At 41.5% G+C, this 57671-nt stretch carries 51 protein-coding genes (2 of these 51 cut by a window edge); 13 read left to right on the forward strand and 38 right to left on the reverse strand.

Annotated elements, in window-relative coordinates; translation table 11 throughout:
• The 3 genes in view from ACYVGR_RS04065 to ACYVGR_RS04075 are tightly spaced (at most 25 nt apart) and all read right to left on the reverse strand, a layout consistent with a single transcriptional unit that may run on beyond the window.
• Positions 1–1201, reverse strand: partial view of a CocE/NonD family hydrolase gene (locus ACYVGR_RS04065; RefSeq protein WP_460954002.1) — the 5' portion only. Its footprint begins 1061 nt before the window's first position; only the first 1201 of its 2262 coding nucleotides appear in the window; it begins with the start codon at positions 1199–1201; its stop codon lies off the left edge, out of view.
• 25 nt (positions 1202–1226) lie between these two features.
• The gene (locus ACYVGR_RS04070; RefSeq protein ID WP_460954003.1) at positions 1227–1925 is read right to left on the reverse strand and encodes a LytR/AlgR family response regulator transcription factor; all 699 of its coding nucleotides are present in this window, start codon (positions 1923–1925) and stop codon (positions 1227–1229) included.
• Positions 1922–2977 carry a sensor histidine kinase gene (locus tag ACYVGR_RS04075; protein ID WP_460954004.1) on the reverse strand — a complete coding sequence of 352 codons (1056 nt, stop codon included), beginning with the start codon at positions 2975–2977 and terminating at the stop codon, positions 1922–1924. Before ACYVGR_RS04075 ends, ACYVGR_RS04070 begins: the two co-directional genes overlap by 4 nt.
• Positions 2978–3214: 237 nt before the next feature.
• Between ACYVGR_RS04075 and ACYVGR_RS04080 the strand changes: the two genes are divergently transcribed.
• Positions 3215–3913, forward strand: a complete 699-nt coding sequence (locus tag ACYVGR_RS04080; protein WP_460954005.1) for an SDR family NAD(P)-dependent oxidoreductase — start codon at positions 3215–3217, stop codon at positions 3911–3913.
• 96 nt (positions 3914–4009) lie between these two features.
• Here ACYVGR_RS04080 and ACYVGR_RS04085 read toward each other — a convergent pair whose 3' ends face one another.
• The 3 genes from ACYVGR_RS04085 to ACYVGR_RS04095 form a co-directional block, all read right to left on the reverse strand.
• Positions 4010–4909, reverse strand: a complete 900-nt coding sequence (locus ACYVGR_RS04085) for an alpha/beta hydrolase (RefSeq protein ID WP_460954006.1) — start codon at positions 4907–4909, stop codon at positions 4010–4012.
• 126 nt (positions 4910–5035) lie between these two features.
• On the reverse strand, positions 5036–6007 hold the full coding sequence (locus ACYVGR_RS04090; protein WP_460954007.1) for a DUF4886 domain-containing protein: 972 nt from the start codon (positions 6005–6007) through the stop codon (positions 5036–5038).
• Positions 6008–6106: 99 nt separating this feature from the next.
• Positions 6107–8155, reverse strand: a complete 2049-nt coding sequence (locus ACYVGR_RS04095; RefSeq protein WP_460954008.1) for a right-handed parallel beta-helix repeat-containing protein — start codon at positions 8153–8155, stop codon at positions 6107–6109.
• A gap of 384 nt (positions 8156–8539) precedes the next feature.
• Here ACYVGR_RS04095 and ACYVGR_RS04100 point away from each other — a divergent pair, with 384 nt between their 5' ends.
• Positions 8540–9037: a hypothetical protein gene (locus tag ACYVGR_RS04100; RefSeq protein WP_460954009.1), complete on the forward strand. Its 498-nt coding sequence runs from the start codon at positions 8540–8542 to the stop codon at positions 9035–9037.
• Between the two features lie 150 nt (positions 9038–9187).
• Here ACYVGR_RS04100 and ACYVGR_RS04105 read toward each other — a convergent pair whose 3' ends face one another.
• From ACYVGR_RS04105 to ACYVGR_RS04190, 18 genes are all read right to left on the reverse strand, one after another.
• Complete coding sequence (locus ACYVGR_RS04105) at positions 9188–9952, reverse strand: WecB/TagA/CpsF family glycosyltransferase (protein ID WP_460954010.1); 765 nt, start codon at positions 9950–9952, stop codon at positions 9188–9190.
• Entirely contained in the window at positions 9952–10956 is a 1005-nt protein-coding gene (locus tag ACYVGR_RS04110) for an NAD-dependent epimerase/dehydratase family protein (RefSeq protein WP_460954011.1), read from the reverse strand. Before ACYVGR_RS04110 ends, ACYVGR_RS04105 begins: the two co-directional genes overlap by 1 nt.
• Before the next feature lie 5 nt (positions 10957–10961).
• Entirely contained in the window at positions 10962–12068 is a 1107-nt protein-coding gene (locus tag ACYVGR_RS04115; RefSeq protein WP_460954012.1) for a glycosyltransferase, read from the reverse strand.
• A 281-nt stretch (positions 12069–12349) separates the two neighbouring features.
• On the reverse strand, positions 12350–12856 hold the full coding sequence (locus ACYVGR_RS04120) for a serine acetyltransferase (protein WP_460954013.1): 507 nt from the start codon (positions 12854–12856) through the stop codon (positions 12350–12352).
• 58 nt (positions 12857–12914) lie between these two features.
• Positions 12915–13730, reverse strand: a complete 816-nt coding sequence (locus ACYVGR_RS04125; RefSeq protein ID WP_460954014.1) for a glycosyltransferase family 2 protein — start codon at positions 13728–13730, stop codon at positions 12915–12917.
• Between the two features lie 3 nt (positions 13731–13733).
• Positions 13734–14699 (reverse strand): glycosyltransferase, encoded by a 966-nt coding sequence (locus ACYVGR_RS04130; protein WP_460954015.1) that lies wholly within the window; start codon positions 14697–14699, stop codon positions 13734–13736.
• Between the two features lie 22 nt (positions 14700–14721).
• Positions 14722–15870, reverse strand: a complete 1149-nt coding sequence (locus tag ACYVGR_RS04135) for an EpsG family protein (protein ID WP_460954016.1) — start codon at positions 15868–15870, stop codon at positions 14722–14724.
• 131 nt (positions 15871–16001) lie between these two features.
• A complete protein-coding gene (locus tag ACYVGR_RS04140; protein ID WP_460954017.1) occupies positions 16002–17192 on the reverse strand; it encodes a glycosyltransferase family 2 protein in 1191 nt (396 codons plus the stop codon).
• Positions 17193–17440: 248 nt separating this feature from the next.
• The gene (locus tag ACYVGR_RS04145) at positions 17441–17662 is read right to left on the reverse strand and encodes a serine O-acetyltransferase (protein WP_460954215.1); all 222 of its coding nucleotides are present in this window, start codon (positions 17660–17662) and stop codon (positions 17441–17443) included.
• Between the two features lie 244 nt (positions 17663–17906).
• Entirely contained in the window at positions 17907–19175 is a 1269-nt protein-coding gene (locus ACYVGR_RS04150) for an oligosaccharide flippase family protein (RefSeq protein ID WP_460954018.1), read from the reverse strand.
• A gap of 8 nt (positions 19176–19183) precedes the next feature.
• Positions 19184–20206 carry an NAD-dependent epimerase/dehydratase family protein gene (locus ACYVGR_RS04155; RefSeq protein WP_460954019.1) on the reverse strand — a complete coding sequence of 341 codons (1023 nt, stop codon included), beginning with the start codon at positions 20204–20206 and terminating at the stop codon, positions 19184–19186.
• 29 nt (positions 20207–20235) lie between these two features.
• Positions 20236–20907: a sugar transferase gene (locus ACYVGR_RS04160; protein WP_460954020.1), complete on the reverse strand. Its 672-nt coding sequence runs from the start codon at positions 20905–20907 to the stop codon at positions 20236–20238.
• Between the two features lie 100 nt (positions 20908–21007).
• Positions 21008–23338 (reverse strand): GumC family protein, encoded by a 2331-nt coding sequence (locus ACYVGR_RS04165; RefSeq protein ID WP_460954021.1) that lies wholly within the window; start codon positions 23336–23338, stop codon positions 21008–21010.
• An 11-nt stretch (positions 23339–23349) separates the two neighbouring features.
• Entirely contained in the window at positions 23350–24156 is an 807-nt protein-coding gene (locus tag ACYVGR_RS04170) for a polysaccharide biosynthesis/export family protein (protein WP_460954022.1), read from the reverse strand.
• Between the two features lie 9 nt (positions 24157–24165).
• Positions 24166–25284: a YjbH domain-containing protein gene (locus ACYVGR_RS04175; protein ID WP_460954023.1), complete on the reverse strand. Its 1119-nt coding sequence runs from the start codon at positions 25282–25284 to the stop codon at positions 24166–24168.
• Positions 25285–25300: 16 nt separating this feature from the next.
• On the reverse strand, positions 25301–26110 hold the full coding sequence (locus ACYVGR_RS04180) for a YjbH domain-containing protein (RefSeq protein WP_460954024.1): 810 nt from the start codon (positions 26108–26110) through the stop codon (positions 25301–25303).
• Positions 26111–26235: 125 nt separating this feature from the next.
• Positions 26236–26952, reverse strand: a complete 717-nt coding sequence (locus ACYVGR_RS04185) for a hypothetical protein (RefSeq protein ID WP_460954025.1) — start codon at positions 26950–26952, stop codon at positions 26236–26238.
• Positions 26953–27002: 50 nt separating this feature from the next.
• On the reverse strand, positions 27003–28055 hold the full coding sequence (locus ACYVGR_RS04190; protein WP_460954026.1) for a hypothetical protein: 1053 nt from the start codon (positions 28053–28055) through the stop codon (positions 27003–27005).
• Positions 28056–29043: 988 nt separating this feature from the next.
• Here ACYVGR_RS04190 and ACYVGR_RS04195 point away from each other — a divergent pair.
• The 3 genes from ACYVGR_RS04195 to ACYVGR_RS04205 are packed head-to-tail and all read left to right on the forward strand — an operon-like array spanning position 29044 to position 31381.
• Positions 29044–29376, forward strand: coding sequence for a LytR/AlgR family response regulator transcription factor (locus ACYVGR_RS04195; RefSeq protein ID WP_460954027.1), 333 nt, complete (start codon positions 29044–29046; stop codon positions 29374–29376).
• Between the two features lie 54 nt (positions 29377–29430).
• Positions 29431–29772, forward strand: coding sequence for a LytTR family transcriptional regulator DNA-binding domain-containing protein (locus tag ACYVGR_RS04200; RefSeq protein ID WP_460954028.1), 342 nt, complete (start codon positions 29431–29433; stop codon positions 29770–29772).
• A 31-nt stretch (positions 29773–29803) separates the two neighbouring features.
• The gene (locus tag ACYVGR_RS04205; RefSeq protein ID WP_460954029.1) at positions 29804–31381 is read left to right on the forward strand and encodes a M81 family metallopeptidase; all 1578 of its coding nucleotides are present in this window, start codon (positions 29804–29806) and stop codon (positions 31379–31381) included.
• A 137-nt stretch (positions 31382–31518) separates the two neighbouring features.
• Here the strand turns inward: ACYVGR_RS04205 and ACYVGR_RS04210 are convergent, their stop codons facing one another.
• From ACYVGR_RS04210 to ACYVGR_RS04225, 4 genes are all read right to left on the reverse strand, one after another.
• Complete coding sequence (locus ACYVGR_RS04210; RefSeq protein WP_460954030.1) at positions 31519–32685, reverse strand: endonuclease/exonuclease/phosphatase family protein; 1167 nt, start codon at positions 32683–32685, stop codon at positions 31519–31521.
• Positions 32686–32734: 49 nt separating this feature from the next.
• Positions 32735–33685 carry a hypothetical protein gene (locus tag ACYVGR_RS04215; RefSeq protein WP_460954031.1) on the reverse strand — a complete coding sequence of 317 codons (951 nt, stop codon included), beginning with the start codon at positions 33683–33685 and terminating at the stop codon, positions 32735–32737.
• Positions 33686–33859: 174 nt separating this feature from the next.
• Entirely contained in the window at positions 33860–35236 is a 1377-nt protein-coding gene (locus tag ACYVGR_RS04220) for a sensor histidine kinase (RefSeq protein ID WP_460954032.1), read from the reverse strand.
• Positions 35236–35916: a response regulator gene (locus ACYVGR_RS04225; protein WP_460954033.1), complete on the reverse strand. Its 681-nt coding sequence runs from the start codon at positions 35914–35916 to the stop codon at positions 35236–35238. Before ACYVGR_RS04225 ends, ACYVGR_RS04220 begins: the two co-directional genes overlap by 1 nt.
• Before the next feature lie 224 nt (positions 35917–36140).
• On the opposite strand from ACYVGR_RS04225, the gene porU2 reads away from it, so the two are divergent.
• From porU2 to ACYVGR_RS04245, 4 genes are all read left to right on the forward strand, one after another.
• The gene (porU2, locus tag ACYVGR_RS04230; RefSeq protein ID WP_460954034.1) at positions 36141–39347 is read left to right on the forward strand and encodes a putative type IX secretion system sortase PorU2; all 3207 of its coding nucleotides are present in this window, start codon (positions 36141–36143) and stop codon (positions 39345–39347) included.
• On the forward strand, positions 39344–39580 hold the full coding sequence (locus ACYVGR_RS04235) for a FlgD immunoglobulin-like domain containing protein (RefSeq protein ID WP_460954035.1): 237 nt from the start codon (positions 39344–39346) through the stop codon (positions 39578–39580). Before porU2 ends, ACYVGR_RS04235 begins: the two co-directional genes overlap by 4 nt.
• Positions 39577–40788, forward strand: a complete 1212-nt coding sequence (locus ACYVGR_RS04240) for a hypothetical protein (protein WP_460954036.1) — start codon at positions 39577–39579, stop codon at positions 40786–40788. The genes ACYVGR_RS04235 and ACYVGR_RS04240 overlap by 4 nt, the downstream gene beginning before the upstream one ends.
• 633 nt (positions 40789–41421) lie before the next feature.
• Complete coding sequence (locus ACYVGR_RS04245; RefSeq protein ID WP_460954037.1) at positions 41422–41706, forward strand: hypothetical protein; 285 nt, start codon at positions 41422–41424, stop codon at positions 41704–41706.
• A gap of 128 nt (positions 41707–41834) precedes the next feature.
• Here ACYVGR_RS04245 and ACYVGR_RS04250 read toward each other — a convergent pair whose 3' ends face one another.
• Positions 41835–42095, reverse strand: a complete 261-nt coding sequence (locus tag ACYVGR_RS04250; RefSeq protein WP_460954038.1) for a hypothetical protein — start codon at positions 42093–42095, stop codon at positions 41835–41837.
• Between the two features lie 124 nt (positions 42096–42219).
• Here ACYVGR_RS04250 and ACYVGR_RS04255 point away from each other — a divergent pair, with 124 nt between their 5' ends.
• Together ACYVGR_RS04255 and ACYVGR_RS04260 are read left to right on the forward strand one after the other, a co-directional pair.
• Positions 42220–42798, forward strand: a complete 579-nt coding sequence (locus tag ACYVGR_RS04255) for a Crp/Fnr family transcriptional regulator (RefSeq protein ID WP_460954039.1) — start codon at positions 42220–42222, stop codon at positions 42796–42798.
• A gap of 130 nt (positions 42799–42928) precedes the next feature.
• The gene (locus ACYVGR_RS04260) at positions 42929–44257 is read left to right on the forward strand and encodes a ferredoxin reductase family protein (protein WP_460954040.1); all 1329 of its coding nucleotides are present in this window, start codon (positions 42929–42931) and stop codon (positions 44255–44257) included.
• A gap of 28 nt (positions 44258–44285) precedes the next feature.
• Here the strand turns inward: ACYVGR_RS04260 and ACYVGR_RS04265 are convergent, their stop codons facing one another.
• Complete coding sequence (locus ACYVGR_RS04265) at positions 44286–44963, reverse strand: porin family protein (RefSeq protein ID WP_460954041.1); 678 nt, start codon at positions 44961–44963, stop codon at positions 44286–44288.
• A gap of 1222 nt (positions 44964–46185) precedes the next feature.
• On the opposite strand from ACYVGR_RS04265, the gene ACYVGR_RS04270 reads away from it, so the two are divergent.
• Positions 46186–46395, forward strand: coding sequence for a YtxH domain-containing protein (locus ACYVGR_RS04270; protein WP_182461857.1), 210 nt, complete (start codon positions 46186–46188; stop codon positions 46393–46395).
• 996 nt (positions 46396–47391) lie between these two features.
• On the opposite strand, the gene ACYVGR_RS04275 is transcribed toward ACYVGR_RS04270, so the two are convergent.
• From ACYVGR_RS04275 to ACYVGR_RS04295, 5 genes are all read right to left on the reverse strand, one after another.
• Positions 47392–51117 (reverse strand): PAS domain S-box protein, encoded by a 3726-nt coding sequence (locus ACYVGR_RS04275; protein WP_460954042.1) that lies wholly within the window; start codon positions 51115–51117, stop codon positions 47392–47394.
• Between the two features lie 785 nt (positions 51118–51902).
• Positions 51903–52352 carry a DUF1440 domain-containing protein gene (locus ACYVGR_RS04280; protein ID WP_460954043.1) on the reverse strand — a complete coding sequence of 150 codons (450 nt, stop codon included), beginning with the start codon at positions 52350–52352 and terminating at the stop codon, positions 51903–51905.
• Positions 52353–52364: 12 nt separating this feature from the next.
• Complete coding sequence (locus ACYVGR_RS04285) at positions 52365–53201, reverse strand: helix-turn-helix domain-containing protein (protein ID WP_460954044.1); 837 nt, start codon at positions 53199–53201, stop codon at positions 52365–52367.
• A 65-nt stretch (positions 53202–53266) separates the two neighbouring features.
• Complete coding sequence (locus ACYVGR_RS04290) at positions 53267–53698, reverse strand: hypothetical protein (protein ID WP_460954045.1); 432 nt, start codon at positions 53696–53698, stop codon at positions 53267–53269.
• On the reverse strand, positions 53695–54288 hold the full coding sequence (locus ACYVGR_RS04295) for an RNA polymerase sigma factor (RefSeq protein WP_460954046.1): 594 nt from the start codon (positions 54286–54288) through the stop codon (positions 53695–53697). Before ACYVGR_RS04295 ends, ACYVGR_RS04290 begins: the two co-directional genes overlap by 4 nt.
• A 73-nt stretch (positions 54289–54361) precedes the next feature.
• Here ACYVGR_RS04295 and ACYVGR_RS04300 point away from each other — a divergent pair, with 73 nt between their 5' ends.
• On the forward strand, positions 54362–54682 hold the full coding sequence (locus ACYVGR_RS04300; protein WP_460954047.1) for a hypothetical protein: 321 nt from the start codon (positions 54362–54364) through the stop codon (positions 54680–54682).
• Between the two features lie 87 nt (positions 54683–54769).
• Here ACYVGR_RS04300 and ACYVGR_RS04305 read toward each other — a convergent pair whose 3' ends face one another.
• The 3 genes from ACYVGR_RS04305 to ACYVGR_RS04315 form a co-directional block, all read right to left on the reverse strand.
• On the reverse strand, positions 54770–56437 hold the full coding sequence (locus tag ACYVGR_RS04305) for a hypothetical protein (protein ID WP_460954048.1): 1668 nt from the start codon (positions 56435–56437) through the stop codon (positions 54770–54772).
• A 362-nt stretch (positions 56438–56799) separates the two neighbouring features.
• Positions 56800–57426 carry a Crp/Fnr family transcriptional regulator gene (locus ACYVGR_RS04310; RefSeq protein ID WP_460954049.1) on the reverse strand — a complete coding sequence of 209 codons (627 nt, stop codon included), beginning with the start codon at positions 57424–57426 and terminating at the stop codon, positions 56800–56802.
• Positions 57427–57489: 63 nt separating this feature from the next.
• Positions 57490–57671 carry the 3' portion of a hypothetical protein gene (locus ACYVGR_RS04315; RefSeq protein WP_460954050.1) on the reverse strand. It continues 310 nt past the right edge of the window, so 182 of the gene's 492 nt are visible here — the last part of the coding sequence; its start codon lies off the right edge, out of view; its stop codon occupies positions 57490–57492.

Here is a 57671-nt window from a genome sequence, read left to right on the forward strand (position 1 = left end):
CGATACTGTCGATTCGGTTGTAAGCCGCTCCTGATTCGTACCATCGGTTGCGCATCCGACGCCAGCGTTGATTGTCGTTATTGGCCTCATTATCCAGATACTTCGTATTCGTCACATAAAATGCCCACTGATAATTCGCATTCAGAAACACATTATTCTCCATCGGCAAACCCTGTCCCGGAATAGCTGCAACGTAGGGAACGATCGTCTTCAGCGCCGGGTGTGGGTATTTCAGGGCCGCCCACTGCGCAAAGCCGGAATAACTTCCTCCATACATACCCACTTTTCCGTTGCTCCAGGGCTGCGCAACAATCCAGTCAATGACCGAATTCACGTCTCTGGCCTCGTGTTCGTAAGGCTTTATCGGGTCCGGGCTCAGTCGTTTGCCCCGCGTATCGGCCACCATTCCGACATACCCTCGGGTAGCCGAATACTTTGCTTCGGCCAAACTCCTATCCGTGTTGGAATAAATAAAGAACATCAGCGCTGTAGGTTGCGGAGTTGTAATGCCCCGTTTACGAACCACTACAGCCGAAAGGATAGCCCCCTCCTTGGTTTTGATCAGAACGCTATCGTCTATGATAAACCGATGCGCATCATCAGCCTTTACTACTGGTCTGGCCACTTCTTCGATCTGCCGATAAACCTGCCATGTATTGTAACTTGTACAGAGTGCAATGGCTTCTGCGAAATCCAGGTTATCGGTTTTGTATTTCGCCAACAGCGTAGCAAAGTCATTCTGAAGACTGGCTACGCCATTCCGGCTGACGAAAGCGGTAGAAATAGCCAACGCCCGCCGATCCGTCAATCCCGCAAACAGAGTACTCAATAGCGGTTTGGCATGTGCCGCAAAACTCCCTCCATCTTTTAACTGACTTAAACGAGCCCCGGCAAAAAGCTCATACTGCTTGTAGAGTAATTCCGCCAGCGAATCCGTCGACAACGATCGTACAGCCATAATGCTCTTTCTCGCTTCTGCGTACTGACCCGCCACAAGTTGCAGCCGAAATCTTGTGTCAAAAAAGGCCTTTTGATCAGTTTGTGGCTGATAAACTGCGAGTACGTTCGTCGCTAACGTCTGCATCGACTGCGCTAACTGGAGGCTGTCGGTTGTGTTTACTAGAGGCAACTGGAAGGACTGTGCAATGCCTGTTGTAGACAGGAAAAGGCATAGGAATCCCAGCATGAGTGCTTTGGTCATGTCGTTTCGTTGTTTGTTAATTAGCTTATAGTTTCCTCAGATTCCGGAGTCGAACCGATTGGCGATCCGAAACCGTTAGCGTTTGTCCGGTGGTCAGCGTAACGGTCAATCGGCCATGCTCGGCGGTATTGATCGCTTGAATGAAGTTTAAGTTGATAATCTGAGCCCGGTTAATCCGAAAAAATAGCGTCTCGTCCAGCGTTTTGACTAACTGGTTTAAGGAGCTTTTTAACCAGACGCTTTTTTCTTCGTAAAATAGGCGGGCATAATTATCCATGGATTCGATCAGGTGAACGCGCTCCCAGCGAACAAACTGATAGCGATCTTTATCCTTTACAAAAACTTGTTTGCTCTGAGCAGCGGAGGGCTGTTTCAGGACCAGTTTAGCGATGGCCTGCGCAAAGCGTTCAGCCCGAATCGGTTTCAGCAGGTAATCCAGGGCACTCACCTCAAACGCCCTGAGCGCATACTGATCATAAGCCGTGGTAAAGATCACGTCGGGCACCTCTGGCAAAGCCTCCAGCAAATCGAATCCAGAGCGTTCGGGCATCTGAATGTCCAGAAATAATACGTCAGGCCGTTTCTCTGCAATCAATTCCTGAGCTTCATCGGCGTTTCTGGCTTCACCAATACACTCCAGTTCCGGGAAGCTGGCGATCAGGCGTTTAAGCTCCATACGAGCATGCCGTTCATCGTCGATAATCAGGACGCTTATCTTCTTCATCGGATTGGAATTCGTAGAATAGCCGAAACAACCCCTTCTGGTTCATTCAGGACCTCCAATGTTGCCTTACCGCCAAACGTCAGTTGCAGGCGCTCTGTCAGGTTCGTCAATCCCAGACCCGTTACGGGCATATGTGCATCGAGATAACCGGGATTTTGCACAACGATCTTACTAAAATCACCTGCCTTTTCAATCCTGATTCGGATATGGCCACCCGCCTTTCGGGTATTGATGCCGTGTTTAATGGCATTTTCAACCAACGTCTGAATGGATAATCGCAGCACTTGTACCGATGCCAGTTCATCGTCTACGTCTATCTGGTATGTCAGCCGTTCTTCGAAGCGAAGTTGTTCCAGCTCCAGATAATCGCGAACCAGATTGAGTTCGTCTTTTACTGAGACGAGAACCTCATTTCCTCCATAGAGGCCTGTCCGCAACAAATCCGACAACAGATCGACCGCCCGTCTGGCCGACTCCGGTTCATCAACTACCAACGCTTTGATCGTATTGAGAGAATTGAACAGCAAATGCGGGTTAAGCTGAGCCGACAGGTTACTCAGACGAGCCTCTCTGGTCATGATTTCCAGTCGGGCCTTCTCTTTCGTGAACCGGACTTCCCGTTGGGCATAGTGATATAAATGATACGCGAGCAGCCAGATTGACATCAGCCGAATGCCCGCAATAAAAATAGCTTCGCCATTCAGTTGGATAAACGACTCAAAATTTTGCGGGGGACCTGTTACAAACCACCATCGGAACAATAGTATTTTAAGCACCGTCACCACCAGATAAGCGAATCCCAGAACAAGCACGGTCGGAATCAGTCGCTTTAGCAGTGGGTTAATTTCCAGATCAGTCCAGTGGTGCCGCAAGGCGAAATTCCGGTACACATGCGTAATCAGGCTGTACACCGCCACATCTGTTATAAACTGAAAGATGCCCAAGGCCACATTGAACCGACCACCCATCATGCCCGTATAGCCCCAATACAGTGCAGCCAGCGACCAGCCCACTAATTGGCATTTCCAGTAAAGCGATAGTTGGTTTTTCAAGGGGGTGTTCGCTTAGGGTAGGCCAAAGCAACACAATCTATGCGCAACAATAAAATAAAGTACAGGAATGCGTCATTTTGGGGATAAGCGCAGTCTTTCTTGACAGGATTAACAGGATGGACAGGATTAAATAACAGAAATAAAAATCCTGTTTTATCCTGTTAATCCTGTCAAAAAGAACTTGTCATACACACAATTCATTAATTTGGCGTGCATGGTCATAAACTTCTCTTTCTAATGACAACTGTATTTATTACCGGCGCAGCAGGTGGTCTGGGACTCTCTGTCACCCAAACGCTGCTAACCCAGGGTCATCGTGTTCTTGCCGCGATTCATTCCGCAAAAGACAAACAACAGCTACCGACTGGATTTCCGGATAGTCTGTTCACCTACGAAATTGATTTAACCAACGAAGCGGCAGTTACTACCTTGATCGAGCAGGCCGTTACAGCTCACGGGCCCATTGATGCGGCTATTCTGTTAGCCGGTGGTTATGCCAATGGCACGCTGGCCGAAACCGATGGCACGTTGATTGATAAAATGATGACGATCAATTTTAAAACGGCCTACACCACGGTTCAGCCGCTTTTCACTCACATGAGTCAGCAACCCACTGGTGGACGGTTTGTGTTGATCGGTGCCCGACCCGCTCTGGATGCGCAGGCAGGCAAAACGGCGGTGGCGTATGCCTTGTCAAAATCACTGGTGTTTCAATTGTCTGATCTGATCAACGCGTCGGGCAATGGACAAAACATCTACTCGACAGTCATTGTGCCCAGCATTATCGATACCGCCCTAAATCGGCAAGCCATGCCCGACGCTGATTTCACAACCTGGGTCGATCCACAAACGATTGCCGAAACGATTGTCTTTGTCTTATTTGGCGAAGGCCGCGCCTTGCGCGAGCCGGTGTTGAAGGTATATAATCAGGCGTAGGTGCTAATTGCGCTTTGTTTTTAGCCCCTCTCCCGTTTTGGGAGAGGTGAGAAAGCCATGCTCCTATCCTAAATTTTAGTTGATAGTGCCCCCCTTTTACGGCATCAGTTCAATTTGCCGAAGCCAGTGAAGGCACCGGCCAAACCATTCGTCGAAGGCAGGCGTCTTTAAATAGCCGTGTTCCCCCTTGGCATATAGGTGCATATCGGTGAGGATGCCATTGCGTTGCAGGGCTTCGTAAAAAATCAGACTGTTGGCAACCGGCACCACCGTATCGTCGCCCGCATGGGTCAGAAAAGTGGGGGGTGTTGTTGCGTCGACGTGCTCTTCGTTCGAATACAGGCGGATCTGGTCCGGGCTTGGCGTAGAACCCAGCAGATTCGTACGTGTGCCCGCATGCCCAATCCGTTCCGTCAAACTAATAACCGGGTACACCAGAACCATAAAGTTCGGGCGCAGGCTGACATCTGTTGGATTCTCAATCAACGACTTACCAAAATGCGTTCCGGCTGTTGCCGCCAGATGTCCACCCGCCGAGAAGCCCATAATTCCTATTTTTTGCGGGTCTACCTGCCACTCAGCCGCCCGTTGCCGAACCGTCTTTATCGCCTGTTGCGCATCCTGTAACGGGCCAATGGATTTGTTGAGCATGGTTTCGTCACTCGGCAATCGGTATTTCAAAACGAAGGCCGTAATACCCTGTTTGGCAAAAGCTTCGGCCACATCGTACCCTTCCCGCTTGATCACCAGGACGCCATAACCACCACCCGGACAAATGATCACCGCCGTACCATTGGCTTTCCCCTTGGGTGGCAAAAAGAGGGACAGCGTCGGACGAGACACCTTGGAAACAATAAAATCGGCCCGCCTGATTTCGCCGTCGGGCATGTCTTTGGCATTGGGAATTAGACCGGAATAGAGTGGAATTTCCTGCTGCGCCAGGCACGCCGTTGAGAGAAGGAGGAGAGTAATCGAGAAACGAATAGATTTGATCATTTTTTTTGTCATTCTGTTTTTGTCATTCCGACGCCAGGAGGAATCTCAAGCTTGACTTATTAGGGACTTTGATCAGACGGCCGAAGCGGATTCCTCCTGGCGTCGGAATGACAAAAAATGAGATTTCTACCTACCCTTCACCAACCTATATTTCTTTTCCTCCTTCTTTACCACCGACCAGGCTGTTTTTCGCAACTGCTTTGCAAACGCCTTGTCTACACCGTCTGGGCAGAACGTCAATTTAACCGGTGACTCATTAAACAGGAAACTATACCAAACCAGACCACCCAGATAGCAACCGGCGTCGTTGGCATGGTGTGAATCGAACGCCAGTTTCCCGTTATCCCAGCGATAACCCATGTGCAACGAATGCGTTTGATTAGGCAAAGCCGGTGATTGTGGATGGGTAAAATCAAACGCATGATCGGGATGATAGGCCCAATTAGCCGTTTCGTTCATTTTCCAGAACGCATCGCCATTCGGAATAATGGCAATACCCAATTCGTCGGCGATGGTACGATAAGCAGCCCTTGATTTCTCCCACATTTGTTCGGCACTCTTCGCCGAGTCACCCGGAGCGATCTGGCTAAAATCCTTTGAATCGGAGCGGTACGCCCAGGTTTGGTGGAAGACTACCGTAGCACGCGGTTGTAGCTTTTTAACGTACTCGTATAATTTTCGGGCATAAGGCCGATAGGTTTCCACATTTCCCGACAGAATCGAAGCCTGCTGGATGGTCACCACATCCCATTGTCCTTCAGAAAGGAGCATTTTCAGGGATTTCCCAGTATAGGGTTTCCCTTTCGGATCATCGGGGTTACGCTCGGCAGCTTCTGCATGTTCCCAATGGCGCTGTAACGAACTCCCCCCTAGTTCAGCCCGCCCGATGATCAGCGCGTGACCGCCTTCTTTGCTTAACTCTGGCAAGAATTTTGACGCATTTTGCGAAAAACTATTGCCAATCATAAATAAATGGATGGGTTGCTTGCCAGGGGTTGCAGCAACTGGCGTCGACTGCGAAAAGGCAAGTACACGGATAAAACAAAGTACCAACAGCAAATAAACCTTCTGTTGACCAATCGGACGGGAAATATGCATTAGCAATACTCGAATGAATAGATAAAAACCTTGTATGGTAAAGAGGGTATCTGGTAAAATCTATCCACCGAAGGGGGCACAAAGATCGCAGATATTTCTTCATCGCTCAAGTCCAATCTTTTCAATAGCAATAGAGGGAAAGTCTGAAAAGCGGCTTAAATATTGGCGAAGCTGCTCAGGAGTCAACTCTTCTGAGAAGTTTTTCTCCTGAAAAGTACCTTCTATCGATTGATTGTTACTAGGTGTATTAAACTCACCAAACTTACCATGTAATTGAATGGGTCCAGATCGAATTAAGAGATTGCCATCTATTACATTTCCCTTTGGCGCTGTTGGGTTTTCTGATAAAACATTTTTCAAATTAGGATATGCCTGTTGCCAGCGAGATGATTCATAGGGCACTGCATTAAGACGGTCTCGATACTCACCTTTTTCAGTACTTATATTCAAACTAATTCCCCTGTCGTCAGCTCTAACGCCAATTTCGCAATCAATAAGCACATTATTAACAAGACGATTATCACGCCCCCCTCCTAAAAGAAAGGCAGTACCAAAGATTTTATAAAAAACGTTGTTATAAGCCTGTATTCCACTGGCCATATCATCTAAATATATCCCACTAGTATATATCCAACTCTTAAGAAGGAGTAAGCTATCTATCAACTTAGGGATATGATGAATGTAATTATACCGTAATATATGTCCACGAGCTGTCCAGTCACGCCCCGTATAAATGGCTCCTGCATCATTTGTCTCCTGGCATACATCATGAATTTCATTAAACTCCATAAGATGATTGTTTCCGGTATAAATAATGGCGCTATGAGGGGCATGATGAATTAAATTATGAGCAACATGAATGCCGACCCCAGATAGGTTAATAGCTGGGCTATAGGTTCTTCTAAACAGGCTATAGTCGGAAAGCTGGTTGTTCGAAATAAAGTGACCTGAACTTATAAGTGAAGAGCGATCTCCCCCGGAGACTTCAAGCCCCCCCATACCAATATTTGCGATAGTACATTTCAAAACGGCATGGTTTAAACCTCCTTTTATAACTATTGCTTGATTGCCAATAGCATGAAATGTACAGTTTTGAACTTTGTTGGCGTGTCCACCCGTAATTTGAATTGCCGTACCACGCAGACTCATAAACTCAAAACCATCGAAAGTAATATTGGCGGTATTGGTCAGTGTCAGTGCAGGTTTAGCAGCAAGCGTAAGCTCAATTATGGCCGACGATATTGCCTCTGGGGGATATAAATACAAAATTTTCGTTTTCCGATCAATGTACCATTCGCCAGGCTGATCTAGTTCAGATAAGATATTAAATACATAAAATCGTTTATTAGCTTCTACTCCATACTTATGAGATAAGCCTAACGTAAGTAATCTGTTTATGCTATCAATTTTAGCAATAGGTATTGCATCATCTGCCCAATCTTGACTCCAGTAACCATGTGCCCAACCATCTAGCTCCAATCTCCATCTATCTAAATGCGAGTCCGTTACTTGAAATGTTGCCCCCCTATTGATTCTTACAGAGTCCGTCAATAGTATTTTACCGGTGTGAATGAAGCCTGTATTTGGATAGCGAGCAAGTGTTAAAAACTTACCATTAAAGACCACCATAGGCCCAGTAGGCTGTATTGGTCTAGGGAAGCCAAACGGTTTAATTAACCCCAGGTCTGGAATATTCAAGTTCTTTAAATCCAACTGAACAACCTGCTTGCGAACCAAAGGGTTAAGCCGACCCAAAACGGATGAGTCTGTAATATGCCTAAAGTCTGCTCCTGCTAAACGCAGACCTCCACTGAATTTGACTTGTGCTTTGGGTAAAGCCCGGTAATTAATAGGCGCGGAAGAAGTACCACTATCTGCCTCGGTGAACGAAAAACCCTCCTGCGGAATGGCGTAATTTCCTTTTTCAAACCAAACTGTTATTCCTTTAGAAGGCAATTTCCCTGACTTAATGAGTGATCTTACAGCCTGTTGTGCTCCCTTAAGAGTAGCCAATGGCTTTGTTTCGGTACCTGGATTGCCGTCGTCACCATTAGGACTTACATAAACTGATTCGGGCGGTAGTTGAGCTCTTGATGGAGATGAATTACAAAATAATAGCAAAAGCAGGAGTTCCAGCAGTCGTTTCATGAGCCTTATAAGGTTTTAAAATGTCTTGATAACTATATAACTACAAGGCTATTATCAAATTTGGCCAAGGAATTATCAAGATTTATAACTAACTGCTCAATCGATTGTACATTAAATTTTCATTTTATTTCAATCTAGTATACTATAAGATTTCACTTTCTATCTTTTATAATTTTCCATTTATTATTTTCCTTAAAACCTACAATTTAAAGTACATCTCCCTCCTGTCATTAACTATATTTCAATTTAGTACATCCCCCTGATAGTATGGAAGTTACCTCAAAATATCTATTCTTAAGTTTTTATTACTAATACTCAACAAATCTTTCTTTTCTCCTATTATTGCATTATTTTTGTAATTATGCTCTACCAACAAACTGGAACATGCCTTCATTACGTATCCTTTACTTGCCTTTTGCTATACTCGTATTTGCTATACTCATAACGAGCTGTAGCAACGAGTTGATCGTTCAAAAAGACCCGACCGCCCCTAGGGCAGGCGATTACAAGCTTACAGGAGTAACTTCCTATACAATTAATGGCGTCGTTTCTTCAGCACCTGTATCGGGAACTTTGACTGTATTTGTCGGGGAAGACTCTAAAACGTACTATTTTCTGGAGAAAACGAGTTCATACCAGATAGGTTACACAGTTAAATGCACAGGGGAAAAATTCATAATTGGTTATGCACAGGAAAGCACAAAATATGGAAACACCATTTATTATGGAGTACAAAGTGGGGATGGTAGAATTGAAACTAATCGGATTGAAATAAATCGATATGCTAAACCTAATTCAGTAGGAATTGTTTCACCAACTGGCGAGCGTATTGTTTATACAATGCCAATTCAAAAGCACGTCCATATTGAAGCATCCCAATAACATATTGTCTATGCTATTATCCATCACAAAGGAAGAATGGCTTGTCAATAATAAGACGGCCCAAACCAATAGCATTTTTTAAAACAGCTTGTTGCCAGATAAGTCTAGTTATAATTTAATTCAGGTTTAACTAAATTTTCACATAAGTTTTCAAATGGCCTCCACATAGCTTTTTTTGAATAACCACTGTTTAAACAAAAAAACTATAAACATAGTATTGGTCACGGCATACCGCTTAAACAACCTCTTAGGCTCCTGCCCTAGTCGGTATAACCATTCTAAACTTGCTTTTTGCATCCAGTCTGGAGCCCGCTTTTGCATACCCACCATTACAGGTAAAGCTCCACCAATGCCTACCATGCTGGCATTAATTTTGCCTTTCATGGCAGCCATCCATTTTTCCTGTTTGGGACAGCCCAATGCTACAAATACAAAACCAGCTTTGCTCGCATTTATATGGTTGATATATTCCTCCTCTTCACTTGTAGTTAAAGCCCTAAATGGCGGACTTATAAAGCCAGCTAGCTGTAGTGCCGGATAATGCTTCTTACAGTAATCAGCAGTTTTATCTAGCATGGTTTGTGTTCCTCCATAAAAAAAAACGGATATCTTTCTATTTTCTGATTCTTTAAGTAAATCTGGTAATAAATCCATACCGGCTACCCTATCTTGGTCTATACCATATAATAATCTCAGTGCTTTTACCAACGGCATACCATCCGGGGTAATTATATCAGCTCCATTAACCACGGCAGCAAAAGCTTTATCCTTATAAGCCTCTATGCACATGTGTACATTAGCTACACAAATATAGGAGGACGATTTTGCAGCGGCCAGTGAGGTAAGTTTTTGGACAAAATCAGAGTAAGACTGACAAGTGACATTTATACTAATTATTTTCCGTTTAATACTCATTACTTTCCTCTGTTTTTCCAATACTCAAAATAACTTTTACCTTCTCCTTTTAGCCAATTTATAGTTTCAATAACATTCTCATCCAGATTATCATTCGCAACACCAAATGTATTAATTGTGATATCAGTTGGAGCGGGATAATCTTCAATCATATTTCTAAATCTCTCACTATATAGGGGAAATGGAATTTTTATTTTACGAAGGAAATCCCCTCCTTCCGCTATAGTTTTGAAAATGCCAGTGGGTACTCTTTTTAATCGCTTTCCCTTTAATCTCATAGATATACTGTTGAGCCATTCGTATGAATCAATAGGTGCATCTCCAACATAAAATGTCTTTTTATTAACAATAGAAGGGTCACTAATTACCATCTGGTAAATCTGATGTACAATATTCTTAACGTATCCGTAGGTTCTTATTACTGGATGGCTAGCTGGATGGAAATAATAGCCCTTATCAATAATCTTCCATAACTCAACAGGATAACGCATATGCCATGGCCCCCAAATATTAGCAGGTCTTACAATAGTCCATACACATTCTAAATTTGCATTATGGGTATACTGCTCCGTTAGAACTTTACTTTCACCATATACAGTGTGCGGTTTATAATCAACTGAGCTTAAGGGAAATGCTTGTTCAGTTGATTTGTATACATATTGAGTTGAAGTGATGATAACCCGTTCAATCGACAAACATCTCTTAATTACCTGTAAAAGATTTTTAGTTCCAACATGATTTTCATTGTAATCATCAAGCTTATTGCTTAATGTATCTGTTCTAGCAGCCAGATGAATAACAATATCTGGTTTATTTATTTGAAAAAAAGCCTCAGTTTTTTTTTCATCCATAATATTACCATTATGCCAATAGCTGATATGACGTTGATCTAAAGGTGGATTTTTATCAAAATTTATAATTTTATATATTTCTTTTTGTAACAATAGATCTATGAGGTTAGTACCAATAAAACCAGAGCCTCCAGTAATTAATATTGTCTTCATTTTTCTTAAATTGAAATAAATGCTTTTTCCAGAGCGTTTAAATAATATTCTAACTTATATTTTGCTTCATACGTTTTGCGAGCATTGTAGCCCATTTGAGAACGTATATCTTCATTTTTAATAAGAAACCCAATACGCTCAGCTAACTGCTCAGAATTTTTAATGTCAATCAAATAACCATTACTACCATCTTCTACTATCGACTGTATCCCACGCCATTTAGTAGCAATTATGGGTAATTGGTATTGCATTGCTTCTAATAAAACAATGCCGAAAGATTCTGATATAAAATAACTGGGGAAGCAAAAAATATCTGCTGAAGTAAAAGCTTGTCTTTTTGCATCACCCGAAATGACACCTATATATTCTACATAGTTTTGTAAACCATAGTCAACTACTTTTTGAAAAAAAAAATTTCGATATGCGTCCGTTTCAAACTTTCCTGCCAAACTTAGCCTTACTTGCATGTTAACATTTTTCAGCAACTTAATAGCATCAAGCAAAATCATCTCTCCTTTTGTTGAATTTAAAAGTCCTACAAAAAGAATGTTTATATTTTTTTGTTTTTTCGTTTTTTCAAATGTACATATATCAGGAATACCCAAAGGGATAATTATATTCTTTTTCCCATTGAAAAAGGCGCCATCTTCAGGGTTATAGGATGAACTCGAAATAGTTAAATCAGCATTGCTAAGGGCCATTTTGACGACTTTCCTCTCTACTGCATTTAACATAGGATAAACTTCACTTATCCCAGCAGCATGAAAATGATAGCAAACTTTCTTAAAGAAAAACTTTGTGCAAAGAAGAAATATAAAATCTCTGTATATAGCAACTTTTGGGGAGTTACTTGGGGGGTAGTAAAGGGTGTCTATCTTATATTTAAAACGCAATATGTATGTATTTACGATAATAGATATCAGGTGTGTTATTTTATAGAAAGAAAATTTACCTCGCTCATTCATTTCTCTCGAAAAATTCATTCTAATATGAAAAAACTCTATTTCTTTGTAATCGGCATCAAGCATGTATTTAATCATGAGAGCCTGCCCTCCATAAGGTGGTGGAGTTTGGCCAACTACTAAAATTTTTCTCTTAAGAAAATCTTTCATTAAATAATAATTAAAAAATAAGAATTATTAATACAATGTAAGGCTAAAAGCTTAAAACATCAAAAAATATTTTTTAGACCAAGGTATAAAAACTTAAGTATAATAATATTAATAAAACTAAACATTTTCGGGGCAGGAAATTAACCAACACATTATTTAATTCTATAAATATTCACATGACAATACTAATTTATTGAAAATCATATCATTTTTACCTTTGTAAATATAATAAGGGAGTTTTAAACTGATAAAAAAAGTGTTTTATAAAGAGTTTTTTACTCCTATATTAATCCTATAACTCTTGCTGGATTTCCTGCAACAATACAGTTAGGTGGTACATCTTTAACAACAATTGACCCGGCTCCAATTTTAACATTATCCCCAATCGAAATGGGTCCGATAATACATACATTAGACCCAATATCTACATTATCCCCAATAACAGGTGAAGAAGAATAATATCCATTTGATAATAATTTACTCCCAATGGTAGTAGAGTGTCTGAGAGTACAATTCTTGCCAATTATGGACCCATCGTTAATTACAGTGGCTTGTCCATGATGCAATTTTAAACCTTTAGCAACTTTTGTTTTGTATGGAAGTTCAGTGCCTAAAAACCACTCCACTATAACTCTATATATTATAAGTTGTGGAATCAATATTAAAAAAAATAAACTATTTTTTGTAGCCAAGCTACTTAAGCGAAATCCGATTAAGATTAATCTACCTTTTATATTTCGCTCATTTACAGACCAATCTTGAAATATGTATAAAAGCAATTTTTTCACTTTTAGTTAAAAATTTCACTTATCTTTTTATACGTAAAGAAACCAAAATTAATAAATATTAACAACTTACCTTGGAGATGCTCTCACCTTTATATTGAATTTTAAAATACAACATTCGCAAATAATCACCCTTCATGAATTTACAAAATCCATACAATAGGTAATAAACAGTATTTTTTCTTCGCAAATAATTCTTCCCATACACTTTCGCAATTCGATTTTCATCATCAATCCAAATTTGTCCGCCCGAGGCTGTTTTTGTTGCATCATAAATTCTTATCGCACCTATTGAAGCCGTAGTTTGTCTTATAGATATATTATTTTCATATGCGCGAATTAAAAACTCTAAATCCATACAAGCATGGTAGTCATTATTTAATAATCCTATTTTTTTTAATACTGATTTTCTCCAAACCATAGACGGTTGTAGTATATTATAACTACCATGTGATGTAAACCACTTCGAAAAAATACCATAGATAATTTTCAGACACTTATCTTCTTTATCAATTTCTATTACAGAACCATTCAGTAACTCAACATTTCTATTAGTTTGAAAATAATTATTAATATAAGCAAGAGACCCAGCAATTAATACGTCATCACTATTAATCCATCCTATAATTTCTCCAGTAACTAAACTTAATCCCTTATTAATTGCATCGCTCTGCCCTTTGTCTTTTTCACTTACCCAATAAGAAATATGTTTTGAATATTTCTTTATAATATCTACAGAATTATCACTAGAACCTCCGTCAATTATTAAATATTCTAAATTAGGATAGTTCTGATTTAATACAGATTGAATTGTTCTTTCCAAATACTGCCCCTGATTGTAAGAAGGTGTAATAATTGATATTTTTAAATACTCCATATATTAAATAGTTTTTTTTAACGAAACGTAATATTTAGGGGAAAGAAACATTAAAAAAGATTTCACCTTATATTTCAATGGAACGGGCTTACAAAAGGTTGAAAAGGCTTTAGCCCTAATAATATTCTTATTACTTTTATAGAATTCAATAAATTCTTGAGAATGCCAAAAATTTTTCGCAACTAAAATAGAAAAATTTAATACTGCTAAAAGTTTTGATTCAAATAAAAGCTTTTCTTCTTTCGAATTCAATGATTGGGTTCCAATGTCAAGCATTTTCTCATAAATATACAGAGTATCATTTGAGTTTTTGATTTTCCAAGAAGACATGATTGAGCCTTGGCGCTGAACATAATAGTAATACGACTTATTAGTAATATAAATATTATTTGCTAAAAGCAGAAGTCTAATTCCAAAATCAATATCTTCGTGATAGATGCCTGGAGTAAAAAAAAGTCCAGTTTCATTTATAAAAGACTTTTTAATTATAAATCTTTGAGAAGGAGCATAAGGTCTCTCACTGAAAAAATAGTCCTTTCCATAGCAAGTTATTTCGGTTTCCCCAACTACATCATTCTTAAACACTTTATCATCTTGCACCCATAGTAGTGAAGTTGACAATACTTCGTATCTCTCGTCTTCAATTAATTTTATAATCTCCTTTAAACAATCCTCTTTTATATAGTCATCACTATCTATAAACCAAATATATTTACCTTTAGCGTTTAATATACCATTGTTTCGACTAATACTCAACCCTTGATTTTTTTGATTTATAATTTTTAGATTATTATACTTTAACTCAAATTCATGCACAACACTCATACTATTATCTGGAGTACCATCGTTAACAATAATTACTTCATATTCTTCTGATGATATTTTTTGAGAAAAAATTGATTCTAAACACTTAAAAACATATTTCTCAACATTAAATACGGGGATGATTATACTTAATTGTGTTTTCATTATTAATTTCTCAAAGACACTACTATTGAATATCCCATACGAAAAGCGCATGTTCAGGGCGGAGTGAAAGTAAACTACCTATTAAATAATCATACAAAACATTAACTGCCACTAGTGCAACAACAGATTTCTCTATCCATCTATTGGAAGAATATTTTTTAATAAATACATCGTATATAATAAAAGCAAGAACAATAAATCCAAATAAATAAAATGAAAGTGATATCCTATATAACAATTCAATTTGATCTGTAATATGCTGTAATATCGCTCCTACCAAGAATAAATTGTAATAGAAACTAATATTGTATTGCTTATAAGATTTTAAGATTTTATAGCCCATTACTATTAAAATCAAATTCACAAAGAAAAGTCGAATATATACTAATAGAGAGTTAGCTTGCATTAATTCAGCACCAGATAACCACTTGTCTGAATCATCTATATATCTATCATATGTCCCTGCCGTTATTTGCAAATATTTAAAATATTCATTGTATTCACCCCAATATTCTGGCTTCCATAACCAAGATAAAAGATACAAGGTAAGAATTACATATATATTTGCGAAAGCACCGTCTATAAACCTAAAGAGAAATATAAATGGCAGATAAACTATAACAGAACTATGAATTAATGTTGAAGCCAAGAAGATTATACCAAATTTAAACCATTTGTGCTTTAAAAAAAAAGTTAAGGATATTAATACAAATGAAAAAGCTATAAATTGTCTTATAAGGTTTTCAGATTGACTAATTGTAAATAGAAAAAAAATCGGAATTGTCAAAAATGCAAAATTTCTATATTGTTTAGTCCAATAAAACAATCCATAAATTAAAATAAAGCTATATATTATAAACGCAACTGGATAGCTAAAACCAATTGTATTTAAAGATTTATTTATAAATTGAAAGAGTGGCTCTACTGTATCTTCTTCCCAATACGCATTCAAATTAAGTGAGTGTTCAAATAATTTTTTGTAATGCATATAATCGACACCTCTATTATACCGTAATCCTTCAATCAAAGAATATGCTATAATAGCAAAGCTTGAAAGGGCCCAATAGTATTTAGGATTGCTTTTTGTATATGTAGTAATATAATAGCCAGTAGCCATTAATATAAAAAACAATAAAAGCCTAAAAAAAATAAATATAACAATAACGCTCATATTCTTTATAGTAAACTATACCAAACTTTCTTAATTTAATGATTGATGCCAATTCAACGAAATATGATTCAGTTTGGTACTTATTAATTAAATATTATTTTAAAGAAATTTTTTAATGATTTAATTTTCTTTTAAATCATTAAAAAATTAAACAATCCCGTCTCGCCATTTATTTTTATATTATTAAACGAAAAAGAATTATCAAAACAGACGCTTCCTTTATACATAAACGTTAAATTTTCATCTTGTTTGTAAACAGACAAATAATTAGCATATTCTGCACTACCGTTATAATAGCTTTTTTCTGCAATTCTTTTTACGTAACGCTCCAAATCACTTTCTAAAAATTTATAATGTAATATTATACCTATACATGGCAAGTTGTAATTTTTATCATAAGGGAATAAAAAATGTGAGTTACCATGTATATCCCCATTGCTAAAATAGAAAAGAGGATGTTTAACTATAGTTATCTGTTGCTCCGGATTATTTAAATTAAACATCCGATTTCTTGGACCTCCCACTATAGCTTCATACTTCAATCCTTTAATATATTTATAAGAATTTGTATCAAAATAATTGTAAACTTCTTTTATATTTAATGATGTATTAAGATTTTTAAAAACACCATTAGCAGAATACATATCAATCATTATTGATCTTACTCTGCTTATTTTTTGCTCTTTTACTTTTTCAATTAGTTTATTTATTTTAATAGTTTCCATGCCTATATAACTGAATAACTCATCCGAGTCTAAGCACAAATACCATCTATTTATACCATAATGCGCAATAATTCTATTTATCCAAGTTTCTCTATTTAGGGTAGAGTAAGGTGAATTGCATTTATATACATTAACATCTTTCTGATCACACAAAAATTCAAATGTGCCATCAGTTGACATATTATCTATAAATGCAAAATATTTTACACCTATATCTTTATGATGTTTAACAAAAACCTTAATTCTTTCAATATCATCTTTAACTAGACATAATATTATAACATCATTACTCTCTACTTTTGTCCTATCAAATGTTATTTTCGCCGGTACTATATCATTTTTCAGGAAATTTATTGCCAAATTTGTCCTACTAGGCTCAATCCAAATATATTTTAAAAAACCTTTTTTAAAGCTTTTAAGTGTTTTTTCATCAATCCCCAATAAATCCTCATTATTTTTATAATTTCTGAATGAATTTATTAATTGTTTCCTTATTAATAGGATATGCCTTATATTTTTTAAACTTTCTAAATAATATATAATAAATGAAAAATACCTTTTTATTATTATTATTTTGCCCTTCAATATTTTATTCAACGAGTGCATAAATTTTAATTTAACAATAGGTTTCTTAATGAAAGGAAATTTTCATTATGTTAATTTCTAATTTCACTTTTATTAAATCAATATTTATATTACTTTTTTTTCAACAAAGTTCTCCAAATCAACAGGGTTTAGTATTTAATTAAATACTAAACCCTGTTGATTTGCGTTCGCATAAATATCAGTTTACATTCGTGACACATTTCCTTTATATTAAGCGTATTTATCTGTCATGCTGAATATTACTTTATTATTCGAGCTGGGTTCCCGACAACAATTGAATTAGGCAGCACATTAATAAACACAACTGACCCAGCTCCAATTATTGAATTACTTCCAATTGCAATGTCGCCAAAAATTACAGAATTTGCATAAATAACCACATTATCACCAATTTTAGGATAAGGTGCATTTATATAATCAAATGTTTCTTTAGTGCCGATTGTTACATTTTGATATATAATACAATTTTTCCATTTTTAACGCACTTTCCTATTACTATACCCGCTGGATGAGGGAAACTAATATTCTGTTATTTTAAATATTTTAAACCAACCGTAAAATGATTGCATAAATATACCTTTATTGTCCCAAAAGACCAAATACTAATTACGGCGTTGATAATTGATTTATACAGTACTATTAATAGTGAATATATATGTAATAAATATTCACTAAACTTTATTTATTTTACTGCATCTTAAATAGCTATATTAAATTCCTTGACTTACATATAACATATCTATACATAGCCTGAAATAGATATGACAATACATATGCATATATAAATACATCTATTTTTTTAAATTCTAATATATTTATTGATACGTATAAAAACCCCAGAAAGAACAAACTTGAATATATAATGCTGTATAAAATGGATTTATTATATCCATGTACAATCAAACAATTAGAACCTAACAATGCTCCTACTACGTATATGGGAAGGTTAATAGCAAGAAGTCGAGTAAAATTTATAGCAGTATACATTCCTCCTCCTCCCAATATTTCAACTATATACGGTGCAAACAATTGTACTATCACCATCATTAATACTGCAACTATCAACGACATTAGTATAATCTTTTTAAGAAATTTTATATCTTTTATTTGACTCATTCTGGGAAAAACACTTTGGCTTATTAAATCCAAAAATGTAGTTCCAATTGTCATTATTTTAATCGCTAAGTCAAAATATGCTACTTCTGTATATGAAAAATAATGTTTTATTAGCATCACATTTAAATTAACCCTAAAAATATTCATACTATATGATATGGCAATTACATAAGCTTTTCTTATATATGCTATTAACACAACTAAAGGTTGCCAGGTAAATTTCAATCCGTTTTTTCCTGCGATTTTTAATCCTATAACACAGGATAAAATAGAACCTATACCTAGAATTGCAGGAAATAATAAAAAGTCATTTTTTGATCTTATCAAAATAAAAATTAATATCAAGAATATAATCCTATTTATAAGTGTTATAATTGTAATATATTTCATTTTTTCAACACCTTGGAAATACCACAGCGGAAACAAAAATTCATACATACATTGTGAAAGGTTTAAATAGTATAAAATCCTAATATTTGTTGGTTGGTTGGATTGTAGTATATAGATATATAATATTAAACAAGAAGCTATAAACAAAGCACCTTTAATTATAAAAATACTACTACATATTTCTGTTGTTTTAGCTACATCATTTCTGTGTTCACTTATTTCTTTTGTACCAATTGTATTGAATCCAAAATTTATTACTATAACTAAATAGCCTACTACTGTCTGAGTATAGATAATTGTGCCGTAAATCTCAGCTCCTAAAACCTTAATCAAATAAGGATAGGTTATTATTGGTACAATTAAATTAAAAATTTGTAATATTGATAAATAACCAAAATTTGAGATTATTACATAGTATGGCTGGAACTTTTCTTTTAAAGTTATATAAATTAGCTTCTCAGGCTGCATTTAATATTTTATTTAATTAAAACTAAAGAATAATACTCTTTATACCATTCAATAAATTCCTGAATACCTTTTTCAATCTTTGTATTTGGCTTATAACCAAATTTAAAGACTAACGAATCAACATTAGCCCAAGTTTTAGGTACATCACCAGCCTGCATCGGCATGTATTTTTTAATTGCTTCTTTACCCATGCATCTTTCCAATTCTTTTATAAATGCCATTAAATTAACTGGGGATCCGTTTCCAATATTTAATACATTATATTTTATCTCTTTTTTTAAAGGTTTTAAGGTTGTCTTTATTATTCCGTTGACAATATCTCCAACAAAGGTAAAATCTCTTTCCATCTCTCCATTATTGAATACTTTAATTGCCTTATCCTCCATTATAGCCCTAGCAAACAACATAGGTGCCATATCAGGCCTACCCCATGGCCCGTAGACTGTAAAAAAACGTAAACATGTGATTGGTATATCGTAAAGATGGCTATATGCATGAGCCATTAGCTCATTACTTTTTTTTGTTGCAGCATATAAACTAACTGGCGTATCAACTTTATCATCTTCAGAAAATGGAATCTTTGCATTAGCACCATATACTGATGATGATGAAGCATGTATCAGGTGTTTTACAGGGAAATTTCTACAAGCTTCAAGGATATAATGAAAACCGATAATATTTGATTGAATATATACATCAGGGTTCTCAATGGAATATCTAACACCCGCTTGGGCAGCCAGGTTAATTACATAATCAAATTTTTCAGTTTGAAATAAGCTAAATAATTGTTGTTTATCTTCTAAATTCATACGTATAAAGCTATAATTAGAATTTTTATAGCTTTTCACAAAATTATACCATTTGATTTCCTCTTTTTCTATACCAGCCTCTTTTAATCTAGCATATTTTAGTTGAGGTGAGTAATAATCATTAATATTATCTAACCCAATAACTTCAAAGCCCTCTTCTAACAGTTTGTTAACGGTATGAAATCCTATAAATCCTGCGCTTCCTGTTACTAGTACTCTCATATTATTAAAGTTAAATTGTATAAAGTATCTTACCAAGCATTTTTATTACCAGTAATCATTGCCTTGATTGTTAGCCAACAAATCCAAATATCTAGACCTGCAGATTTCTTACGATTATAAAAGCGATCATATCTTACACGATGTTGCATTTTCATTAATATCTCTGTTTCTCCTCGGCAACCACGTACTTGAGCCAATCCAGTAATCCCAGGTTTTACTCGGTAGCGCTTCCGATATTCAGGCATACTATTCCAGAATTGAGCACTGTGCTGTAAAGCATGAGGTCGTGGACCTACCACACTCATTTCTCCAAGCAGTACATTCAAAAATTGAGGCATTTCATCCAGGTTTGTTTTTCGCAAAAAACGCCCTAATGGTGTTACACGATTATCATTTTTTGTTGCCTGCCTAAATTCATTTTCTGGTTTATAGGTCATAGTTCTGAACTTCAAGCAATTAAATGAAGCACCTCGCAAACCTGTTCTTTTTTGAATATATAAAACGGGGCCTCTTGACCCTAAGACAATTAATAGACCTATGACTGGAATTAACCAGGATAAAACAAATACGGTAACCACCAATGAAAAGCAAATATCAAAAATTCGTTTTCCAGACTGATGGAAAGTAGCATCAATTCGATGAGACTTTGTCTCCTCCCTGTACACGTACAGTGTTTTGTAGTGTGAGTCAAGACTAAGCATAAGTAAAGTTATGGTTGAAAGTGTGTATTTTTTGATTCAACCTAATTCTATATGTTTAATTAGGTTGAATCAAAAACAATAAATAGATGGTTAATTAAGTTTATGCACCGCTATCTAGTCTGCGTTTCTTGTTTGTTTCTCCACCATAGTAATCACCATAGCTATAGTTATAATAGTAGGATTCTCCTTCGCCAACGCCATTTAAAATAATACTCAATTTCTGGAAACGCTGCTCTTTATATAAGGTATCTACCATTTTTATATAATTCTTTGGCGTATGATCATGCCGCACCAGAAACATAGTAGCATCAGCAAAAGGTGCAATTAATTGAGAATCTGTAACCAAGCCAACTGGAGGAGAATCGACTAATACATAGTCAAACCGTGCTTTTAGCTCGTCGAAAAGCTGTGCCAAAAATGGAGAACTCAATAATTCAGCCGGATTCGGCGGTATTGGACCTGAAGTAATGATAAAGTAATTATCATAGCCAGCAATGGGTTGCAGCAATTCATCAATGGTGGCGTCCCCAATCAGGTAATTGCTTAAGCCTGCCCGGTTTTCCATATGCAAGCTTTTATGCAGCTTTGGCTTCCGCATATCCATCTCTAGAATAACTGTTGTACGCCCAACTAAGGCCAGACTAGCGCCCATATTTAGGGAAATAAAGGACTTTCCTTCGCCACTGATACTGGAGGTAAATAATAAGATCTGGCTTTTTTGAGGGTCACTACGCAGAAATTGTAAATTAGTCCGCAAAGCCCTTATTTGCTCACCTATAACAGACTGCATGCGGGGTTTGAACACAAAGTTATCTGTCCCAATCTGCTTTCCTTTTACAACTTCACCAATAATCGGCACCTGTGTAAGATCTTCAACATCAGAACGACGTAAAACTCGATTATTTAAAGCATCCTTAGCTGAGATAAAACCAACCGGTATTAGTAAACCAATCGCTATAAATAGAGCAAAAATTGTCATTTTTACTGGTTTCACAGGCTTACTTTCCGTTCGGGCCGAATCGACGGTACGACTATCCGATACTGTCGAGGCAGCAGATAAAGCCGTTTCTTCTCTCTTTTGCAAAAGATAGGTATAAAGCCCATTTTTAATGGCCTGTTGCCGTGTGATATTTAATAATGCTCTCTCTTTTCCAGGTACTGTACGAATCATGCTTTCCATACGCCGATTATTTGCTACCAACTGGGTTCTATTCGTTGTTAGCTGTTGGCGAATTGTCTGTATGTTTTCAGTAATACTAACTCTTATTGATTTTAGCTGGCTATCAAGAGATTGTAACAATGGATTATTAGGTGATATCATCCGTGATGCTTCATCTCGTTTTAGTTCCAATTCCGCTAGTTTGGTCAATAAACCCGTCAGAATAGGATCGCTTAACCCAAGTGTTGCGGGTGTAACTCCCTTTTCAGCAGACTGATTTTTTATATAGTTTTCAATATCAGTTAATGCACCTAGGCGAATATTTACCTCGTTTAGCTGAGTATCATTTTCTTTAACACTTGTTAAGAATGTCTGCGCCTGTACACTTAAATCTGTAATACCCTGCGTCGATTTGTAAAGCTCTACCTCTTTCTCTACAGTCGATAATTCTCCAGAAATCAGCGCCAAACGATTCTCAATAAATGTAAGGGTATTGCTAGCTTCTTTGTTTTTATCGACAATTGCCTCTTTGTTATATTCGTTGATGAGTTGATTCAGAAATGCTTCCCCCTTATCGGGTACAGCTTCGTTTAAGCTCATCACCAGTACAGTTGATTGTTTGGCAGTTGGTTCAACTTTCAGCCCAGATAAATAGTCTTCAACAGCTTCAGTATGATCAGTCACAATAGCAATAAGGTCTTCCTGTTTCCCATTTAGTTCTTTACGTGGGAATATTCGAAGTTGCCCATAAGGCGTTTGAATGCTTTGATTCACGGGATAGGTTTTACCATTCAAATTCACCGTTTTAGAATCTGAAAAAGTAAATTTCAACTTTTCGCCATACAGCGCTGATGTGGGTTTTTCAATCAGCAATCGGATTGGCGATTCGGCATAAATCTCCTTATTAAACGTCTGGGTAGGGTGGTAATATCGGACATCCAACCCAAGATTCGTAACAACCCGATCTATTAGCGTGTAGGATTTAAGTATCTCTTCTTCATTCTCCACTACCTTACTCGGTGTGAAAAGATCCATTTCCTTCATTAGGCTTTCACCTGAAATTCCTTTTTTCTCATCTTTGATAAGCAAGCTTGCCTTCACATTATAAATAGGTGGCTGGTATAGCAAATAGATATAAGCCGCTGCTGCGGCCAAGCCTATAGACAACACAAACCACGGCCAGTTGCGTACATAACGCATGAGCATCGCCCGCAAATTTGGCTGGGCTTCTATTTCGTAGGCCTGATACGGAATATATTGATTAGTGTTCATATTTATTTGCTTTAAAAACGGCTAACAACAATGGCTATAAAGGATAGAGCACTCAAAACTATCGGTAACAGCTGGTAAGTCCGGTCGGCATTCGTAATACGCGCCTTACCCGGTTCAACATAAATAACATCATTGGGGTGGAGATAGTAATAAGGTGATTGAAATACATCGCGCTTGGTTAAGTCAACACGATTGAAGGTCCGTTGGCCATTTTCTTCCCTGATAATCAGGACATTATCACGACGGCCATATATTGTAATATCCCCTGCCAACCCTAAAGCAGCTGGTAATGAAATTTCTCCACTAGGTACCGAAAAAAGTGATGGCCGAGCCACTTCACCTGATACAGCAATCTGAAAATTAAGGTTTCTGACATTTACGGTAGGCTCCTTCAAATAATCAAGTAATTTTTGCCGAATTAGAGCGGCAGCCTGCGTACTAGTCAACCCCTGAACAGCCTGCTGACCGATCAGAGGGAGTTCAATCTTACCATCTTCACTCACTACATAACCAGGGGTATAAGGCAAAGGGGTAGTTGGCGTTACCATTTGTGGTGCCCCAGCCCGTTCTGCCATCGTGATACCAGCATAGGGATTAAAAAATGTGGATGCCTCTGGACTTAAGCTACTGACTTGCACCGACAATACATCGCCTGCTTTAATGGTTTGAATGAATCGGGGTGCCAGTGCCAAGGTATCTTTTCCCAAGGCGTTGGTCTGATAAAGGACTAATTCTTTACTGGAAATGCAACTCGACAGGCAAAGGCACAATCCAATAAACCAATATCCTGCTTTAGTTTGCAATAAGCCAATATTCATAATTCAATTTCAATTAACTAATCGTACTTGATTCTGTAAATAACTCTGGTGATACTGCCGTAGCAGGGCATCCAGTTGATTTCCCACCCTATAACGTTCAGCAATTCGATACCCCCTTGTATAATTATACTCATATCGAAACTCCTCTGTACTCCGCAAACGTGCTCGCTGACCTTGTACAATGCGTCCTGGTGGAATCGGCACAGCGAAATTAAACCCTCCTGTCGAGCCGTTTCCGGTTAAAGTGGCAAAAAAGCCGATCTCCACATTGGTAAACTGACGTATAAAATCTAACCGCACTCCACGATCCTCGTATAAATATTGCCCACCGGATAACTTCAGTGTAATATCACGAGATGGAATTCGATAAGCGACATCAGCTAGAAGCATTAATTCCTCTAAAGGTTGATAGTATAACCCATTATTTGGAAAAAAATAAAAACCGGTCAATCCTGCCTCAATACCAAACGACCAATTTTTAGTCAAATCCATATGACGGTACTGTCCATTGAATCCATAGCTATCATTATAAAAAAAACCGGCTGATAGACTTAAATAATTTGCTTGGTCGAGCGCCAAAAATTGATTCAGAAAAATTGGCGCGGGTCGAATATTTAGTGACTGATTATCCAGATCATTGACAATCGGGAGCAAAACGCCCCAGTTTAATACTAATCCTCGATTTAGGTACAACTGACTCTGTAAAAGTATATTTGTCTTACTCTGTACCACTTGTTCCCGATAGCCAAAATTGGCTTTAAAATCGGGTTGTATTCGAAAATCAAACTTATAGCGTTTGGCGTTGAATAGTTGTGATTTAGCAAAATCGGCACGTTCTTGACGCGATAATGTTGTTACTTTTAGTTGTGAATCCAGTTTGTACCGGGCAATAGGTACTCCCTGATAAAGTGGAACAAAATCGGTTATCTGATTCGTAGACAATGCTTGTTTCAACTCCAGAATACCGATCATTGGATTCCGGTACAAACGCTGCTCGTAATAGACTTGATGGTTGTTACTGTCAATCGTTACATTTTCATAGTTGTTCAGGGTACGATTTATAGGTGACTGGCCAAAACACAGTTGAACAAGGGCAAATGGAAATATGATCGATAGTGTTTTAAGCACAATAAATTTCTTTATTCTATATGTGTCCAGACACACGTTTAGGCAATTTGAACAGTGAAAATGCATATGAAGTCCCTAAGGTTACCTGATCAAAATTCAGAACTCCGCCTTGCACTGTCCAATGTTTAAACAAGATACCCCAAGCCCCCAAATTCAAATGATGCGAATCCCATTCCGCCATAAACCCTGCTTTCTTATTCACTCGAATATTGACACCTCCAAAAGGCCCAGTTAAATAGCGTTTAGGATCATTAGTAATCATAAAGCCTGAAAAAATTCCCGAGTTTTCATCATTTTTGATATCCTCTCGGGCAATGTGATAAGGCGTTCCTGTACCAACGGTTACCTCTGCATCAATCGTCTTCGTTAGCTGAATCGTTTTAGTAGCCACCAATGCATTGGTAATTAGTGAATTATCAATACCGAAAGGAGCTGACAAGATTAAAGCTAGTGCAGGGCGTTTCTTCTTTTCAGTCAATATTGTATACTTTACATCAAACTGGCGATCTCCAATACCTCTATCAGCAAAACGAATTTCACCATTTGGCCTAAGTAAATTAATATTTATATCTAGTCTGGGTAATAAAGTAAGATTTATAAAATAAATATTTTCAGAATTTTTCCCCTTAAAACGAAATGCATAATCGATTGGGCAATATGTCACTCCAAAGTGCATCTTACCTTCATCACGTATACTTGCCGTAGGAATATATAATAATCCTGGCTTTCCAGAAACATTCACCTGCGCTAGGAGAAGAATCGGTTGTCCAAGACTAAATAGCATTATACTTAGCCCAAAAACCTTTTTACCGGTCCACCGTAGCATCGAATATTTGAACGTTTAGTATATACGTTATCCTTTACTTACACAGATTCGGATTCAATATCAGTCCATCACAACTTCGTTCTCACCCTAACAAGGCGGTTTAGAACGAAGTTGTGATGCGCTGATTACTTAAATTTAACGCGTAGCGAAAGACCAGCTTCCAGACCATTCAAGCTTACTTTCTCAGTAGTGCTCGCGGTCTCGGTCCGTACAATTTGATTGTAGCTTCCTAAATGGTAGCGTACATCAAGCGCCAGATACAGTTTCTTTACTAATTTTTTCTCAGCGCCGACAAATACCTGTACACCGTAGTTGTTACCAGCTTGTGTTTCATTCACAGAACCAGTTCCTCCGGCCGCTACCGTACGAACAAACTTATCGTTGATAAAATAACGGGCAACGCTCACACCAATGTAAGGCAATGCAAAGGGCTCTTTCGGCGCTGCTTCATCCTTGCTTACAGCAGCAGGCTCCAGGAACGTATACTTCAGATCGAGCGAAAGGGGGATAACCGAAAGCGTAATTTTTTCATTACGATTACCGCCAAATGTTAAATCACTTGATACCGATTGTGACCAGTACCCAACCCGGCCACCAACAGACAGCCCCTTCACAAGACCTACTTCAAGACCCAGCGTTGGCATAACACTGCCGCTAAACTTGGCGCCCGCTCCGCCATTGTAAGCTATTAGTGAAGACCGTTCGTTCCAATAGTCGAGCGAGGGTTTCCAGTAGCTGGCTCCAATGCTGATACTCTTCAAATTAACCTGGGCTTTAACCGATTGTGTCGATAAGCCAGCTGCCAGGGCTATAACCGATAGGAAAAGGTGTTTCTTATTCATGGTGTTAGTGAGATGATATTGATCAAACAGTTGAGGATCATTCAATTTATTTATTGATCAGCGCTTTTACGTCCACCACCCTGGTTGTGGCATGCAGCTGCTGTCTGGTTACGAGTTGTTGTAGCCGTTGCCACTGCCGTGTTATAGTTCGTGTTGATGGTGCTGATGTCTTTATCTCTGGCTGCCTGAGCATTGGCCAGACGTTGTGCCGCTACAGCATCACACGCCTGCGAATCGGCCAATTGAAGCGCATTCAGGTTGATTATCGCATTTGCATAGGCAACATAATACAACAATAGAATCTGCTGGTAACCAGCCTCGCCAATTATAGATCGGATGGCCGCCAGATCAGCAAGGCCAGAATTCAGTTGTTGTAGGGCAACTGCTTTGTAGCCTGAATAGGTAGCAGGAATACCGCTTTTGCAGGAAGTGGCATCCGCTGTAATAGTCGCCTGAGCGGCTGTATACTGGGCCGTTACTGTAGCGGTTTGCGCTGTTTTAGCCGTATTCAGCCCCTGAATTGCTGTATTAAAGGCGGCAGTAGCTCCTGCCTCACAGGCATCATCCTGGGTTGCCGACACCGTATTAACGACATCAACTGGGGTAACCCCAACCCGTCCACCAACGGTCTTTCCGTTTACAGAGGGGAATGTAAATTTCGGCAAATAAGCTTGAAGCGCTGGGTTGGCGGCTATCGCATCCACTTGTGCTTTCAAATCAGCTGGCAGTGTTCCGCTGGTAGTAAGGTTGCTCAGAACCGTTGGGGTAAAGGCAGCTGTAACTGCGGTCGTTTGTTCAGGTGTAACCGCTTTAGCCACGTCTGCTGTTGCCTGTGTAACGGCGGCTGATGGTTGTCCAGTAGCCGTCATACTAGCTAAACCAGCGCTCAGCGCAGCAGCAGCGGTTGAGGGTGTCACCGATGAAGCGGTTGCAGATACAGCTGCGGGGGCCGTTGGTGTAATGTCTGGCAGTTTAACGTCGTTGGTGAACTTGTACGTAAACGGCGTCAACGAATCGACATCTTTTGTCTTACAGTTGTACATGGCGGCTGCCAGGCATAGACCGTAAAAAAGTACCCTGATGTTTGATTTTGCAGTTCTCATGTAAAAATCTTGATAAGGTTGTGATATGAAAAGAAATTTGGTTTAAACTGATTAAAAGAAAAAAACGCCCACTTGCTATACAGGTCAAAAAATTACGCTCTACACAATTCGTCTATCATGAAAATATGTTCATTTATATAAACATCTATCATCTGATTGATTTTGGAAAGGCTATACAATTGAGTAGGTGAGTTAAAAAATCATTCCGATTTAAGTTGTCAGATTTATGGGTGTGTGTTGAAAACAACCCACCTAGAAGATCTACGACAGGCTAAATATTCATTTATGATTTTTTTAAGATAATTCATATTTTTAGAGCCTCTCTAAAAACAATAGTTAGTACTTATAAGTAGATAATATGTTTACTTACGGCCTTTAGATTTAGTCAAAAAGAACCGTTTTTGTCGTAAGTTTACAAAATAGGTATAGGGGGGATTTCAATCAATTTACTCGTAAGGTCGATGTGTTTCATAGGATGCAGATAGCTAGTTAATTAACAATATTCAAACAAAAGTAATATAAAAATTCCAAAGTACATCAAACAGATACAAAAGCAAACCAAAATACACATTTCCTGGACTAAGACTAACGCGAATAACGCGCTAATGCACAGTCTCAATATAATCTATTCCGTTTACTTATAAATTGCCAACTTTTCAATAAGTATAATTGACATAGGCTATTCCTCTATTCTGCTTATGCAATAATAGCCATGATTAGCGAGGTGATGGCCATTAAGCTATTTGAATTTATTAAACGGCGAAACTTTACCTCTATTAAACAGTATCCTCTATAATTACCTCATTATGAGAACATAACTATTTTATTTGTGCTCTTATTCAACATTCCAATAAACTATTAACCATACAAAACAATATTTTTAGGCACATTTAGTTGGTATTAATTATTTTCGATCGAAATATTATTATATTTAGTTTAGCCTCAATATTTTTGGGCATCTATCCCATACTCCCATACTATTGATCCAATGAAACGATTGGCGGCTGCCCAGCTTCAGCACAATTTTGACCCAGACGATATTCTGTACTTACTCGGTGATGTAAATTACTCGTTTGTCTACCTTCAGAATGGCGAGCAAGTACTTTCCAGCAGAACCTTAAAATGGTACAGCGATCGGTGGCCACAGTTTATCCGAATTCACAAGGGTAGTCTTATTAACCCTCGGCATGTTCATCGATGCGTGCTGGTTTCAACAATCACGGCTTATCTTATTATGTGCAATGGTATCCGGCTTCCCATTGGTCGACGCAGAATTAATGATGTAGTCGAACAACTAGGCGGAGGTACTATGCCACACTGAGCCCAATTAACATGTTGCTAGCAAAGAGATTATCCACCAAACTCAACAAAAACCATGAAACGACTTCTCGGCAAACGCGGAGAGCATCATTACGACCCGCAGACAGTGCTTTATCTCACAGGAAACATTAATTATTGCTATCTACACATGGCAAATGGAGCCGTTATTCTTTCTTGCCGAACGTTAAAATGGTTTGCGGATCAATGGCCTACATTTCTACGCGTTCATAAAAAAACACTTATCAATCAAGCCTACATTTCGTCCTGCAAAACAGCAGAAAATTCAAGAGACACGAATTACATCGTCATGACCGATCAAACTCAGATTGAAATTGCCCGACGACGTGCCCCTTCTATACTTTCTATTCTTGCTCAGCGCCAACTGGCGAACCAATAGGATGCGTTGGAAAAACGGTTAACTTGGGGGTATGAAACATATCCTCCTGGGGCTTTTTGCCTGTTTTTCTGCCGTTACTCACGGTTTTTCTCAATCAAATGCTACTACTCAGGCAACAGCTTTACCGAGAATCGCTATAGCGGGTCTAGGTATCGAATCTAGTACGTTCTCCCCTGCCCTCACGCAGGAAGAGGCCTTTCATGCCCGATATGGGCCGGAAGTGTTCAATGCTTACCCATTTATGATGCCCATTTCGCCCCTGCGCAAACAGGCGATTTGGCTGCCAGCCATTGTCGGGAAATCGCTTCCGGGGGGAGCCGTAACCCGACAGGCGTATGAGTCACTGGTCAATAAAACACTGGATTCGTTGAAGAAGTACGGCCCTTACGATGGCTTATACTTTGACATTCACGGGGCCATGAGCGTTGTAGGGCTGGATGATCCCGAAGGAGATTTCCTGAACCGAATCCGGAAAGTGATTGGGTATAAAACATTGGTGTCCACCTCGATGGATTTACATGGCAACGTCTCCTGGCGATTAGCGCAAAACTCCGATCTGATCACCTGCTATCGGATGGCACCCCACGAAGATGCCATGCAAACCAAGGAGCGGGCCGTTACGAACCTCCTTGAGCGTATCAAGACGGGCAAAGGGAAACCCGCCTATAAAGCCTGGATACCCGTACCGATTCTGCTTCCTGGCGAAAAAACGAGTACGCGCATCGAACCGGGTAAAAGTCTGTATCACGAGGTAGAGCCTATTGCCGATCATAAAAACGGAATTGTTGATGCAGCTATCTGGATTGGTTACGCCTGGGCCGATGAGCCTCGCAATCACGCCGTCGTGATGGTAACTGGTGATGATAAGGCAAAAGTGACGCAGGCTGCTGAGAAGCTGGCGCTCGATTTCTGGAACGTACGCAACCAATTCGACTTTGTAGCACCTGTCGGTTCGCTGGATAAATGTCTGGCGGATGCATTGACCAGTTCTAAACATCCCTTTTTCATCAGCGATACTGGTGATAATCCGACGGCTGGTGGTGCAGGCGATGTGACCTGGACGCTCACCCAACTATTCGCCCGACCAGAATTTCAGCGGGCAGATGGTCCCACATTGATTTACGCGTCTATTCCGGCACCTGAACTAATCAAGAAAGCAATTGCCGCAGGCGTTGGCGGTCATGTTGAGGGAACTGCCGGAGCAGCCGTCGATGCTCGTTTTGCTCCTCCTGTGCCGCTAAAAGGAACGGTAGAGTCGATCGTTTACGGCGATAAAGATGCCGAGGTTGAAGCCGTTATCAAGGTAGGAAGTCTGCACATCATCATCACCCAAAAACGAAAGCCTTACCACAAGGAAATTGATTTCACCCGTTTGGGACTTGCCCCTCGCCAAGCAGCTATCGTCGTCGTGAAAATTGGCTATCTGGAGCCGGAACTGTATGCCATGCAAACTGGCTGGATTATGGCTCTAACGCCAGGTGGGGTTAATCAGGATCTGGCCCGATTGCCTTATAAACGAATTAAGCGCCCCATGTTCCCATTCGACAAGGACATGAAAACGCCTAACCTGGCAGCCCAGCTCGTGCCTTTGTCGGGATCGAGTAAATAATAAAAGTTTTAGTGTGGAGTATTTTACCTCACGGCAACGGTCGGCCGTTGCCGTGAGGTGAATCTCCTTACACACAGGAGCGTCAGCGAATGCTGACGAAATGAGTAGACACGAGTAACTACTCGCGCTAGTAATTATCAATTCTTAGCCACTAAATGGCTAATGGATTTACGTTGGGCAAGTACTTCTGCGGGTATGGTTATCGACTTCTTCAGTACATACTGCGCTAGCACCGGAAAATGGTCTGAAAAGGAAATATCCGATAATGTCTGACAGGCTTTAATGTGCCAGTCGGAACTAACGAACTGCTGATCGATTCGGGCACAATAGGGATGACGATTCAGGGTAAACCCTAGTCCCTGACCAGCCTCTTCGAATGCATTTCTGAAGTTCTGGCTTAGCTTTCCGTACGAATACCCCATGGGCGTTTCGTTGAAATCACCACAGATGATGACCGGATACCGACTACCGGCTACGTAGGTTTCTACCTCTTTAAACTGCTCATTCCGATTCGCGAAACCCTCTTTTAGTTTGGTAAATGTATCGAAAAGACCAGAAGCAAATTGGCTAAGATTGCCTGCCTTTAAGGCACTGATTGCTTCATTCGTACGCACCCCCATCGACCACAAATGGACATTTACGACTCGAATAGTATCGGCTCCGTAGGCTATATCGGCACAGATGAATCCGTTAATGTCGGGCGCGAATGTTCGACTCCAGATTCGACCGTACTGATTAACAATCGGGTATTTGGAAAATAACGCCAGCCCTATTTCTCGTCCCTGATCAAAGCAACTCAACTTTTTGACGTGGTCATCGTATTGATTTTCGATCTGCGAATTGGGCGAATATTCCTGAAAACAGGCAATATCGGCTTTCAGCAAAGACGCGTTAAATCCGTTTTGTGCGCTGGTAGGGAATGTTTCGCTGTTAAAGCTCAGCACATTGAGCGTTTGTGCCTGGCTCATCGCCAACTCGCTCCCATTTGATCCAACCAATCGTTTCATCACCAGAAACGAGAACAATACCCAAATCAGTCCTGCCGTAGCGATCATCTGCTTTTGTTTGACAAACAGGTAAATACAAGCGGCTAATCCACAGGGAATAGCTAATGGCAAACTCATCATGATAAAGCCTGTCAGCCAATGATCGACCATTGGATAGTAGCTAAATGCCATTGAGAAAAACAGATACACAATGACGGTATAGGCAAGTGGAAATTCCCGATATCTGCGAATCAGCTGTTTTCCTTCCACTTTGAATCCTCTTGACAGTTGATCTATATGTCGATAAAGTGCTTCCATATCCTGAACGTGGAGTTAATTTTTAAGGCTGAGCAACTGGGTGACTTTATTACTTTACGTCAAAACGACCTCCGCCAATACGAAGCCCTTCCGAATACAACTCGGCCGTATAAGTTCCTGGTTTGTAGGCACCATCACGCCGAAAAAAGATATCGACCCGCTGATCATTATTCTCAAATGGCACCGTTTGACGAATGCTGTAGCCAAGCTCGTGACCTTCATACATCAAGATTCCACCGACACCACTTTCACTGACAACAGCGCCGTTAGCGTCCAATAAGCGCAGGTAGATTTCCTTATTTTCTTTGGTTGCAACGGGGTTGGAGGGCATGATAAACGTGATTTTCAGTCGGTCGATGCGCGATGCTTTGTAGCTTCCTCCCCGGCGTTCCTTGCCATTAGCCGACACCGCAACTGCTTCAACATTAACCGCTTTCATGGCAGAGGCCATCGTTACTTTATTGACTAGGTCGGCATTTTGAAGCGAGTAATCGACTACCGTTTTGGCTAATTCTGCTTTTTCATGCTTTAATCCTTCGTTTTCGCTGAGGATCGTTTCTTTTTCCTCTTCAAGCGCGCGGGTGCGGCTTCGCAATGAGCCATTTTCGTCTTTTAGTTTAAGAACGTCGGCTTCGTGTAGGGCCAGGAAGTTTTTGTAATCCCGGATTTTCAAGGTGTATTTTTGAATCGAGAAGCTGAGATCGTACTTGAGTCGTTTTTTATCAGCCGCCAGTTGCCGCCGGATTCGCTCCAGTTCGGCCACATTACCGCCGAGCTTACGCACTTCAACAATTTTCTGATCGAGTACGGTTGAAATTGAATCGAGCTTAAGTTGTGTAGAGGCAAACTGCTCGACTTTGGATGTGAGGAGCTTTTGAACTTCAAGCGTTTCGTTCCGGGAGCCAAGGAACAGATACAGCAACAGGGCCAAAATGCCAATTAAAGCACCAACTGCCATATTCAGCGCCCCCTGCTTCTCGTTCGTCACGTGTACTTCCATTGCCCTGATTGATTGGTTGTCTGCAAAGCAACGACACCCAACTTAATTAGGACTTAATCTGACTTTAAATTTACCTTAAAATGGCAGAATGCAGATTTTTATGGTGATTATGAGCTAGTTATGATCTTTATTTATCATAATAATCACAAAAACCAACGTTCTGTCTCCTTAAAATCACTCGATACTGGAAAGTGTAAGCGTAAAGGTAGTACCCTTGGGCGTTGAGGTTACAGCAATATCTCCCTGATGAATCTGAGTAACTTGTGCGACAACGGCCAGTCCCACACCATGTCCCCGACTCGACATAGCCGTGGCATTACTTCGAAAGAATGGCTGAAATAGATAGGGTAAATCCGCCTGTGGTATCTGCGGGCCTTCGTTAAAAACGGTTATCGTTATTCTTCCTTTTTTAGATCGGAAGTTTACCGAAGCTGTTTTTGTGGGCGAAAATTTACAGGCATTATCCATTAAATTCATCAGCAAAACACTAAGCGAGGCCCGGTTACCCTGAACGACCAAAGCCTCTTCATCGTCCGGAAAATCGGTAAATGTGAGTTGGATTACGTAATCGTCATGCCAGGATTGCAACTGCGTTTTCGTCTCCCAGAGCAGTTCGTCCATCCGCACCGGCTCGAAGGGTAATTTACTGGCCTGAATAGACGTATTTGCCAGCTCTAACAAGGTGTTGGTCAGTTGGGTTAACGAACGCGCATCTTCCTGTAGCGATTGGAGCGTTCGCTCATAAGCTTCGGGGTTTCGCTTCTGAATAAGTGCCACATCAATCTGCGAATTGATCTTCGTCAAGGGGTTTTTTAACTCGTGCGATACATTGGCAATAAACATTTTCTGCGTTTTCAACGCTTGCTCAATGCGGTCGAGCAGTTGATTGAAGGTAGCCACCAACACCCCTATTTCGTCGGATCGATTTGGGTGCTCTACTCTCCGCTCTACGTTAGCCGGAAAGATCGTATTAACCTGCTGAACAATGCCCGACATGGGCGCCAGTGCCCGATCGGCAAACAGCCAGCCCGAGATACCCAGCAACAAAATAGCAACCAGAATCATGACGATCAGGATTCGCTTCAGATCCTCCAATCCTTCCCTACCGGCCTGATCAATTCCACTGACAACCACCCAGTTATTGCCGTTTCTGCTCGTCAAATGAATGGCCACAATCTGATATTCATCTTTTTGCAGGTATAATGTCTGGGCTGTCGAATCCAGTTGGGTAATAAACTGCTCGTGAAACTGGGTATTAGCGGGGTTTGTCGAAAATAGAATTTCTCTGTTTTTTCCGTTGTACACCGAAATATTTTCATTGAGCAAGGGTTCCTTCCCGCCCGCATCGATGAGCTTCAAAACCGTGCTATCGGTTTGTTGTAAATCAAAAAGAAGCGTTGTTGTTGTAATTGCGCGATCCTGAAGCCGTTTGTAAAATCGTTTTTCGAGGTAGAGTTTGCTAAAGAAATAGACTCCCAACGAGAAAAACAGCAAGATAAGTGTTACCAGAAAGACAAATTGGTAGGTGAGCCGGGTGCGAATATTAATCATTACGACAATAACTTTACAACATAGCCCATGCCGATTTGGGTATGGAGCAATTTAGGCTCAAAATCTTTATCGATCTTTTTACGAAGGAAGTTGATGTACACTTCAATGATGTTGGTACCCGTATCGAACGTCAGATCCCATAGTTTCTCGGCCAGCTCAACCTTGGAAATCACGCGTCCCTGGTGGCGTAAGAAGTACTCAAGGAGCTGAAACTCTTTGGCGGTCAGTGCAATTTCCTTCCCGGCACGTATCACTTGCTTTGTATCGGGATTCAGTTCTAAATCGGCTATTTTCAGCAGATTCGTAACGGGAACCAGCCCATGATTCCGGCGAGTTAATGCTCTGACTCGCGCCATTAACTCTCTAAATTCGAAGGGTTTAACCAGATAATCGTCGGCTCCGGCATCGAGACCTACAATTTTATCATCCGTTGTTCCCAGAGCGGTCAGCATCAACACAGGAACCGAAATATTGGCTTCCCGAAGCTTTCGAACTAGCTCGAGGCCATTCATGCCAGGTAAGATAATATCGCAGATTATAAGCGCATAGGCCGATCGGGTAGCCAGTTGAAGGCCTATAGTGCCATCATACGCTATGTCGACCTCCCATTGATGCTCTTCAAGCCCCTGTTTGATGCTCTGAATCGTTTTAACTTCATCTTCAATGATCAGAATTTTCATAACGCTGCTCTTTCTCCGGCCGAATATATGGAAATAACACAGCAGATCTGTACTCACCCCTACATCAATAAACAGACCCAACCAGGAAGTCAATTTCGGTAACCAGGCACCTACGCTCAGTACTAGCCTCAAAAAGAATCATTTTTAATGACAACGTGACATTACTTAGTAAATGCTTTGCACGTCTAAGTCACAAGTGTATTTGATCCTCCATTTTGTTACTTATGGCGAATCTGTTTGATTTTCTTTCTCGAATAGCACAGGTTATCAAACCTCTTGTTTATGTGCTTAGTCTGCTGGTTTTCAGGCCAGCAATCGCCCAAACGGAAAAAGGTGACCCCGACCCAACACGCTGGATAGTTTATACGCAAACCTACTACAAAATTTCAGTTACCGAAGATGGCCTATACCGACTCACTAAAGCTGACTTACAACAGGCTGGACTAGCAGTCGGTCAACTAGATCCAACAACAATCCAGCTATTCCACCGGGGAATTGAACAGGCTATTTTTATTGCAGGTGAAACGGATAAACGCTTCGATACCAACGACTTTATTGAGTTTTATGGCCGAAAGAATGATGGCGCGCAGGATTCGTTACTGTATCGTATCAATGAATTGAGTCAACGGCGCGTACAACCCCACGCCTACTACAGTCTCTTCAGCGATACATCCGCTTACTTCCTCACCTGGCGACTTGATGGCAAACCCGGCAAGCGCATGGCTGCTTATACCGATACGGCTTATAGCCACCTAACTGCTGAGCCGTATCACTGGAAAGAAGAGCTGCGAATTTTTACGGATACCTATCCGGCAGGCACGATTTATCCATTGGGTGCGAGTTATGAAAACGGGGCCATCCTCACAAATTACGACACGGGCGAAGGCTGGACGGGGCCACTCATAAAAGCAACTGACCGATACGACCAAACCTTTTCGCTTACCAAGTTCAAGTCAGTCTCAGATCAGAATGGTAATCCGATTAAACCTATACTAAGTTACCTACTGGTAGGTCGCAATGCGGGCGTGCATCGGGTAAGTTGTCTGGCAGGCTCATCAACAACAACGCTTAGAGCGCTTGGACAGGCAAGTTTTGGTGATTACGAAACGGCACAGTTTGAGGCTGATTGGCGGGTTACCGATTTAGATCCTTCGGGGAATCTGATAGTTAGTATTCAGCCGCAGGAAACAGGCGAAGAAGTTTCCGTTTCTTATGTACGAATTCAGTATCCACAACGTACCGATCTGGCTGGTATGGAGCAGAAAGTTCTGCGACTTCGTCCCAATGCCGAGGGTCGTTCTTTTCTCGACCTTACGAGTGCCCCATCCGGAACTCGATTATTCGACATAAGCGATCTCAACAATCCAGTTAGGGTACAGGGAAATTGGGTGAATGACCATTGGCAAGGCGTCATCCAGAACGCTCAAACAAATCGATTGTTGTTGGCAACGAGCCAGCCAAAAACGGTATTGTCACTAAAGCCTGTTTCGTTTCGCCAAATAGACCCAAGCAAGCCGAACTTTCTGATCATCACCCATCCGTTACTCAGGAAACCTACAGCAACCGAAGCTGACCCTGTTCGGGCGTATGCTACCTACCGAGCTTCTGATGCAGGAGGTCAATATGACACCCTGACGCTCAATATCGATCAGTTGTTCGATCAGTTTAGCTATGGCGAACGTCATCCTTTAGCTATCCGTCGATTTGCGGATTATATGTTGCGAGGAAGTTCCAGACCTCAGTTTTTGTTTCTGATCGGGCAATCCCGCGATCCACAAAGCGTTCGAAAATTGCCCGATGCATCGCTGCTGGATTTAATTCCGAACGCGGGTTGGCCGGGTTCCGACATAGGTCTGGTTGAAGGGTTGAACGGCGAATCAGCTAACGTCCCGGCTATGCCCATCGGTCGATTAAATACGGCTAGTCCGCAAAACGTGCTGGATTATCTGAACAAGGTTAAAGAACACGAAAACACAGCTGAACCAGCACTTTGGCGCAAAAACGTTCTCCATCTGAGCGGGGGACGCAACCGCTATGAATTACTGGAATTCCGCAGCTTTGTCGATGAGTTCAAGTCCGTTATCGAAGCGCCATTTGCGGGTGGCCGCGTGACAACCCTGTCGAAACAAACCGACAATTTGGTTGAGACGATTCCCGTTTCGGAGATTATCAATCAGGGCGTTGGCCTGATTACATTATTTGGTCATTCGAGTCTGGATGTCGCCGATATTGACATTGGCTTTGTCAGTAATGATATTCTGGGTTACCGAAATAAAGGCCGTTATCCGTTTTTGCTGGTTAATGGCTGCGCGGCAGGTAATACCTTTTTCGGCAGGCCAACGTTTGGCACCGACTGGGTTCTCACCCCCAATCGGGGAGCCATACTTTTTCTGGCTCATACTTACAATGGATTCGCTACGCCCCTGAAAAGCTATTCGGATAAACTATACGAAGTACTTTCTGATAGTCAATTCGTTGCTCAATCCATTGGCCTTGTTCAGCAGGAAACGATCCGGCGTTATCTGAAAACAAACAACTCGATCTTCGACATCACCACGGCCCAGCAAATGACGTTACAAGGTGATCCGGCCGTGCGCCTTTTCCCTTATTCCAGTCCCGATTTTGCCTTTGCTACAGGCAGTTTGCACCTTCGAAATAGTCAGGGCGATTCCCTAACCACACAATCGGATTCGGTTCGTATTTCGGTCGTAATTGTCAACTATGGCCGAGTGACAGCCAGCCCAATAGCAGTACGTATTCGACAATATGAAGCGAACGGCCATCTGCTTAATGAACGCTTTTTCACCGAAAAATCACCCTTCTATGCCGACACCTTAAGCTGGTTAATACCCAATCGTCACGCGACTACGCTTCCCTCCTATTTTGAGTTAGTTCTCGATCCTGAAAACCAAATCGCCGAACGCAATGAGTTGAATAACAGCGTCGAAATCAGCACCGATGGGTCGGCAAACGGGCTACCTTTCAGCATCGACTCAACACCTCCACTGCTCGAAGTCGCCTTTGATGGAAAGCGCATCGCTGATGGCGATTTTGTATCCGCTCGCCCAGTGATCGATGTGTTGGTACAGGATGAAAACAGGCGTTTGCTGCGAACTGACACAACGGGAGTAGACTTATACCTACAACATCCTTGTTCGGCAGGCGGTTGTCCTTATGAGCGACTTATGTTTAGTAGTTCTGAAACCCACTGGGCAACGGCCGATAGTACCAACGCGTTCCGACTCAGTTATCAACCAAGAAAGCCGTTAGCAGCTGGTCTTTATACGTTTGTAGCCACCGGGAGCGACTTAAGTGGGAATCGGGCGGCTCCTTACCGGATTCATTTTTCGGTGAAAAACCAGGGTGAACTGATCGGAGCAGGCGCTTATCCCACCCATTTATCAACCAAATCAGATTTGTCGTTTCGGTGACGGGTGCTACTGCACCAACGGACCTGACTGTTCGCATAAGCGATTTAGCCGGTCGCCCTATCCGCACGTTGCGTGGCTCCCCACGAGTGGGGCAGAACGAGTGGTTTTGGAATGGCACATCTGATGATGGTGCGAAACTTCCCAATGGTGTCTATCTTTATCAGATTGATGGTGTCGATTTACCAACTCCAGGTTCTGTTCATCTGACAGGCCGGGTTATTCTAAATCGATGAGTCAGCGACACTTTCTGTTGGCTACGTATGGTAGCCTGGGCGCTGTACTGGCAGGTCTTATTCTGCTCAATCCAAACCGATTCACCAGCATTGATTCAGCCTATTACCTCCAATCGGCAGCCAATCTTATGGCTGGCCGTGGCTATGTGATTACTGAACAAGGAGAATTGATTTGGAATGGAATTTTTCCCATTGGCTATTCGGCACTGATTGCCATCGTATCGGGTTTGACAGGATTGCCCATTTTAGCTGCCTCAAAGCTGGTCAACTTTGCCGCAATTGGCGCTTATGGTTATTGCTGGATTCGTAGGCTAGACATAGTTCAGGCAGTCTGGGTATTGTCAATCTGGGCACTTGGAAGCTTTCTGAAAATCGCGGTTTATACCTGGAGCGAAACGGTATTTCTGGTCTTACTGGCCGAATGGGTTTGGGGAATTCATCAATTTTTACTGAAGCCTATTGCCAGTCGGGCGTTTGCTCTTTTGCTCATTGGATATAGTTTATTCCTGATCCGGTATGCCGGTGGCTTTGTCTTTGGGATAACAGGGTTGCTCGCAATATTACTCTGGTTCTTTCCACGCCAAACCCAACCTCTTTTGAGATCATTTCCAACGCGTTTAATAAGCCTGAAACTGCTCCTGATCACCTTGATCGGCCTTTGTGGTCTAAGTGTGTATTTCTGGATAAACCAACAATTCTCAGGCTCGTATTTTGGGGGAGAGCGATTTGTTTCAACCGAATCCGCTTTCGAATTGACGAGAATGTTCGTCTGGGCACTTTTGAACGAATGCCTGCTCATCCGGGATTTTGTCCCTACCGATTCAACTAAACTGGCCTGGGTTGGTTTGGTACTTCAGGTCATACTATTTAGCACAGCCTACAGAAAACTTCGGCGAAATCAATTACCCAGCGAAAAGACTCCACAACTCAATCGATTATCCGGGTTATTTATACTTACTGCCTGTTTATATCTATTGACCTTATTTTCGCTACGAATCATGAGTCCTTTCAGCCCCCCAAACTTGCGCCTGATGGCTCCTTTTACCTTCTGTTTTCTAGTGGCAAGTCTCCTTTGGATTGGCCAATGGCCCCTTCGATGGCAGAAAAATCTGCTTCCTTATTGGGTTGCGCTATTAGCCTGCTCATGGCTTCAATTGCTTCCACAAGCAGATTTATTCCACAAAATCAGTCTGCTATTGAACCAATAGTCTACCACTCACCCAATACCGCCACGCGGTATATGAACTTGATGCAGTAGTGACGATAAAAAAGCTACTGGTAGTCGTTAAAAGTAGTTTCTATCAATTCTTTTGACGCTATAGTTTCTGGTTATCAATTCAATAGAATCAAAAGAATCGATAGAAACTATTTTACCAAGCCACTGTCCAGCAGATCATTGATCGATCTGTTTGCTGGCTTGATACGCGAGAGGGAGAAGTCTTAGCTAAACATATTGTATTAAAAGTAAGCAGCTAATTGAGCTAGTCTCACCTGCACTATCTCTCGTTTGACCTTTTTCAAAATGCTAGTAGACATCACATGTTTATCTATAAATCCACATGAATCTTGATCAATTTTTATTTTTTCACGAAAACTAAAGGGGTACAAATCCAGAATTTTAAAAAAAACGTATGTTGTGTCAGCCCATAAACTAGTGCTTTACCAATGTAGATTCTTGGGTTCGCCTGCGCGGTTGATTCTATCGGATTCTATTGACGATATTCTACTGATAATCAACCCCTAAACCATCAAGTAGAATCAAATGAATCCCTAGAATCTAAATTGGACAAGTACTAGAAACAAGTAAACCTTAGTCACTATATGTAGATAACTTTACAATCATGAACAGTCAAACGAACACTGGCTTGCTCAAAGAGTACATCAAAACATTAATTGCCACTGAGGTAGAATTTCCGGGTGTATTGCCTCGAAGTTGGGGTAATGAGTTCAGTCGTTCTGAGCTGGATTCTATTCACTCCACACTAAGTTTTGTTCTCACAACAGCTTCTCCCCAAACGGCGTCCTCACTACTGTTGGCCTTCAGAGGTACAAACAATATGCATTGGATATTGTGTAATTACTGGCCAGAAATCGTCCCATTGTTGACCAAACAAAACACGAATTAGGCGCAGTTTTATAGTTCAGCGGAGGCAATCGAAAGCAATGCTTCCACTAACTATTGCCGACTATAAACGAATAGGTCATACGTCAATCCATTGGTTGACGTATGACCTATTCGCTTGTTATAGGGTGCTTAACGCTTTAGCGACTCTGTATAATTGCCCGTCAATACAGCCGCTTCGTGTAATAAAGCAAGCCCCTGACGCTCGTCGTTAATTTCATTCAGCTTCTCCTGTACTTCAGCAAGCCGCACTTTATGTTCATGCACATAGTCGGTATGTCCCTGTATCTGAGAATGCTCGATGGTTCGATTCAATACTGAATCAACCAGCTTAAGTGTGGAGGCCAGTTGAGTCAATATTGACAGTTCGTTCGACCATTTGCTTGTTTTCATAGCCTAATTTACAAAATTGACTCCAGGAAGTCAGCCTGGTTGAATAACTTACAATATCCTAATCTGGTTGCGTAGTATAGCGGATATTTATTAAAAAACGGGCTGGCTCCGTTAATCTGTCGATATGCTTGAAAAATTTAGAACGAGGTTTCCGTTCACACCCGAAAAATGGGACGCCTACGCAACGTGCTTTAACCGGATCGACGTGCCAGCCCGGACCATTCTGTTACAAGAAGGCGAGGTTTCCCGAAAAGCCTACCTGATTGAAAAAGGATGTTTACGCGTGTGGTTTACCAATAAAGGCGAAGAAACTACCTTCCAATTCTTTTTTGAAAACAATACAGTCTCTTCCATCGAAAGTTTTAAAAAGAGTATCCCAAGCCTGTTTGCTATCGAAACCGTTGAACCCTGTACCCTTTGGTGGATCGACAAAACGGATCTGGACTGGATTCTGGCCGAAGTAAGTGAGCGGGCCGACATACGAGAGCAAATTCTGGAAGCCATGTTTGATCGGACGCTGCATTACATGCAACATTTCCTGTCCTTTGTTCGGGATACTCCGCAAGAACGGTATTTGGCGCTGTTAACGCACCGCCCGCACATTGTGCAGCGTGTGCCCCAGCATTACATTGCTTCTTATCTGGGAATTAGCCGGGTTCATTTGAGCCGGATCAAACAGAAAATCGCCCGGCAAAAATCGTAGTCCTACCCTATTTTGTAACAAATGTTATCGCTCGAAGGCTTAATGGCGCTCTAGCTTTGTCGCATCAAAATAACTAGGGAAGTCGTCGTCATGAATCGCACGCCACTCTCCCACTCTCTTTTCATCACGTATGACAACAACTAAATGGATCGCGGGAGCCTTGGGAATCGCGTGCCTGATTTTTGCCTTATCACCCGGCCCTAAACACCTGATAGCCAATCCCACCAGTTGGGAATTTCGGGAACAATTTGTGTACTTAACCGGACTTTCAGCCATTTCCTTAATGGTGGTGTCGATGATTATTTCGGTACGGCTGCCGATGGTTAATCACTGGATGCGTGGCTTAGATAAAGCCTATATCGTTCATAAATGGACCGGAATCGTTTCAACGATACTCGTTATTCTCCACTGGCTCGGCGAAAAAGCTCCGGAATGGTTAGTCGAATTGGGAATTATTCCGAATCCGGGCGAATTGACCGATGGGAGTAGTTTTTCAGAGCTGGAAATTGGCCTTTTTACGAGCGGTACATTTCTGGCGGAATGGGTATTTTATGCCCTCGTTATCATGATACTAATTGCCTTATCGGCGAGGATTCCGTATCATATCTTCCGAAAGTCGCATAAACTTTTTCCGGGTATTTTCCTAATCGCGGCTTATCATGGAGCAACTGCCCCGCTCAAAGAACGCTGGTTCGCGACTCCGGCAGGCTATTTACTGTTAATGCTACTGGTCATCGGTGTCGTGGCTGCTATTATTGGCCTTTTCCAGCAAATTGGCGCATCACGCAAAACAACCGCTGTTATTCAGCACATTGACAAACACCCGCATGGCATTCTGGAGATACAATTGGCAACCCTTAAAAAACCGTTTATTCATCAACCCGGCCAATATGCTTTTCTCCGATTTGCTCACGACAACGAACCGCATCCATTCACGATCGCTTCGTCGGGAGATGACCCAACTCGGCTGCGCTTCGCCATCAAAGAGCTGGGAAACTTCACGAGCAACTTACTTCATCAGCTTCAGGTTGGGCAAGTTGTGGACGTTGAAGGCCCGTACGGTGAGTTTACCTTCAACGATTCCAGCGAGCGGCAGATATGGGTAGCTGGCGGCATCGGCATTACTCCATTTCTAGCCCGTCTGGCGTATCTGGCCAATCAGGGCGGCACTACACAACCAATTGATTTCTGGTATTCTACACGAAGCGATCAGGACACTATATTTCCTGCTTCGCTGGCCTTGCTCTGTCAACAAAGTGGTGTTAATTTCTACCATTTGAACTCCAGCCAAAAAGAGTATTTGACGGTCGATTCAATACAAACTGTTGTGGGCAGTTTGCATAATAGCAGTTTTTGGTTCTGCGGTCCGCCTGCCTTCGCGCAATGTTTACGAAAGGGACTGGATTCCTACCAATTTGACCAACGCCGATTTCACTACGACGACTTTAGCATGCGCTAGCCTTATCCAAACTCCCGATCAGACAACATCAGAAATGATACATCAACTGTGTTTGGAGGCTTAACTGATAGATATGGAAGTATTCATAAGAAGGGCGAGATTGTACATCGTACTGAATGGTGGGCTGTACAATCAGCGAGAGACGATCGTTAAATCGATAACTACCGCCTAAGCCTAACAACGGAGTAACGACCATAGCTTTGCCAAAACTTACGGGAATTTCCTCACCGTTTCCCAGTATCACATACGATTTACTTCTGATATCGCCTGAGGCCCCTGCTGATAAATAGGGCGAAAGTCGCGTGGTTAATGGTCGATAGTTAATCAGCAACGGTATTTTATACGCAAATGTAAACGGGTGACGATTGGTATAGGTAAGCGTCGATGGTGAACCATTCTCGCTGGCATCAATGGTTGATGTCAACGAGTTGGTAGCCCATAATCCCGTTGAGACAGACCATTTTCCCGAAAAATCGTATCGGCCCATCAGACCAAAGGAATAGCCAACACTATGCGCGTTAGTCACTACTTCTGTTGACGGTAACTGTGTAGCTGGGTCGGCAATAGGCACGACTAATTTAGCATCTGAATGGCCATAAATCGGAGCCATGCTGACCGAAAGGGAGAATTTACGCTGACCTAGCGAGGGAAGGTGGCTTCCTACAATCAGCATCAACGCAAGGGCAGTATAACTTATTGATTTCATGTCAGTTGAGATTTGTTGCTACTCAATTTCTATACATTAGCTAACAAAAAAAAGTATAAACAATCGTTTCGGCAATTTGAGCGAGCTGTTCACGCATTTTTATTCCCTGAAACCAGCTAACGGTAGTATCAGCACTCGTGTATTGTTAGTAAAAAGTTACTATTGGAGAACCCACAGGCCTAGGTAAAAGGTAAGTAGCTATTAACGTTAATACGCGTCTCCACTTCTGTTTTAACGAAATTTCAGCATTGGCAAATCATATGCCAATCATCACAAACATGGAGTTTTCACCTATGAATAACTTGATTTATGACTCAAATAGACATAATGCACCCAAACCAGTAAGCATCTGGCACGAAACTTGACCGATATCCTTTCGATTGCACTATGCGGGACATATGCGCAAGCTTTGTAGATGTATAGAAAAAACGCTAATTCAGCTAGGGTTAGCGTTTTTTGTTGGCCAATACCCTGCCCAACTCTCCAACTTCGGCCTCATTAAGTAGCGTCCTAACACACACAGGTACAGATGTCATGCTTTTCGAAGATGGTAGACGATTTATCCGAACAATTCCAGACTAAGTGGTTTGGCCAAAAACTCATTAGCTCCCAGCTCATAGGCATGAGCCCGATCGCTGGCATCGCTGTAGATTGTTAGAATGACAACAGAAGTCTGGGCATACAACGACGAATGGCGTACCGTTTAGCCGAAGCATATTCAAATCCAGAATAATTAAACAAGGCCATTAAGCAATTTTGGCTAAAGACTCTACCAAAGCAAGCCCATCTTCGGCAAAGGCACATTGTAATAGTAAGCGATTGTCCTCATCATCGCTGACCATCCATACAGCGCATATACTGATAAACAAAACAGCCGATACCTAGCAGATAACGGCTGATTAACATTGCGTATTTTTATGACTAATCTTTTGACTTTGCTAACTAGTAAAGAGTCACTTACGAAAAAGCCCCTTCCGATCTGGTTGGGGCTTTCTTTTTCTGGAAGTTACCATCATTATTGCACTGATTTCTATATTTCCTGAAAATATCCCCACTTCTGGGCAACAAATACCCCAATTTGACGGCTATGATTTCTGGCCTACTATTTAATAATAATGCTTTTTTAGGCTGTAAACAGGGTTTTTAACTAATTTTCCGAAGACTGGCATGATTTTACAGCCTGTAACTTGGTAATACATTCACCACTAAAAGTTAATCAGTTATGAAAAACTATTTGAAAGGTATATTATCTGGCATTGTTGTAGGATTAGCTGTTGGTTACCTAACAGCACCTGATTCAGGTAAGAAAAACCGTAAAAAGATGGCTAAGGCTCTGGACAAGAAAACTAATGAATTAACCAAGGGCTTAAGCAAACAGTGGGACAAAACAGTAGCGCTGGCTGAAGATGCTGTTGCTACCGTACGAGGATAATCCTGACTGGCACAGTGCCTTGACTTATGTCAGGTTACTTATTTTTCAACGCCTTGATCGTATCTGATCAAGGCGTTGTCTTTTTACAGCCCAGGCTATAACTCCTTCCTTATCCAATAATTACCTACTATTCAACAACAAATTCGCCTTGGCAAGAGTGGTATTGGATTAAAAAGCCTTCTGCGTAGAAACCACAACCAGATTTTTATACGTGCAAAAGCAAAAGAAGCCTGGTCATGACCAGGCTTCTTTCTTTCAGTTTTCTTAACGTTGAGTTGAGTATGTAATCTATAAATATGCTGCTTTTTGTTGCCTGCAGCCAGCTAATACGCTTTGTTGATTATTGATATGCCTAAATTATGCCAAACTATTTACCAAAGCATAATACGCTAAAAATCAGACACTTAAAATTAATTGTTAATTTTATTACGCTACAACAAGTGTGGAAAATGGGTCAGTTTTTCCACATAAATGGGGCTACGTGGATACTTCATTCCCGTTATATCGTGGAAAAACTAATATTCATCTTCCTATGGCATCAACTGAACAGGTCAGCCTTGATTAATTAGAGAGCGAGTTCAGGTACTTGTTTTACACCAAGTTCCTTCCATCCCAAAGGGATGCTACTATTGTAGAAAATGGAATAATATCCGTGATAAAACCCTGAAAGGGTGCCATCCCTTCGGGGTTTAGGCAATGACTTCTTACCAGTTGCTGTAATGCTGTCAACCCTTCGGGTTTGGCGTAACTTCAGTTAAGTAAGTATCAAAACAAAATAGCCAACCTAACAGACAAAGCCCTTCCTTTCGGGTGGGGCTTTATCTGTTAGGTTGGCTATAACGCTTATGAATTACGGTGGGTACTATTTCTTAGATAACGGAATGGTCTAATAGTCACAAAAAATATAGTAGTTATTTTACATACAGCTCCCTTAAGAAAACAAGATACTGATTTACAGCCATATAGCAATTAAATCTCTACTAAAATTAATATGAATTATACGGGCAGGTAAACACTAAACGTCGATCCTTTACCTGGCTGACTGCTGGCGGTGATGGCACCCCCATGATTGGCCGCTACTCGTTCGCAAATTGCCAAACCGATACCCGTTCCGGCAAACGCGTTTTTGCTATGAAGCCGCTGGAAAACCTGAAAAATCCGATCCAGATATTTCTCATCAAACCCTACTCCGTTATCCGCAACATCGATTCGATAATAGGCCCTAACTGCTTTAGTGGGTTTAATTGAATAAGGCAGTTCCGTTGCTAACACTGCCTGACAATTAATCTGAATAACCGGAACTAGCGTTGGTTGGCGAAACTTGATCGCATTGGATAGCAAATTCTGAAAAAGCTGGTCCAGTTGTGAAGCATCCCCCACAATGGTAGGCAAAGAGCTAACCTGAATCGTTGCGTTTGTTTCGGCAATACTCAGCTCTAGTGTGGTCATTACCCGATCCAGTATGGCATGGAGCGATACCGGCGTGCTGAGTTCAAGCTGGGTAGATATCCGCGAAAAGTCGAGCAAGTCCCGAATTAGGGTAGCCATTCGACTGGCGGCTGACTGCATCCGCTCGATGTACATTAACTCTTCGCCCGACAATGACTTTTGACGAATCAACAACAAGTCGCCGAATTGCTGAATTTTACGCAAGGGCTCCTGCAAATCATGCGAAGCTACGTAGGCAAACTTTTGCAGGTTATCATTCGAGCGATTGAGGAGTAGATTGGCTTCTTCCAGTTCCTCGTTGATGGCGGCATATTCTTCATTGCTGGACTCCAGTTCCTCGTTAATGGCGGCATATTCTTCATTGGCGGCCTCTAATTCTTCGGTCCGTAGCTGTACTTCGTTTTCGAGTGCTAGTTTGAGTTCCTGCTGAATGGTAATATCCTGAGCGGTGCCATTCAGCCGAATGGCTATTCCATTGGCATTAACGATGGTCTTTCCCTGAGCATGCAGGATTCGTTTCGTTCTGGTTTTGGGATGGGTGACGGTAAAGATTTCATCGTACATCCCGTTTGATTCAGGATTTAAGGCCCGATTTATTGCCAGCGTAATCCGTTCCTGATCCTCGATCTCAAGAATTGGAATAACGTCGTTATACGATTGTTGCTGCGGATCATACCCAAACCACTCAATCATGCGCTCAGAAAAAGTCAGCTGATCGGTGGCTACATCGATACTCCAGGTACCCAATTCCGCCAATTCGATTGCCCCTCTAAGACTGGCTTCTGCTTCTTCTAGTTTCTGGTGGGCAATAACTTGTGAAGTTACCTCGATAACCGTGCAAATAACCCCGTTAACATGTCCATCTATATCGAGCAAAGGCTTGAAGGTATAGTCATAAAATCCCCAATACGATTCGCCATTTCTGACTAACTCTATGTGTTCTGCCCAGGCTATAAAGGTTTCTGCCGTAGCTAATACTTCCCGGTATTTATCCAGAAACTCAGTTCGTTTCAATTCGGGAACGGTTTCCATCACAGGCTTTCCAATGATTGACGCATCACGCCCAAAGATATCAAGCATCTTTTCATTGGCTTCCCGCAGAATCATATCCGGCCCAATAAAGACCAATTTAGCAACGGGTGAATTGTAAAATACCGTTCGGGCAAAACGCTCACTTTCCTCGATTGCCTGGCGAGCCAGCACCTGTTCGGTAACATCAACAGCCATATTTAAAATGGCATAAACTTCTCCTCGTTCATTGAAAACCGGCTGATAGGTGAAATTGAAGTAAAACGTACGCAGCTGCCCGTGAATCACTAAATCGCAACGGTCTGCGGTTGCCCGATACGCTTTCCCCGTCGTATATACTTCATCCAGTATCTTAATGAACGGCTGATCTTCCAGTTCGGGCAATACATGGGCAAAAGGCTTACCAAACACGGTATCGCCTTTTCCCCAGAAACCAAGCATGGGTTCGTTCGCCAACTCAATAATAAGCTCCCGGCCCATAAGCAGACCAGTAGCTACCGGCGCCTGCTTAATTAGCGAGCGAAAACGGGATTCGCTCTGAAGGAGTGCCTCTCGACCCGATACAATTTCCTCAATATCAATACAGTATCCAGCGTATCCTGCAAAACGACCATCTGCTTCGTAATACGGATCACCAGCCGCGCGACACCAAACGATGGCCCCATCGCCTTTTTGTAGCCTGAACTGAACATCATAATGCGAACGGGTAGCAATGGCGTCTAAAAAATCGGCTAGACTCCGCTGTCGATCGGCCTCCATGATGGCACTGACCCAGCCTACCCCTAACAGGTCTTCATAAGCCATTCCTGTCCACTCAACCAAGGTTTTATTAAGATACGTTAACCCACCGGTCTCGTCCGACAGCCATAAACCAGTCGGTGAACTGTTGGTTACATTACGGAATAAATTCTCACTTTGGCGCTGAATCTGGTCTAATTGTTCTTCGACTTTCCGCAAAGCCTGGCGCTGATTTTCTGATTCGGTAACGTCTTTGACAGTTCCTGAAAACGTGATGGGCTGGCCCGTTTCATCATAGACAAAGCCGCCCGTCACATTTACGAAATGGATCGAACCATCGTCCCAAATAAACCGTGCTGTGTAGTCAAGTTTACCCGTTTTAAGGCCAGTTTTCGTAGCTTTTTCCCGTGTCTGTCGGTCATCGGGATGAACATAGTTTAAAAACTCATAACGGGTTCGCGCTTTCTTAGCTGGGTCTCCGCTAATGATAGCCGCATAAGCAGGTGTATAGTCAATTTGTTCAGTGAACAGATCCACTCGAAACAGGCCCGCCCCTGAGCTTTTTATGGCCAGATCGGCTAACTGCTGCGCTTTTTTCTCTTTTGTAATATCCTGTAACGTGCCATTGAAGCGATAAGCAACCTGTTCATCCGTAAACGAAACTCGTCCTTTAGCCCTAACGATCGTTTCCTGTTGAGTTAGCGGATGAACAATGCTATACTCCACCTCATAATAGCCTCCCGAATCGTATATCAGTGCCTGCTGAATGGCCTCGCTCACCCGTTGGCGATCTTGTTCGGCAATAACATTGATAGCCAACGGCAACTCAACTTCATCATCCGGTAGTAACCCAAACCACTCTTTTAAGCGAGCATTAGCCGTAAACTTATTCGTAACCGGATTTAAGTCCCAGGTACCTAGCTCGGCAGCGTCGATGGCAAATGTTAATTGATCCTTACTTTCCTGAAGTTGTTTGAGGTTTGTTACTTTCTCCGTAGTCTCAAAACAGGTGACAAACACGCCAGCAGGCTTCCCTGATTCATCGCTCACAGGGCTGTAGCTAAAGGTCCAGTATACATCCTCCATCTGACCATTGCGATAAATGGGGAGCAATTGGTCTTCATTCCAGGTGGCTCCCTGGCCCGAAAGCACCTGCTCAATCAGAGGCTTAATAAAGTTCCAGATTTCTGGCCATACTTCAGAACCAGGTTTGCCCAGAGCTTTTGGGTGCTTCCCTTCCTTACCTAAACTTGGCCGGTAAGCATCATTATAAAAACACAGGTGCTGTTCTCCCCAAAACAGAAACATGGGGAATTTTGAATTTAGAATAATGCTCAGTGTGGTGCGCAGACTTTGAGGCCAGGTATCGGGCGTACCCAGAGCTGTTTCCGACCAATCAAGAGCTCTGATTAAGGCTCCCATTTCGCCCCCGCCATTCAGAAAAGGGTAATTATGACTAGACGTATGGTCGTTTTCCTGACTATCAGGCGTGTTTGTATCGGTCATGGAAGAGTAGGAATCGCCTGGTAAATTTACATTTAATCAACTTGTTTATTCAGTCAATTCATGAATTGACAGGTTCCGGCTAAAACTTAATACAGCTAAAACAATGGGAATTAGAATTCTTCAGTGGCGTAAAATACAATAGCTAGTCAACAAAAAAGTTAACTAGCTATTTATCAGGACAGTTCTGTTTTACTTACAGAAAATTCTATAATACACTCACTATCAAAACATTACAGCCAAAATTTATGTCATTATTACTTGAATAGTCAATTATTGCTTGGTCAGAATCAGGCATTTTTATGGCAATATCTACTCAGACAGAGCACGAAAGCGTACTGCATCGAAAAGTTAGGTAAAGAAAGTATCTGGTGCTTTGGCAAAATAGATTCTAGGTGATTCTATAGATTCTTTAGGCCCTATTGTGCTGATAATCAAAGACGATAGGACCCAAAGAATCTATAGAAACTAAATTGGACGAGTACTAGTCAATCGGCTTCCTATTTTGGCTATTTCGAAAAACTGGCAAACGTTTTCCCATCATTTTTCTTTTTTACGCCAAAGAATGTCAACGAACCTACAAGTATTTTTATCGGGTTATAGTTAATGGCTAGTAAAAGAATGTTCACGAACTGTAAAAGCCGTTTTTAGTGGCTGCTGCGGAATTTTGGGCACTAAGTGACTACCGTGACTCTCCCAAAATCAACATAGAAAGGCATAGCCAACTAGAGCATCACCACCGCCCAGGGCAGTGGATTACCGAGTTTCATTTAATTCTGCGTGATTGCTTACAAGCCAAACCCAACCAATGGATAATGCTTAGCGCCATAAGCACACGGCAGCCCGATTGCCATGATTAGGATAGCAATGTTGACCAGGGCCATCAAGGGGGAGAACGGCCTTGGCTCGGCCTTCGACAGTGGTAGAACTATCAGGTTCATGATCACCCATACAAATAGACCATATACAACCGCATTGGCAAGGATCGTACCACACGGAAACACCCGTGGAAAAACAAAAAAGTACAACGCAGTCCAGGAAAAGGCGATCAGATAATGGAAACAAAGTCCCAAAAACACCATTTCGTTACCCCCACGGAATGCCTTCGGCCCCAAAGCCGCACTGCTAATTGCTTTTAATAATAGCGAAGGGTTTTGCTTACTTTGGGAAACAAACAGCAGCACAGCTGCACCAAAATCCAGGCTGCCAGCAATCAGCCCTGTGATAAGAACAAGCATATCTTTTTTAGGTCAAAAGTACTGACCGCCGGATAGGCCTGCTTTGTAAAAATGCGACAATTCAGACGGAAGAATCCCCGCATATTTTTTAAACTCATTGGTCAAATGAGCGTGGTCAAAATAGCCGAGGTCGTAGGCGATGTGTAAAAGGCTTTCTTTTACTGTCGTCGATACTTCATTTTTACCTGTCATATTCCGCAAACGCCTTAACACTTCCTGGAAACGGATGATCCGCAAGAATTCTTTAGGGGGAATACCGACGTTTTTTTTGAAGATGCGTTCCAGAGTCCGGATGCTCACATGCATTTGCTCAGCCAGGGCTTCTACCGAAATCTGGCCGCTAGAATCATACATTCGTTTTCGAAGAATTGTAAAATCATAGCTACCCATGTCGGACAAGGCACTACGTGTTGTCCAATCCTTCAGCCAGCTATCCAATCTTGTATCCAGTTTTTCTGCCGGTTGCATCAGCGTGCACAATTCTTGCAGGGGGAACTCAATGAGCGAATCGACTGCCGGTTGCATGGTTTGCGAGAAAAGGGCGTAAAATCCTCCGGGCCAGAAACGGATGCCTGTCAACAAACAGCCCGGATCGCTCCTAAGCACCCCATAAGCGGTCATCGTCCCGCCCAGATATAGTCGCCCTGGATATAAAGGGATACCTGGTTGCCCGTGCGCCATCGGATAAAAATAAGCTGTAGTTTCACCCGCATTGCAAATCAGGTCGGCACACCCATCGGCATAGACCCGCCTACCGGAAGGCCCAGTACCCGGCTCCGTTCTTCGTACCCAATAGGCCGCGATGTGTTGACGCCAATCGACACTGGGTATCAATTCGTTGAAACTCATGTCAGCAGCTGCATACTTTTGCAAACAAACACTTTACTATCAGATACTTATTCCTTACTTATCAATCAGATCAACTTAGGTAAAGACGGTCCACGAATCAATTTAAAATCGAGCAGTTGAACGACTAGTAGGCTAAGCAAGCCAAATACTAAGGCCCATTTTATAGGATTTAACATAACCAACACACCCATCAGATCAGTCATGACCCCATCCATAGGTGCCAGTACTAAAGCGGCAATCAACAGACAAATCGATAATCCAACCCACAACCAGCCATAGGATACCGATTTAGTTGGTGCAAGCTGTAACCCCTCAATTCGATTCATAACCCGAACCGAAAAGTCAGTATCGGGCTGGACAGGCAACTCTTTTTTTAGCTCCGCAAACAGTTGTTGATAGAGTCTGGCCTCCGTAAACTGTTTGGCTGAACTCCTATCTGGCAGAGATTTTCCCGCTTCCAACAACTGTTGGATCTGTTCATCAGTAAGTTGGCTCATCGCAAATCATCATTTAAGGAATTGGCAAGTTTGTCTTTCAATAATTTCCGGGCACGGAATAGATAGTTTTTCACGGTGCCGGCAGGCATTCCGGTAATGTGTTCAATCTCACTATAGGAAAACTCGTCCAGATGATACAAAGTTAACACGATCCGATACGACTCGGGTAAGCTGTCAATCAGCTTCTGGATATAGAGCGTAACATCTGTTTGAATGAGAACCTGTTCGGGCGTTTCGTTCGTAAAGTAAACCTGATCAACGGCCTGCTCAGATTGGGTAATCTTCGGTTGAAACTTTCTCAAATAATCGATGGCCGTCAGATAGGCAATACGAGCGATCCAGGTGGCTAATTTGGATTCAAAACAGAACGTATCCAGCCGTTTATAAACTTTGATAAATACCTCCTGGCTAATGTCTTCAACATCTTCAGGACTTGGGACAATTCGTTGCACAACATGGAACACAAGCCTCTCGTATTGCTTTACCAATATCGAAAACGCGTTATGATTACCCTGTTTTATTTGTTGCAGAATCTCCCTTTCGTTGAACATGCCCAGTAGACGAGCGTTAAGGAGCGAAAGTTGCAGCAAAGTTTAGAAAGGTTGCAACCTTTCCTGGCCAGGCCCCGTCTACTGGCACAAACTCACATAAACGTATCTTACTATGGGCGGTCCTCATATTGTTGGCGTCATTCTGTTTCTAGTGATTGGCTTTATCATAAATAGCCTGTTTTCATACCTGCTCAGGAAACGCATTATCGATTCAGGGCAGATCGATAAAGAAGCGCTTGAAGTACTCTTAAAACCAATTGGCTCGACCACAGAGTCTCTAAAATGGGGTTTGTTATTACTCTTTGGCGGTTTAGGTTTAGTAATTCTGGAGTTTATCCCCTACGAGGCTCATGACTCGCCTTTACCTTATGGCATCGAAGCCGTCTGTCTGTCGCTTGGCTTTCTGACGTATTATCTGTGGATGCGTAAATAGACGGCATGATAGCCAGAGGGCTTGTTGCACAAGGTTGAAGCAACCTCTCTGGCTATCATGACTCCGAATAGTCACGATATTGGCGGGTTATTGATCGACTAAGCTTAACGCAAGACTATTGCCCTGGGGTTTCAACCGAAAAATGGCGCCGTTTGCGGGTTTATCAAAACTACCTTTTGTAGCCGTCAGATGAAAAGGATGATTCTCAAACGTATAGTTAACCCGGTTAGCCTCTATGGAGGTTACTGGTGTTGTAATACCGTCGGCTACAGTCAGATCAAGATACCAGTTCGAATCGGGCTTGCCTTTGCGGAGTACTGTCAGCGAGCGTTCGTTAATGTCCAGTTCAAAACTACCTTCACCCGCTGGCCATGAAATATGAACCGTACTCTTGTCGACATTGGTAAACGTAGGATCACCCCCTTTTACCGGCGTTTCTTTACCATTTACAAGGGTCATCAGGCGCAAGCCAGCCAGTTTACCCCGTTTGCTCCAAAGGTAGCCATCAACCACGGGCAGGGTAAAGAACGAACACTCGTTTGATTGGGCCACTTCCGTTGTGTACTTATCAGCGATCTTCTCATTAAACAGATGAATATCCCTGATGCGTAACGTGTTGTCCTCCCAAAGTAGATTTAGGCGATAGAATCGGCTGTTGTACCAAATCGTTTTTTGATCGCTACCGGCTATATCTTTGGTTACCGCGAAGGAGGTGGCTGGCGTTACGGCGTAGTTTTTCTTGAACCACAAGGCCGACTGTTCCATGGTCTCCACCCGGATTTTTCCTGCTTTCTTTAACTGAGCCATCAACGGCATTTGTAATTCGAGCCCTTTCTGCATGGCTGGCCAGGTAAAGGAGTTCTCCTGCCCTGCCTGGGTGTAGTTAAAGTTTAAGGCCGGATCATTGGTGAACGTCGTAAAGAACCATTTAATCCATTCTTCGCTACCACCCGCTTTAGGATAGACGGGCTCGAGGGTGATAACCCCCTGCCTTGCCGAACTAACACCAGTATCGTATTGCCGAATAGGATCACTGCCCAGTAGCCTGAATACGGGTACGGGCAACTGCTTTTCTGCATGTTGAGCTGGCATGTACGAGTTGATGCGGCTTGGATAATAAGCCTGGTTCCAGTAACCGCCCCATAAGGTATAGCCATCTGTACCATACTGATCCTTACAATTGGCTGATGCCACGATCTTATACTTATCGTACATGTAGTTCAGCGAATGGGCATCGATAAACCAGGAAGCAATAGTACGCGGATAATAGCCAAATATGGCTTTAAAATCGGCCATGTAAACATCGATCAGCTTTTCGCGCTCAGCCGGTGTATAGCCGGTCGAGAAACCTACATCGGCATGCCAGTCCCACGGATAGCGGCCCTGCCACTTCAGGCCCGCTTTTTCGACCAATGGTTGCGGAATTTCCCACCAGCCTCCAATTTCAAAGCTGCCTTTAGGTAGTTTTTTTAACAATTGCTGATAGCGACTGTCCATCAGCGCATCATATTGTAATAAGAAAGTACCACCAAGCTTGTATTGGTTCATGAGTTTGACCTGCTGGACAACAGTTTGGTACAGCACATCCTGGGTTATTTTAGCATCGCGCGGTTCAAGCAAACGGATGAAATTAACAATGTTCACTATTTTGGGCTCAGGAGCCTGCGCAGCCTTGTTAGGTTGCGCGTTGCCGGTAAAAGCCGTCAATACAGATATGAGTATAAAAATGGACCGAAGGATCGTGTTCCTATGCATAAGTAGGGTTTAAATAGGCAGGGTAAGGATTTCTGGTAGCCTTTAGCTGACCCAAGTTGGCATTAGATTCCTTTCAAAAAGGAATTTATAGGCATAAGTTACTTTCAGAAAGACACGCATAGTCACGATCCCACTACGGCCTATGAATGGTCTGCCCACCTTTGTGAAAAGTATAACCTATTATTTATGAACCGTAGAGTTGCCTCCCCCTTCCATCTATGCGCTCATTATGGCTTTCCTGTTCTTTGGAGTAAGTAAAACGGTGAATAGTTCGTTTTACCTTGGTTTGCTGTTTGTAATGGCCTCTGTGCTTTTGCAAAGCCTTATTTCAGTAGGCAGAAGGCCTAGAAAAATAGCAGAGATCAACCGCTATGCAGGCTACCCTCTGCTGTATAATGATTACCCTGTACTCGCTTCTTGATCCTGCTTAGCGATTGATTTTTTATCCCTAAATAGGACGCGATATGAAAAGCGGCTATTCGTTCAACAATCCTCGGGTGTTCTTTTACTAAATGTAGATAGCGTTTTTCGTTGTTGAATAATAATAGATACTCAGTCCGTCCTTGTGATTGATGAAAAAAGTGTTCGGCCAACATTCGTCCAAAACGCTCCCAGGATTTATGGTTCAGGTATAAATTCTGTAGATCTGGGTAGGATACATACAAAACTTCGGCATCTTCCAGAGCCTCAATGTAATACACACAGGGGCATTGGTAAAGGAAGCTTCGAAAAGAAACAATGAACTGATCTTCCGAAAAAAAGAACATATTTTTCTCTTCATTCGTAATTGGATCACAGTAGTACACTCTAAAAATTCCCTTTACAACAATCCCTAAATCCTGACAAACAATATTCTGCATGTTATAAAAACCACCTTTTCGGATTTGCCGCTTTCGCCAAAAAGGAAGACTAACGGAAACATCTTCTTCCGTTAGCCCTGCAAAAGGAATTAATATAGATTTTAAAAAATCTGTTGTATCTGTATTCATCCCAATAGCCAGTATTGGCCTGTTTTAATTCGCTTCTATTGACTGCATATGCTTCAAACGCACCTACAGAGTTAGTTTATTGACTTTTCGCTGCTGTCTAAATTGATAAATCGAACCGCTAACAAAAAGTAGTAAAAGTACAAGCAATGTTTTACCGATCACTGGATCGGCTATGCTCTTAGCCCACGGATGCCCAACCGGAATACGAGTAAATGTTTCATTGACAGTAGGGATTAGCGACAGAA

The sequence above is a fragment of the Spirosoma litoris genome (genome assembly GCF_054776755.1).

What these genes read in the sequence shown, in the direction of transcription:
- ACYVGR_RS04170 (WP_460954022.1), bottom strand. Translation starts at nt 24,156, where the DNA reads ATGAATATTGGCTTATTGCAAACTAAAGCAGGATATTGGTTTATTGGA.
- ACYVGR_RS04190 (WP_460954026.1), bottom strand. Translation starts at nt 28,055, where the DNA reads ATGAGAACTGCAAAATCAAACATCAGGGTACTTTTTTACGGTCTATGC.
- ACYVGR_RS04185 (WP_460954025.1), bottom strand. Translation starts at nt 26,952, where the DNA reads ATGAATAAGAAACACCTTTTCCTATCGGTTATAGCCCTGGCAGCTGGC.
- ACYVGR_RS04125 (WP_460954014.1), bottom strand. Translation starts at nt 13,730, where the DNA reads ATGGAGTATTTAAAAATATCAATTATTACACCTTCTTACAATCAGGGG.
- porU2 (WP_460954034.1), top strand. Translation starts at nt 36,141, where the DNA reads ATGGCGAATCTGTTTGATTTTCTTTCTCGAATAGCACAGGTTATCAAA.
- ACYVGR_RS04290 (WP_460954045.1), bottom strand. Translation starts at nt 53,698, where the DNA reads ATGAGCCAACTTACTGATGAACAGATCCAACAGTTGTTGGAAGCGGGA.
- ACYVGR_RS04275 (WP_460954042.1), bottom strand. Translation starts at nt 51,117, where the DNA reads ATGACCGATACAAACACGCCTGATAGTCAGGAAAACGACCATACGTCT.
- ACYVGR_RS04080 (WP_460954005.1), top strand. Translation starts at nt 3,215, where the DNA reads ATGACAACTGTATTTATTACCGGCGCAGCAGGTGGTCTGGGACTCTCT.
- ACYVGR_RS04110 (WP_460954011.1), bottom strand. Translation starts at nt 10,956, where the DNA reads ATGAAGACAATATTAATTACTGGAGGCTCTGGTTTTATTGGTACTAAC.
- ACYVGR_RS04135 (WP_460954016.1), bottom strand. Translation starts at nt 15,870, where the DNA reads ATGAGCGTTATTGTTATATTTATTTTTTTTAGGCTTTTATTGTTTTTT.
- ACYVGR_RS04200 (WP_460954028.1), top strand. Translation starts at nt 29,431, where the DNA reads ATGAAACGACTTCTCGGCAAACGCGGAGAGCATCATTACGACCCGCAG.
- ACYVGR_RS04245 (WP_460954037.1), top strand. Translation starts at nt 41,422, where the DNA reads ATGAACAGTCAAACGAACACTGGCTTGCTCAAAGAGTACATCAAAACA.
- ACYVGR_RS04225 (WP_460954033.1), bottom strand. Translation starts at nt 35,916, where the DNA reads ATGAAAATTCTGATCATTGAAGATGAAGTTAAAACGATTCAGAGCATC.
- ACYVGR_RS04210 (WP_460954030.1), bottom strand. Translation starts at nt 32,685, where the DNA reads ATGGAAGCACTTTATCGACATATAGATCAACTGTCAAGAGGATTCAAA.
- ACYVGR_RS04300 (WP_460954047.1), top strand. Translation starts at nt 54,362, where the DNA reads ATGGGCGGTCCTCATATTGTTGGCGTCATTCTGTTTCTAGTGATTGGC.
- ACYVGR_RS04160 (WP_460954020.1), bottom strand. Translation starts at nt 20,907, where the DNA reads ATGCTTAGTCTTGACTCACACTACAAAACACTGTACGTGTACAGGGAG.
- ACYVGR_RS04285 (WP_460954044.1), bottom strand. Translation starts at nt 53,201, where the DNA reads ATGAGTTTCAACGAATTGATACCCAGTGTCGATTGGCGTCAACACATC.
- ACYVGR_RS04220 (WP_460954032.1), bottom strand. Translation starts at nt 35,236, where the DNA reads ATGATTAATATTCGCACCCGGCTCACCTACCAATTTGTCTTTCTGGTA.
- ACYVGR_RS04280 (WP_460954043.1), bottom strand. Translation starts at nt 52,352, where the DNA reads ATGCTTGTTCTTATCACAGGGCTGATTGCTGGCAGCCTGGATTTTGGT.
- ACYVGR_RS04150 (WP_460954018.1), bottom strand. Translation starts at nt 19,175, where the DNA reads ATGCAGCCTGAGAAGCTAATTTATATAACTTTAAAAGAAAAGTTCCAG.
- ACYVGR_RS04255 (WP_460954039.1), top strand. Translation starts at nt 42,220, where the DNA reads ATGCTTGAAAAATTTAGAACGAGGTTTCCGTTCACACCCGAAAAATGG.
- ACYVGR_RS04085 (WP_460954006.1), bottom strand. Translation starts at nt 4,909, where the DNA reads ATGATCAAATCTATTCGTTTCTCGATTACTCTCCTCCTTCTCTCAACG.
- ACYVGR_RS04305 (WP_460954048.1), bottom strand. Translation starts at nt 56,437, where the DNA reads ATGCATAGGAACACGATCCTTCGGTCCATTTTTATACTCATATCTGTA.
- ACYVGR_RS04130 (WP_460954015.1), bottom strand. Translation starts at nt 14,699, where the DNA reads ATGAAAACACAATTAAGTATAATCATCCCCGTATTTAATGTTGAGAAA.
- ACYVGR_RS04215 (WP_460954031.1), bottom strand. Translation starts at nt 33,685, where the DNA reads ATGGAAGTACACGTGACGAACGAGAAGCAGGGGGCGCTGAATATGGCA.
- ACYVGR_RS04270 (WP_182461857.1), top strand. Translation starts at nt 46,186, where the DNA reads ATGAAAAACTATTTGAAAGGTATATTATCTGGCATTGTTGTAGGATTA.
- ACYVGR_RS04310 (WP_460954049.1), bottom strand. Translation starts at nt 57,426, where the DNA reads ATGAATACAGATACAACAGATTTTTTAAAATCTATATTAATTCCTTTT.
- ACYVGR_RS04250 (WP_460954038.1), bottom strand. Translation starts at nt 42,095, where the DNA reads ATGAAAACAAGCAAATGGTCGAACGAACTGTCAATATTGACTCAACTG.
- ACYVGR_RS04095 (WP_460954008.1), bottom strand. Translation starts at nt 8,155, where the DNA reads ATGAAACGACTGCTGGAACTCCTGCTTTTGCTATTATTTTGTAATTCA.
- ACYVGR_RS04205 (WP_460954029.1), top strand. Translation starts at nt 29,804, where the DNA reads ATGAAACATATCCTCCTGGGGCTTTTTGCCTGTTTTTCTGCCGTTACT.
- ACYVGR_RS04115 (WP_460954012.1), bottom strand. Translation starts at nt 12,068, where the DNA reads ATGAAAGATTTTCTTAAGAGAAAAATTTTAGTAGTTGGCCAAACTCCA.
- ACYVGR_RS04195 (WP_460954027.1), top strand. Translation starts at nt 29,044, where the DNA reads ATGAAACGATTGGCGGCTGCCCAGCTTCAGCACAATTTTGACCCAGAC.
- ACYVGR_RS04100 (WP_460954009.1), top strand. Translation starts at nt 8,540, where the DNA reads ATGCCTTCATTACGTATCCTTTACTTGCCTTTTGCTATACTCGTATTT.
- ACYVGR_RS04105 (WP_460954010.1), bottom strand. Translation starts at nt 9,952, where the DNA reads ATGAGTATTAAACGGAAAATAATTAGTATAAATGTCACTTGTCAGTCT.
- ACYVGR_RS04260 (WP_460954040.1), top strand. Translation starts at nt 42,929, where the DNA reads ATGACAACAACTAAATGGATCGCGGGAGCCTTGGGAATCGCGTGCCTG.
- ACYVGR_RS04090 (WP_460954007.1), bottom strand. Translation starts at nt 6,007, where the DNA reads ATGCATATTTCCCGTCCGATTGGTCAACAGAAGGTTTATTTGCTGTTG.
- ACYVGR_RS04155 (WP_460954019.1), bottom strand. Translation starts at nt 20,206, where the DNA reads ATGAGAGTACTAGTAACAGGAAGCGCAGGATTTATAGGATTTCATACC.
- ACYVGR_RS04180 (WP_460954024.1), bottom strand. Translation starts at nt 26,110, where the DNA reads ATGCTACGGTGGACCGGTAAAAAGGTTTTTGGGCTAAGTATAATGCTA.
- ACYVGR_RS04165 (WP_460954021.1), bottom strand. Translation starts at nt 23,338, where the DNA reads ATGAACACTAATCAATATATTCCGTATCAGGCCTACGAAATAGAAGCC.
- ACYVGR_RS04265 (WP_460954041.1), bottom strand. Translation starts at nt 44,963, where the DNA reads ATGAAATCAATAAGTTATACTGCCCTTGCGTTGATGCTGATTGTAGGA.
- ACYVGR_RS04240 (WP_460954036.1), top strand. Translation starts at nt 39,577, where the DNA reads ATGAGTCAGCGACACTTTCTGTTGGCTACGTATGGTAGCCTGGGCGCT.
- ACYVGR_RS04070 (WP_460954003.1), bottom strand. Translation starts at nt 1,925, where the DNA reads ATGAAGAAGATAAGCGTCCTGATTATCGACGATGAACGGCATGCTCGT.